We start from the raw sequence: 57671 nt of genomic DNA on the forward strand, positions 1-57671 counted from the left end.
AATATGATGACGCCATCCTGGCTGGCCTCCTTCCCAGCCAGCAGGTTGAATCAAAATTGTCGTGATTCGGGAATCCCTACGATTCAATCAAATGACAGAACGCTCTAGTTGGAGGAGGCGAATTCGAGCCTATGGCGGTCTGTTCGGCGGCCGAACTTTGAGCGGGTTGTTCTTTTGGTGACTTATGGGTCTCGTCTTCTGCCGTGAATGAGGAATTTGGGGGAGGATCAGCGGCGGTCGTTTGTGAAGCTAAAGCCAAGAATAGCGCGACAAGAATCCCCCGCATATAGTTCCCCCCATCGTGTGGTATACATTCAAGCTTGGAAAACCTGCAAAATACTATATTTAACCAAGAGAACCAAATGAAAGATGTAATGACTGCCAAGTTTTGCTTCATAGCAACCGCTCTAAATGAGGAATATCGGGGTGAGACGCTGCAGAAGTTTTTGCGATTTAGAGATGGCAGGTTGCTTTCCAATCCGTTCGGAAGAGGCATTACGCAGCTCTACTATTCCTTTAGCCCAGCGGCTGCAAAACTGCTCGTCAGCAATCCGGCCCTTAGACGCGGATCGAGATGGTTGTTCATTGGCGTCGGCAAATTTCTTTAGTGCTCACCTTACACCGGCCTGTAGACTCGTTCAGCCGTGTTCCAAAAGATGTCCGCCTCTGCCGCCGCGCCGTGCTTGGCCACTGCCTCACGGTGCGCCTTGATCAGCTCGGCATGGCTGGTCCAGAGTTTCTCGATCGGGAAGTTCGAGCCGAACATCAAATGGTCGCTGCCGAGGATGTCGATGGCGTTGTCGACGATGTAGGCGATCAGCGCCGGGTCGTTGCGGTGGACGAAGGTGCCGAGGCCGGAGAGCTTGGCATAGAGGTTGGGCGCTGCTGAAAGCGTGCGCAGACCGGCTTTCCAGGCCTCCGTGGTTTCCTCCGACATCTCGGTCAGCATGCCGGCATGGGTGAGGATGAATTTGGTCTCGGGGTTCTCGCCGACAAGCGTCAGCCCGTCCTTCATCTGTGCCGGGAAAAGCTGCAGGTCGAAGGAGAGGCCATAGTCCTTCAGCCGCGCCACATTGGCCCGGACCTTCGGGTCGATGACCTGATCGGGGGAGGCGGCGAAGCGGAAGGCCGGCGTTTCGTGCCAGTGCAATTGCATGCGCACGCCGCGCAGCAGCTTGTATTTTACTAGCCGGTCGATCTGATGGCGCACATCGTCGACCGTCATGTCGGCATAGCCAACGATGGCGTGCGGCCAGCCAGTTTCGTTAGCCGTCTTCTGCAGAAAGGCGACTTCGGTCTCGAAATCCTCCTTAGCCCAGTTGGTCTGGACGTAGACCGCCTTTTCGACGCCAGAGCCTTGCTGGTCAGCCAGAAACTCTTCGATCGGATAGTCGCGGCGGATCGGTTCGTACGGACCGAAGATGCGCGGCACGATCGGGCCGCGCAGCCAGGGCTGATCCTCTCGGCGCCAGATGTGGAAGTGTGCGTCTATCGCCTTTTGCATCATGAAACCCTTTTCCAGATTGCCGCGGCCGCCGGAGCGGGGCGGGCGAGCGACAGAATGAAATCGGTTAGGCCCGATATGGACGAGCCATCGATCAGATCGTCGAGCACCGGCAGGATGGCGCGAAGTGCTGCCGTGGCCGGCTGGAAGCGCGGATCGCCCGCCAGCGGCGTCGCCAGCGAGAGACGGAAGGCGCGGGCACTCAGCCGGCGCATCGCCATTTCCAGCTCGACATGGTCGCCGCGCTCCAGCGCGTCGGACAGGATGACGACCGCCGCCCCGCGTGCGAATGCGGAAAAGCGCGGCACCGACAGGAAGGCGAGCAGCGTCGGTCCCATGCGGGTGCCGCCGTCCCAGTCGTCGACCAGTGCTGCCACCCGGGCCAGCGCCTGGTCTCGGTCGCGAATGCGCAGCGCCGTGGTGATGCGGGTCAGCCGCGTGCCGAACGTGAAGATTTCAGCCCGGTCCGCGCCTTGCACCGCCGCATGCGCCAGTTTGAGATAGTCTGATGTGTGCAGCTTCATCGAGCCCGACACGTCGATCAGCAACAAAAGCTTGCGCGGCACGGTCTGCCTTCGGCGCAGCAGCGGCGACGGTATATCGCCGTCGGCGCTGACGATTTCGCGGAGCGAACGGCGCAGATCGAGCTTGCCGCGCGCGTGCGTGCGCACGGTGCGGAAGGAGCGGCGGGTGGGCAAGGCGGTAGCGAGTTTGCGGCGGAAAGCGGCAAGCCCGTCGCCGTCGCGCTGGAAGTCGCGAGCGCTCAACTGTTCGGCGCCGGACGACAGCTCGCCGCCTTCCTCCTGGCGCGCCACCTCGCTCTCTTCATCGCTGGTGCCGCCGTCATTCTTGATGCGGGTTTCCTCGTCGGCCTCGCCTTCGACCACGGCCACGGTGTTGCCGTAGAAATGGCTCTGGAAATGCGCCTCGAACTCGTCGCGGCGGTCGGGCGGCGGCGCCAGCGTGGCGAGGGCAGATTCGTGGATATCGGCCATCGAGCGGGGCCCGAGCAGTGTTACCGCCTGCATGAAGCCGGACACCTGCTCGGGCGCGACTAGAAAGCGATAGCGGCGCAGCAGCCGGCCAAAGCCGAGCAAGGGTGCCGCCGCGCGGGGCAGGGCCGCGGCGCTCACGCCAGCGCCTCCTCAACGATCCGGCCGAGCTCGGGCGCGATGTAGGACAGGTCTTCCTCGTCCTTGATCAGCACGCCGATGGCGCGGCGGAACGCTTCCGGCCAAGGGCTACCGCCCTTTTCGAGGATCGTCGCGGCGTTGGCCCATTCGACCGCTTCGGCAATGCCCGGTGGCTTCGCCAACGGGCGGGCGCGGATGTCGCGCACTGCAGAAGCCACGGCGCGTGCGGTTGCCTCGGCGACGTCGCCGGCGCGCAGCATGATGATGGCGGCCTCGCGCTCGGCGTTGGGATAGGTGATCCAGTGGTAGACGCAGCGCCGCCGCAGCGCTTCCGCCAGTTCGCGGGTGCGGTTCGAGGTCAGGATGACGATCGGCTGCGCCGTCGCGCGGATGGTGCCTCTCTCAGGAATGCTGATCTGGAAATCGGAAAGAAACTCCAGCAGCAGCGCTTCGAACTCATGATCGGAACGGTCGATCTCGTCGACCAGCAGCACGCGCTTTTCCGGGGCCTTCAGCACCTGCAGCAGCGGCCGCGCGATCAGGAAACGGTCGTCGTAGATGTCGACCTCATGCTCGCCGGCATGGCGGATGGCGAGCAGCTGGCGCTGGTAGTTCCATTCGTAGAGCGCGTGTGCTGCGTCGATTCCCTCGTAGCATTGCAACCGCACCAGATCGCGCCCAAGCACTTCGGCTATCGCCTTCGCGGCCTCCGTCTTGCCAACGCCCGGCGCGCCTTCGAGCAGCAGCGGCTTGCCCAGCCTTATCGCCAGGAAGATGGCTGTGGCCAGGCTCTCATCGGCCAGATACCGCGAGGCGGCGAGGCGCGACGCCACTGCCTCCGGCGAGATCGCGACAGTCTCGGCGCTTCTCTTGGGCATTTCCAGCACTCAGTTCGATGCTTGCGCCTTCAGCGCCCGCAGGATGCGTTCCGGCGTGATCGGCAGCGTGTCGATGCGTACACCGACCGCGTCGAACACGGCATTGGCGACCGCAGGGATTTGCGGGTTGGCGCACATTTCGCCCGGCCCCTTGGCGCCGTACGGGCCGTCGGCCGAGGGCCGTTCCAGCACGATAATCTCGGTTTGCGCGAGATCGCCAGGACCCGGCATCAGATACTGGTTGAAGTCGGTGCCGCCATGGTCGCGGTTGGGGTAGTAGGGTTCGGTCGTCTCGTAGAGCGCGTGGCTGATGCCCATCCACGAGCCGCCGACGAGCTGCTGTTCGACCATTTTCGGGTTCAGCGCGCGGCCGATCTCGAAGACGTTCTTGATCGTCAGCACGGTGACCTCGCCGGTTTCGTCGTCGACCTCGACCTCGGCCACAGTGCAGGCATGTGCGTAGCAGGTCGACGGCTTCATCGCGCCGGTTTCCTTCTCCGGATATGAGCGCGGGATCAAAAACATGCCGCGGCCGGAAATCGAGCGGCCGCGCTTGAAATGCGCCGACAGCGCGACATCGAAGATCGAGATTGATTTCTGCGGCGCGCCCTTGACCAGAATGTTGCCCTGGCCGTCGGTCTCGAGGTCCGACGCATTTACTTCCAGCTCCTCGGCCGCCACTTCCAACATCACCTGGCGGGCTTCCCTGGCCGCCTGGATGACGGCGTTGCCGGCGCGGTGGGTGCCGCGCGAGGCGAAGGTGCCCATGCAGTGCGGGCCGGTATCGGTGTCGGCGGTGTCGACGACGACGCGGTCGGTCGGCACGCCCATCGTCTCGGCGCAGATCTGCGCCATGATCTGCTTCATGCCCTGGCCGAGGTCGACGCTCGACAGCGTCACCATGAAATTGCCGGTCGGTGTCGAATGCACCAACGCCTGGGTCGGGTCGCCGCCGAGGTTCATGCCGGTCGGATAGTTGATTGCGGCGACGCCGCGTCCGCGCCTGATCGCCATCTCAAGCTCCCTTCGCGTAGGACGACATCGCCATGAACTTCTCCGCCACCGGCCAGTTGGCGGCGCGCGAGGCTTCCTGCATGCATTCGATCAGCGCAGCGCCCTCGGTCGGCTGGCGATGCGCCTTCATGTCGCCGTCGCGATAGGCGTTGATGAAGCGGAATTCGAGCGGGTCCATGCCGATCAGCCGGGCGAGCTTGTCCATCTGCACCTCCAGCGCGAAATCGCCGATGGTGACGCCGAAGCCGCGCATGGCGGAGGAGGGCGTGCGGTTGGTGTAGACACAGTAGGTGTCGATCCAGACGTTCGGGATCGTGTAGGGACCGGGATAGTGGCCGGCGCCCTTCTGCGCGCCATAGGGCGAATGGCGCGAATAGGCGCCGGCATCGGTGTACCCGGTGACTTTGCGGGCGACGATACGGCCGTCCTTCATGACGCCGTCCTTGATGACGACCTTTTCCGCGGCGCGCGGCGAGGAGATCTGCATCTCCTCCTCGCGACTGTAAATGAAGGAGACCGGACGCCCGGTCAGCTTGGCGCCGAGGATGGCAATCGGCTCGACGATGACGTCGACCTTGCCGCCAAAACCGCCGCCGACGGTGCCGCCCACGAAATGCAGCTTGTTGCCCGGCATCTGCAGGATGATCGAGGCGTTGTCGAGGGTGAAGAACATCGCCTGCGTGTTGGTGTAGCAGGTGAAGCGGTCATTGCCCTCCGGCGCAACGATACAGCCGGTCGTCTCGGTCGGTGCGTGTTCGATCGGCGAGGATTGGTAGGTCTGTTCGAGCACGTGATCGGCCCCGGCGAAGCCGGTCTCGACATCGCCGAAGCGCACCTTGCGGCATTCGCCGCTGTCATAGAGGTAATAGTTCCGGCCGTGATATTCGTTCACTATCGGCGCGCCGGGCTTCAGCGCTTCCTCCATGTCGAAGACAGCCGGCAGCACCTCATAATCGACCTTGACCTTGGCCGCCGCTTCCTGCGCGGCACGCTCGGTCTCGGCCAGCACCGCCACCACCGCCTCACCCTTCCAGCGCACCTTGCCGTCGGCCAGCACCGTTTCGTCCTCCGGCCCGATCTGGATCAGGATCAGGATGGTGTAGACATTGTGCGGTACGTCCTTGGCGGTCAGCAGCTTGACGACGCCCGGATGCTTCTCGGCCTCTGATATGTCGATGCTGCGGATGCGGGCGTGATGATGCGGGCTGCGCACCATCTTCAGGTGCAGCATGCCGGGAAAATTGCGGTCGGCGAAATAGGCGGTCTTGCCGGTGACATGACCGGGTGAATCGGAGCGCGGCCGCGGCTGGCCGATTTCGTGCAGGTCGTCCTTGCGCTGATCGGCGAAATAATTCTTGCGGAGTTCCATCTTTGCTCCCCTCAAGCCGCGTTCTGCGAATTGGACCGTGCGGCGGTCAGCACCGCCTGGATGATCGGCTCGTAGCCGGTGCAGCGGCAGATATTGCCCGACAGCGCCTCGACCACCTCGTCACGGCTGGGGTTCGGCGTGTGGTCGAGCAGCACCTTGGCGGCCATGATCATGCCCGGCGTGCAAAAGCCGCATTGGGTGGCGAAAGCGTGGAGGAAGGCGCGCTGTACCGGATGCAGCACACCGCCTTCCGAAAGCCCTGATGTCGTGGTGATGGCCGCGCCGTTGCAGGTCTCGGCCAGCGTCAGGCAGGAAAGCCGGAGCTCGCCATCGATGATGACCGAGCAGGCGCCGCATGTGCCTTGGTGGCAGCCGCCCTTTGGCGAGGTGTCGCCGACCTTGTCGCGCAGCGCATGAAGCAGCGTCGTGCCGCTGTCGATAAATTCGGCCTTTTCCGCGCCGTTGAGCATGAACTGAACCGGGACCTTTGTCATGTTTCCTCCTTGCGCGCCTGCTCGTGGGCAAGCGCGCTCCCCCTGGATATTTCAGCCGAGCAGCAGCCGGCCCAGATGGACCGGCAGGACTTCATTGCGATACCAGGCACTGGCGATCGGATCGGTGATGGGCGAGGTGCCGTCGCTCGCGACAGCCAGCGCCGGGGCGATGCCGTCGCTGGTGAGCTTCCTGCCGAGCAGCGCCTTCTCCGCCGCCGTCGCACGCATCGGACGGTCGGCCATGCAGCCAAGCGCGATCCGCGCTGAAGAAACGGTCCCGTCACGCTCCTGCTTCAGCACGATGGCGATGCTCAGCACCGAGACGCCCTTCGGCTTGACCCTCGACACTTTCAGGAAGCGAAAGCCGCCGTCCACTGGCAAGCTGAAGCCGACCGCGGTGACGATGGCGTGATTGCTTTCGCGTTTTGCCAGGAAGGTTTCGATCGGCAACTCGCCGCCATCGGTGCTGACAGTTGCATCCAGTGCCAGCAGCGCCACTGTGAAATCGCCATAGGGCGCCGGGGCGAAGAGATTGCCGCCGATGGTCGCCATGTTGCGGATCGCCGGGCCGCCGACGGCGCGCGCCGCGTGGGCAAGCGGCGCGAGGTCCGGATGGCGGGCGATCGCCGCCATGGTCACCGAAGCGCCGATGCGGACCTTGCCGCCGGAAACGGTGATCGCCGACAGCGCAGGGTCGGTCGACCTGACGAGGCTGGAGACCGAGACATCGCCTTCATTGGCGGCGCGCACGACCAGCGTGCCGCCTCCGAGATAGCGGGTGCCGGCGGCTTTCAGCGCCGCATTCGCGTCCTTGACCGTCGAGAAAGTCTGCAGGGCGAGCGCCATGGAAGGCTCCTTTTGCTCAACTTTGGCCGGCGAAATGACTTTTCAAAGCGTTGAAACCGCCCTGGAAGACGTTGCCGCCCATGCCTTCGGCCAATTTGTCGGCTTCCTCGGGAGCAGCGTCGAAGCTGGCGGTCCATTCGGCATAGGTGCGGTCGCCATCGGTCACCCTCCGCAATTTCAGCGTCGCCTTGTGATTGGTGAGCGGCTGCGGCGTCTCCAGGATGGAGTAGCTGACGAGGAAATTGTCGTCGGAGAAGTCAAGCAGCTTTTCGCGGATGCGGGCGCCGCTGGCGAGCTGAAAGTTGCGCACGCAGCCGATCATGCCGGCGTCCTTTCCTTCCTCGATATGGCTTTCGACCATTCGCGGATGCCAGCTCGGCAGACCGTTGAAGTCGCGTATGCGCGCCCAGACCTTTTCGACCGGCGCGTCGATGACGCTGGAGATGGTGACTTTCGCCATATGATCGTTCCCTTGCAAATATCTGTGTCGCGAGGGTAGGGCGGCGAGCCCGGCGGCGCTTATCAATGCGTCTTGAACGCCTATCAAATAGTCTGAAAAACGGGCAGTCTGAAAATGGTTCAGGAAATCGCCCGCGCCGCCTCGCGATAGAGTGTCGGCGGAACGCCGACATGGTCGCGGAAGAAGCGTGAGAAATTGCCCTGCGTGGTGAAGCCGAGATTGCAGGCGACCGAGATCAGCGGCTCCTGCGACCACTGCAACTGCCGCACTGCTTCCTCCATGCGCAACGTGTTCCAGTAGACGTTGGGCGTCAGATTGGTCTGTTCCTTGAACAGCGCGAAGAAATGCGGCCGCGACAGGCCGACGCTGCGCGCCACATCGTCGAAGCAGATGCGCTCGCAAACATTGGCCTTCATCAGCTGGATCGCCTTGCGAACACGGAAATCCTGCATGGTGTGGACGCGGGCGCGTGCCACTTGCGGCGCCGAGGCGTCGGCGGCGTCGAGCACGCTGTCGATGAAGCGCTCGATCTCGTAATTGGCGATGTCGTCGATGCTCTCATTGTCGCTGAGATGGTCGAGAAGGTTGGCTGCCGCCTTGTGCAGCCACGGCTCCAGCGTGATCGCCGGTGCTGAAAATAGCGGCGCGGACGACGGCAGGTCGCGACGCCGGCGCGCCCAGTCCGGATCGATGTAGAAGGCGAGGAACAGGCCGGGCTGACCGTCGCGGGACAAGGCGTGGCTGTGCGGCTGGAAGGAATTGATGCCGGCGGCGGTGCCGGGTCCAAGGCGCACCGTCTCGCGGCCGATGGTCATCTCGCCGGCCGTGCCTTCCAGCCAGATGATGATATGCGCCTCGACATGGGCATGGGTGACGAAGTCGCTGGCGACGTTCAGGACAGAAACATGTCCGAACCGGCCCCAGTAGAGCCTGATCGCTTCCGTCATGGGTATATCCTCCCGCAGGCGACTGGCCTCCCTTCGCCTGCAATGGGGATAGTGCGGCTCAGTCCGGGCCTGCGTCAAGGCACATGCGCACGCCTGGGGCCCGTCATGGGCCGTAGCGGCCGATTTTCAGACTGAGCGATAGCAAGGGAAACGAATAGCGCTCGTGACCAGCGGCCTATTCGTTGCGCCTGAAATTGCGGAGCCTGTCGAACAGAACGGCCAGCAGAATGGCGCTGCCGATGAACACGCCTTGCCAGAAGGCGTTGATGCCGAGCAGGCCGAGGCTGTTGCGGATCACTTCAATCAGCGCCGCGCCGACGACGGCGCCAAAGGCCGTGCCCATGCCGCCGGCCAGGTTGGCGCCACCGATGACGGTCGCGGCGATGACCTGAAGCTCCATGCCGTTGCCGAGGTTGGTGGTGACGGCGCCCAACCAGCCGGTCTGGATAATGCCGGCAATGCCCGCCGCCAGCGCCGAGATCATGTAGACCGCGACCTTGATCTGGCGCACCGGAACGCCGGTCAGCGTCGCCGCATGCTCGTTGCCGCCGATGGCGAAGATGTGCCGGCCGAATTTCGTCCAGCGCAGGACGAAGCCGGTGATCAGCGCCAGCACGATCGTGTAGAGCACCGGATTGGCGATGCCGAACACAAAGGCGCCGCCGCCCAGCGCCAGAAGCTTGTCGTGATCCGGCCCGAACTGGAAGACGACGGTGTTGTTGGAGGCGACCATGGCAAGGCTGCGCGCGATCGACAGCATGCCGAGCGTCACCACGAACGGCGGAAAACCGAGATAGGCGATCAAGATGCCGTTGAAGGCGCCGATGATCAGCGCTGTCGCGATCGCGGCGGCAATGCCGATCTCGATGCCGTAGCCGGCATGCATGGTCACCGCCAGCACCATCGAACACAGGCAAAGCACCGAACCGACCGAAAGGTCGATGCCGCCGGTGATGATGACGAAAGTCATGCCGAGCGCGACGATGGCGACGAAGGTGACGTTGCGGGTGATGTTGTAGAGGTTCTTCGTCGTGGCGAAGGAATCCGTGGCGACGGACAGGAACAGGCAGGCGAGGATGACCGCGATCACCACCCAGAAAGTCTGGCTGGCAAACACCCTGGTCAGCAAAGTGTGCTGTTTCTGCGCGATCGTCTGGTCAAGAGTTACTGCCATCGTCGACCTTTATCTGCTTGCGTGGTGAACCGCTGACATCAAACCTGTTCGATGGCGCCGGTGATAAGCCCTGTGACTTCCTCGGGCGAACTCGACGCGATCGTCTTGTCGGCAACCTTGCGGCCGCGCCGCATGACGATGACGCGGTCTGCAACGTCAAAGACATCAGGCATGCGGTGACTGATCAGCACGACCGCAATGCCCTGGTCGCGCAAATGACGGATCAGATTCAGCACCTCGGCGACCTGCCGGACCGAGATCGCCGCCGTCGGCTCGTCCATCAGCACGATCTTGGCTTGCGAAAGCATGGTGCGGGCAATCGCCACCGCTTGCCGCTGGCCACCCGACATCTGCTTGACCAAGTCGCGCGGGCGGGTTTCGGATTTCAGCACGGCAAAAATCTGGCCGGCGCGCTTGTACATGGCGGCGTAGTCGAGGATGCGAAACGGCCCGACGCCGCGGCGCAGCTCGCGGCCGAGATAGACATTGGCGGCGGCCGTCAGATTGTTGCACAGCGCCAGATCCTGATGGACGATCTCGATGCCGTGCTGGCGTGCCTCCACCGGCTTGTGCAGGATCAGCTCTTTGCCATCCATCTGCATCGTGCCGTGGCTCGGGCGGAAATTGCCGGCGATCATCTTGACCAGCGTCGACTTGCCGGCGCCGTTGTCGCCCATCAGGCCGACCACCTGTCCGGCCTCGATCGACAGCGAAACGTCGTTGACCGCCTGGATGGCGCCGAAATGTTTCGAGATGTTGGCGAGTTCGAGAACCGACACCAGACTGCTTCCTCCCCGTGCTCCGGCCTGCGGTTCTGCCGCGGCCCTCGCTCTTCCCAGCCCCTCCCGGGAACAGCGCTTTCGCCCATTTACGCACATGCCCCCTTGCCGTCAACAGCGGCTTCTTTCGAAAAATCCGTTTTGTAGGACAAATAGCAATTGACGTCGGTCGCAAGCCGATATTAGCTAGGCGTCGGAGGAGATTATGCCGATCTCCTGTCCCGGTGCGCTGGGCGGAATCGGCGGAGGTTTATCGGTTGAGGATCTGGCAGCGTCCATATCGCGCTGGTCTGCGATCGCATCTGGAAATACTTATCGGCCCGGCTTGGCGACACGAGCGCTCGCGAAACGAACCTCTGTCATCGCGCTTCCGGGCTGGTCTGTGTGGCGGGCACGCCGTGTCCGTCTGTTTCAAGGGAGGACTGAAATGAGGAAATCACTATTGCTCGCTGCCGTCGCCATGCTGGCGTTGGGCGCCGGGCCGGCTATGGCCAAGAAACAGCTCGTCATTGTGGTGAAGGGGCTCGACAATCCGTTCTTCGAGGCCATCAACCAGGGTTGCCAGAAATGGAACTCGGAAAACGCCAACTCGGAATATGAATGCTTCTACACCGGTCCGGCGTCGACCTCGGACGAGGCCGGCGAAGCCCAGATCGTTCAGGACATGCTGAGCAAGCCGGACACGGTGGCGATGGCCATTTCGCCGTCCAACGCGCCGCTGATCGCGCAGACGATCAAAAGCGCCAATCCGTCGATCCCGATCATGACCCTCGACGCCGACCTCAGCAAGGAAGATGCGGCGCTGCGCAAGACCTATCTTGGCACCGACAACTACCTGATGGGCTACAAGATCGGCGAGTATATCAAGAAGGCCAAGCCGGAGGGTGGCAAGATCTGCACCATCCAAGGCAATCCGGCGGCCGACAACATCCTGCGCCGCGCTCAGGGCATGCGCGACGCGCTTACAGGCCAGAAGGATCTGCCGGCGCTCGCCGGCGAGGGCGGCTGGACCGAGGTCGCCGGCTGCCCGGTGTTCACCAATGACGACGGCGCCAAGGGCGTGCAGGCGATGACCGATATCCTCGCCGCCAATCCCGATCTCGACGCTTTCGGAATCATGGGCGGCTGGCCGCTGTTCGGCGCGCCGCAGCCGTATCGCGACCTGTTCAAGCCGATGGCCGACAAGATCGCCAAGAACGAGTTCGTTATCGGCGCTGCCGATACGATCGGTGAGGAAGTGGCGATCGCCAAGGAGGGTCTGGTGACCGCGCTGGTCGGCCAGCGGCCGTTCGAGATGGGCTACAAGGCGCCCTCGGTGATGATCGACCTGATCGAAGGCAAGCCCGTCGCCGATCCGGTCTTCACCGGTCTCGACGAGTGCACCAAGGATACGGCCGACACCTGCATCCAGAAGTAGGTTCGCATTTTCGGGGCGTCCGCTCGCCGGGCGCCCCGTCACACCGGTTCACGAAAACCTGCGAGGTGAGATTGCTGGGGCGAACCGCTCCTGCTTTGCCGCGCCTTGAGTTCAGCCTGTGCCGGGGAACATGGATGTCGGACGCAAGATCGAAAAAGCGACTTACTACGGTCAAGGCAGGGGCCACGGTCAAGGCACGGGCCAAGGTCAAGGCACGGGCCAAGGTCAAGCCGCCGGTCGCCCGCCCGGCCGGCGCCCGCCGGACCGACGCGGCCCTGATCCCCGGATCGAGCGTGCATGCGTCGCTGGCCAACGAGATCGGCCTCAGGATCGTGCGCGGCGACTATCCGCCGGGAACCATCCTTCCCAACGAGGCCAAATGGTCCGAGACTTTCGACGTCAGCCGCTCGGCGGTGCGCGAAGCGATAAAAATGCTGATGGCCAAGAGCCTGCTGGCCTCACGCCCCAAGATCGGCAGCTGGGTCGAACCAAAAGAGCGCTGGAACCTGCTCGATCGCGACGTGCTTGCCTGGTATGCGACGGCGCCCGATCGCGAGATGTTCCTGCGCACCGTTCAGGAATTCCGCCACATCATCGAGCCGGAAGCCAGCGCCTTTGCCGCGATCCGGCGTAGCGACGAGCAGATGGCCGAGATCAGCCAGGCCTGTCGGGAAATGGGGGAGGCGGCGACGCTGCCCGAGCGCACCCGCGCCGATACGCGTTTCCATCTCGCCATCCTGCGAGCCTCGGGCAACGACCTCCTGGTTCCGCTCGGCGTGCTGATCGAATCCGCGCTCGACCATCTGTTCGTCTTCGTCACCCGCGAGACCAGCGATCAGCCTCGAGCGCAGGCGCTGCATGAGGCCATCGAGAGGAACATTCGGCTCCAGCGGCCGGCTGCCGCCCGTACCGCGGTGCACAGACTGCTCGCCAACACTGACGAGGTTATCGGGCGGTCGCGGCGGTGATTTCATGCATCAAGGCTGGCGCTGCCTGCCCCTGCCTTACGTTGGCGATTGGCGAAAGCCGAAGTGACATCCAATCTCCCCCCTTGCGGGGGAGATGTTGCTGGCACGGTTTTCCTCGGCCACGATCATCCGCACGATCTGGCGCGGCCTTGAGCACGGGGTTGTGCCTGATGGCGACGAGAGCGGCCATGAAGAGGGCGGCGCGTACGTGGCTCCTGCCACCGCCGATGAAGCTCGACGACGGCGACGATCTTCGGCTTGCCGGCCTTGACCAGGCGGTCGCGGAAGGACCAGCATGGCAAAACAGGCGCAAAAGAGCATCCAGCGGCTGCTCGTCGCGCTCAGGCGTGAATTGGCAAGCCTCGATGGCGACATTGACGATCATATCCGCAAGTCCCCAGTCTGGCGGGTCAACGAAAAGCTGCTTTCCTCCGTACCGGGCGTCGGTCCTGTCGTTGCCCGCAGCCTGATCGCCGAAATGCCGGAATTGGGCAGCCTCGACCGCCGCCAGATCGCCTCGCTCGCCGGCCTCGCACCATGGACGAAGGCAGTCCGGAAAATGGCGCGGCAAGAGTTCGCCACAATGCGCAAGCTTCTTACTATCCTCAATGCAATCGTCAGGGACCAAAAACCATGGCAAACAGCTTGACTTCCAAGACAGTCGCTCTGTCCTGCCGGACATCTCCCCCACTTGGGGAGAGATCGGCAGCTTCGCCGACAGCGCCTGCCGCTTATCGCCTCAGATCGTCTGTTTCTCCCCCTCCTTCGTCGGCGTCAGGTCGACGCCGTTGACCTTGCCGATATGCGTCGCCAGCATCGGCACATATTGATCGGCGGGCCCGGCGGCGAATGCGCCGGCGAAGGCGTTCTTGGTGGCATTGCCGAGCGGGTTGGCGATGCCGGCAGCACCCGCCATCGATTCGAGATAGGTGAGGTCCTTGAAGGCGTTGGCGATGGTGAATTTATGCGCATCGCGGTCGCCTTCCAGCGTCCAGCGCATGAAGGTCTGGTAGAAGCCGCAATCCATGCGGCCGTTGCGGATGACGCTGTCGAAGCGCGGCGGCGAGATGCCGACCTTCTGCGCCAGCGCCAGCGCCTCCGAATAGATCGCCGCGTAGCCCAGCGAGATGAAATTGTTGAGCAGCTTCATGCGGTGGCCGTCGCCGGTGTCGCCGATGTGGACGATGCGTCCGGCCCAGGTGTCGAGCACCGGCTTCAGCCGGGCAAAGACCGCGTCGGATGCGCCGACCATGGCGTCGAGCGTGCCTTCCCACGCCTCCTTCGGCGTGCGGCTAAGCGGGGCATCGACATAGTCGACGCCGAGCGCCTTGAGCTCGGCGCCAAGCGTTAACGTCGAGGTCGGATCCGAGGTCGAGCAATCGACAACCACCGAACCCTTCTTCAGGCCTTCCTTGAGGCCGCCGGGCCCGCGGATGATGGCTTCGACCTCGCGCGAGCCGGTGACGCAGATGAAGACGATATCAGATGCCAGTGCCACGTCGCGCGAGGTCGCGGCTTCCTCCGCACCCCGGCCGAGCAGGTCTTGCGCCGGAGCGCGGTTCTTGCGGCCAAGAAACGTCAGGGAATAGCCCCTGTCGACGATGTTCTTCGCGATCCCGTGTCCCATCAAGCCAAGCCCGATGAAGCCGATCTTTTCGCTCGCGGCGGTGGTGTTCATGGCGTGTAATCCTGTGTTGCGGTCTCGATGACGGCGCTGCACTTTGGCAGGCGAATTGTTGCAGCGGGTTTTCGCCGCAGGCGGTGGCAGGCGATTGCGGAGTTCGATATTGTCTGACAATACACATGAATCTTGGGGAATGTGGAGAGCAAAATGACGAAGCGGATCATGTTCACCGGCGGCAGCGGCAAGGCCGGGCGTCATGTCGTGCAGTATCTGGTCGAGCAGGGATGCCAGGTGCTCAACATCGACACCAAGCCGCTCGACAACCCCAAGGTGCGCACACTGATCACCGATATCACCGACAGCGGGCAGGTGTTCAATGCACTGTCGAGCTATATGGGCCTGCATGAATTCGACCCGTCGCTGCGCGCCCAGCCGGTCGATGCCGTGGTGCACTTCGCGGCCATCCCGCGCATCATGATCACGCCCGATAACGAGGTGTTCCGTATCAACGCGCTCGGCACCTACAATGTCATTGAGGCTGCGGTGAAGCTCGGCATCCGTAAGGTGGTGATCGCTTCCAGCGAGACGACCTATGGGCTGGTCTTCGCTAACGAGCCGCGCGACCCGACGCATTTCCCGCTCGACGAGGAGTACGATGTCGATCCGATGGACAGCTACGCGCTGTCCAAGATCGTCAACGAGAAGACGGCGCGCGCCTTCGCGCTGCGCAGCGGCACCGACATCTACGCTTTGCGCATCGGTAACGTCATCGAGCCGCATGAATATTCGCTGTTCCCGAAGTGGTTCGCCGATCCGGGTTTCCGAAAACGGATCGCCTGGAGCTATATCGATGCGCGCGACCTCGGCCAGATCACGCTGCGCGCCGTCGAGAAGGACGGGCTCGGCTATCAGGTGTTCAACGCCGCCAATGACGACACCTCGTCCGATCTGCCGACGGCCGAACTCTTGAGGCGGTTTTATCCCGACGTGCCGGTTAAGGTTGAGCTCGGCGAGTACGAGACGCTGCTTTCGAACCGCAAGGCGCGGGATGTGCTCGGGTTCCGTCCGGAACACAGCTGGCGGAAATACGTCAAGACGGCATGACGGGGTCGATGCACCCGGGCTGATCTGTGCACAGAAGCAGGCTTTGCAGCCCGAGGCTTTCCCGTGCTTGACAGCCTTCGGAATCCGGACTTTGTGAAGGCATGCGGGACGGGAAGCCGAATAAGGGAAAAACACCGGCCAAGGCGGCGTCCGCCGAGCGCCCGGCTGTCGTGCGCCGGGCCGATGCGGCGCGTATGCCTGGGTCGAGCGTGCATGCGTCGCTGGCCAACGAAATCGGTCTCAGGATCGTGCGCGGCGACTATCCGCCGGGAACTATCCTGCCCAACGAAGCCAAATGGTCGGAGACCTTCGACGTCAGCCGCTCGGCGGTACGCGAAGCGATCAAGATGCTGATGGCCAAGAGCCTGCTGGCCTCACGCCCCAAGATCGGCAGCTGGGTTGAGCCGAAGGAGCGCTGGAACCTGCTCGATCGCGACGTGCTGGCCTGGTACGCGACATCGCCCGACCGCGAGGTGTTCCTGAAGACCGTGCAGGAGTTCCGCCACATCATCGAGCCGGAAGCGACCGCCTTTGCCGCGATGCGCCGCACAGACGAGCAGATGGCCGAGATCAGCCAGGCCTGCCGGGAGATGGGCGAAGCGACGACGCTGCAGGAGCGCACACGTGCCGATACGCGTTTTCATCTGGCCATCCTGCGCGCCTCCGGCAACGACCTTCTGGTGCCGCTCGGCGTCTTGATCGAATCGGCGTTCGATCATCTGTTCGCCTATACGACGCGGGAAGTCGACGATTTGCAGCATGCGCAGAAGCTGCACGAAGCGATCGAAAAGAACATCCGCCTGCAGCGGCCGGATGCGGCACGCAACGCGGTGCGCAAGCTCCTGGCCAATACAGACAGCGTCATCAAGTCGAGGTAGGCCGATCTCTAATCCTCTCTCGGGCGCCCAAATGCTGCCCGCAGTTCGTCCTTGGCGTCCTCCAGCACTTTCTTCTGCTTGGCCGGCAGGTTCTTGCCGGCACGGTTGATGTAGAAATTCAGCATCGACATGGCGGACTGGAACGGCTCGGCCTTGCGCCGGTCGCTGTGCTCGGCCGATCGCTTCAGCGACGCCGCGATCTTCTTGGGATCGTGGGATTCGAATATACGCTCCTCGAGGTCCAGCGCATCGCTGTGCTCGGTCACCTCGGCCGACCATTTCCTTTTCGCGGTCATGACAAACTCCTTCCATTGGTGAGTTGATGGAAAACTCCGGGACGGCGGCCACTGTTCCACCGCAGCTTAATCCCTGGAGCCACGGATTTGCCTGTCGTGGCGCTGCACGGCGCGGCCGATGCACCGATAATGGTGTCGAACCGGTCGATTTGCAGAGCGGACAGGAAACGCCTTGACCACAACCGTCTCCAGCCAGGCAAGCAGCCGCGGCATCGACAGCGCCTATGCCTGGATGCGGCTCGGCATCTCGATGCTGCTGGCGACGATCGGCGGTGTCGGCATGTGGGCGGTGGTCGTGGTGCTGCCCGCCGTGCAGGCCGAATTCGGCGTCGATCGCGCCGCCGCTTCGACGCCCTATACCGCGACCATGATCGGCTTCGCCGTCGGCAATGTGCTGGTCGGCCGCGCCATCGACCGCATCGGCTACTGGATCCCGGCGCTCATTGCCTCGGTGACGCTCGGCGCCGGGTTCCTGCTGGCGTCGCTGACCACTTCGATCCTTCAGTTCACCCTTGTCCAGGGGCTTTTGATCGGCGTCGGCACGTCGGCTATTTTCGGGCCGCTGATCGCCGACATCTCGCACTGGTTCAACCGCCGCCGCGGCGTCGCGGTGACGGCTGCCGCCGCCGGCAGCTATATCGCCGGGGTGATCTGGCCGTTGGCGATGCCTTACGTCATGCAGAGCGAGGGCTGGCGCTTCACCTATGCCGCGATCGGCGTCGTCTGCCTCGCCACCATGCTGCCGCTGATCCTGCTGCTCAGGCGCGGTGCACCACATGCCGCCGCTCCCGGTTCACCCGGCAGCCGGCCGGTCCAGCCGATCTCGCTGTCACCGGCAGCGCTGCAGGTGCTGCTCGTCGTCGCCGGCCTTGGCTGCTGCGTGGCGATGTCGATGCCGCAAGTCCATATCGTCGCCTATTGCATGGATCTCGGCTACGGCGTGGCGCGAGGCGCCGACATGCTGTCGATCATGATGGCGGCGGGCGTCGTCAGCCGGCTGGCGTCCGGCTTCCTAGCCGATCGCATCGGCGGCGTGAAAACCCTGCTGATCGGCTCGGTGCTGCAAGCCCTGTCGCTGTTGTTTTACATCCCCTTCGACGGGCTCGCGTCGCTTTACGTCGTCTCGCTGGTCTTCGGCCTGTCGCAGGGCGGCATCGTGCCTTGCTATGCCATCATCGTGCGCGAATACATGCCCGCCAAAGAGGCCGGCCAACGCGTCGGCATCGTCATCATGGCAACGATCTTCGGCATGGCAATCGGCGGCTGGATGTCGGGCTGGATCTACGATCTGACCGGCTCCTACGCCGCAGCGTTCCTCAACGGCATCGCCTGGAACCTGCTGAACGTAGCAGCCATGGTGATGCTGCTGTGGAAGGCACGGCGCAGCGCCGCGGCGATTGCCTGAATCGGAGCACCTAGGCCCGTTCGTCGCTACCGATCAACTAAAGCGCCTGTCGACGGCATTATCACGGCACAAAAACCGCCTCAAGGACGGGTTACTGGCGCGAATCAGCACTATGAATAAATTCCTAACATAGCTGCCGTCACCTGTCAAGCCGAACTCACGCTGATCGCTAGTTCGATCCTGAGTTCCGAGAGTTCGGGCGTGTCTCAGTTTGAATCCGGCTCACGATCCCGAGCGGAAGTTCGGCGATCAAGCGCCGATAGTCCGCAATCGCCAGGTCCACGTTTCTGCTTGACCTACACATATCTCCATGGTTATTGATTAATCAATAGCCAGTGAGTTATCGATTGCGATGCCGCAGCCCCACGAAATCCTTTTCAGAACGCTTGCCGATCCGACGCGACGGGCCATCTTCGAGCGGCTGTGCCGCGACGGCGACCAGACGGTCGCGGCCCTGACGGCTCGGGCCGGGGTCTCGCAGCCGGCCGTGTCAAAGCATCTTGGGGTGCTGAAGCAGGCCGGGTTGGTGCGTGACCGCCACGAAGGCCGCAACACGTACTATAGCGCGGAGCTCGGCGCCTTGGCGCCGCTGACCGACTGGACAAACCAAATGACCGGGTTTTGGCAAAGCCGGTTCAATGACCTCGAAGATCTGCTCAAAAGGATGGACCAATGACCAATACTGCGACCGAAACGCGCTCCGTCGTTGTCGAACGGGAGGTCGCTTTTCCCCCGGAAAAGATCTGGCGCGCGCTCACCCAATCGCACCTGATCGAGGAGTGGCTGATGAAGAACGATTTCAAGCCAGACGAGGGTCACCGTTTCAATCTTAGCGCGGACTGGGGGGCGGTCGACTGCCAGGTCCAGGCAGTCGAGCCCTACAAGACGCTGTCCTATAGCTGGGACACCAAGGATCTCAGGAGTGTCGTCACATGGACGCTCACCCCGACGAGGACCGGGACCCATCTGCGCATGGAGCAGTTGGGCTTCCGGCCGGATCAGCAGCAGTACTACCAGGGGGCCCAATACGGGTGGCAGCGGTTCTTTGCGAACCTGGAGCAGGTTCTGGCGCGAATAGAATAGGCGTGCCGGCAACAAGACGTCTGTCAACGAAACGAGGTAGCAAAAAAGCCGCCAAGCGGGTCGTGCGGCTCGTCTTCAGAGGAGGTCCCAAATGAACTGGAACACGTGGATCCGGCAATTCCACCGCTGGCTGTCGATCATTTTTACAGCGGTCGTCGCCGCCATCTTCATCACCTTGGGCGTAGGTGTCGAGCCCGCCTACTGGGTATACCTCATGCCGCTGATCCCGCTCGGCTTGCTCATGCTCAGCGGTCTCTACTTGTTCGCGTTGCCCCATGCCATGAGGTGGCGCAGCGGACGACGCACGGCGTAGAAGCCTAGGCACGGTGGACCACAAGACGCCCGCTCACAGCCGAAATTCAAACTGTGGCGCTACCCGAGTTCGGGTAGCTGTCCTGGCCGGTTCGCTTGACAATGGGGTAAGGCTGCGCGACGCCAGACGGGTGCGGCAAGTCGGGTTGGCATGGCGACAGTGGCAAAGACGCTGAACAGCATTTCGCGGCCGCGCTTCGGCGAAGGCGCCGCGTTCGGGACAAGGCTATGACCAAACCGCGCTCGCGCCGCGGCGGCGGCCGTCCGACGATCGCCGATGTCGCGCGTAAGGCCGGCGTCGGCGCCATCACGGTTTCCCGCGCCTTGCGCGAGCCGGGGCGTGTTTCGGAGGATCTGCGCCGCCAGATCCAGGCGGCCGTCGATGAGCTCGGCTATCTGCCCGACCCGAATGCGCGAGCGTTGGCTTCGGCGCGCGCCGAGGTTTTTGGCGTGCTGGTGCCGTCGCTCACCAACAGCGTCTTTGCCGAAGTGCTGCGCGGCATCTATGACAGCCTGTCCGACAGTTCCTACCGCATCCAGCTCGGCAACACTCATTATTCCGGCCTCGAGGAGGAACGGCTGCTGCAGGTGTTCGGCCCGCAGCGCCCGGCGGCGCTGATCGTGGCGGGCATCGACCAGACGCCAATTTCGCGAAGACTGCTCGAAACGGCCGGCTGCCCGGTGGTGCAGGTCATGGAGACCGGGCCTGATCCGGTCGACATGATGGTCGGCTTCTCGCATTTCGACGGCGGCAAGGCGGCGACTGAGCACATGATCGAAACGGGCTATCGCCGCATCGGCTTCATAGGCGCGCGCATGGACCCGCGCTCGCAGCGTCGGCTGGCCGGCTATCGCGCGGCGATGGAGGCGGCCGGCCTGTTCGACGCGCGGCTGATCACCACCACGCCAGTGCCGTCCAGCGTGACGCTCGGGCGCGAATTGTTTCGTGACGCGCTGGCCAAGGTGCCGACGCTCGACGGGGTTTTCTGCAACAACGACGACATTGCGCTCGGCGTACTGTTCGAGTGCCATCGCGCCTCGATCGCCGTGCCGAAGACGATCGGCATCACAGGCTTCAACGACCTCGACATGATGGAAGTGGCTTTTCCATCCATCACCAGCATCCGGACGCCTCGCTACGAGATCGGCCGGCTGTCGGTCGCTATGGCGCTCGCGGCGATTGCAGGCAAGCGGCCGCAAGAGCCGGTCGTCGATCTCGGCTTCGAACTCAAGCGCCGCGAGAGCACAGCCCGCTGAGCTGCCTTGAGACGCACTGAAATGGCGCTTTACACAATGTCATGGTAGCGCTACCATCTATCTCTGGCAAAAACTCACGGCAAAGGAGCTAGTTTGTTTATTATATATAATCGACAGCTAACGGTTGTTTATTATGTATAATATGATAGTTTTTACTATGATTGCCGAGCGGCAAGGGAGGAGATCGGGTCGGCATTCGGCCACCTGGTAAAGCGCGACGGGCAAGGCGGGAGGTGCCGGGCCGGACGCGCGAGACGCGTAAGACAATCAAAAATTGCAACTGGGAGGAATATCGATGTTCAAGTCACTTGTTGGTGGCATCGTTGCCGCCACTGCATTCGTTATGCTGAACTCGTCGGCGCTCGCCGAAGCCGAAATCGTCAAAGGCCCGTCCGCCGAGCCGGACTGCTTCGCGCCGTGGGCGGCCGACACGCAGTTCTTCAAGTTCCCCAAAAAGGAAGGCCCGTACCGCGTCGCGCTCGCCAATGGCTACATCGCCAACACTTGGCGCATCCAGATGGTGCAGACGGCAAAGGCCTACGCGGCGCAGCCGGAGGTCGCGGCGAAACTGAAGGAATTCAAGGTCGTCTCGACCGGTGAAGACGTGCCGGCGCAGATTTCGGCGATCAACAACTTCATCGATTCCGGTTATGACGCGATCGTCGTCAACGCGCAGAATCCGACGGCTTTCGGGCCGGTCATCAAGCGCGCCAAGGAAGCCGGCGTCGTGCTGGTCGCTTTCGACAATATTCTCGACACCAAGGACGCCATCAACGTCAATGTCGACCAGAAAGGCCTTGGCGAGTTGTGGGCTAACTGGCTGGTCAAGCATATTCCCAATGGTGGCAAGATCCTCGAGGTGCGCGGCGTTGCCGGCACGTCGGTCGACACCGACCGCCACAATGGCATCCACGAGGTCTTCGATGCTTCCGGGAAGAAGTGGGAGGTCACCGAAGTCATCGGCAAATGGGACGATGGCGTGGCGCAAAAGGCTACGGCCGACGCGATCGCCACTAATGGTCCCTTCGACGGCGTCACCGGGCAGGGCGGCGACACCGGCATCGTCCAGGCGATGATCGACGCCAAGCATCCGTTCGTGCCGTTCGGCGGCGAAACGGAAAATGGCTTCCGCAAATTCTGCGCCAAGTTTGCCGCAGAAGGGCTGAAATGCTCGTCGGCCGGAACCGGTCCCGCCCAGGTGGCGGTCGCCATCAAGACGGCAATTGCCGCGCTCGAAGGCCAGGTCGTCCCTCAAGCGGTGAAGCTGCCGCTGGCAATCGTCGAGGATCCGAACTTCAAGGAAGGCGAGGACTATTTCCCCGACCAGTCCGACAATTTCTTCGTCGGCAACTCTTTCCCGACCTGCGGCATCAACTTCACCGCGCAGGAAATCATGGGCCAGAGCAAGGAAAACCAGTAGGCTGATTGCTCGGTGTCGCGGGGTTACCCGCGACGCCGGTCCCGAAGAACAAGCGCCTTGGGAGGGGCCGATGGACGGTGCGGTTCCGCTCTTCCGCATGGAGGGCATATCCAAGCGCTATGGCGGTGTGCGGGCGCTGGAAAAGGCCGAGCTTTCGGTTACACCAGGCAGCATTCACGCCATTCTCGGCGAAAACGGCGCCGGCAAATCGACGCTGATCAAGGTAATGGCCGGCGTTGTCGCGCCTGACGAAGGCCGCATGATGCTGGACGGAAGCGAAGTGACCTTCGCGTCGCCGGCCGCGGCCAACCAGGCCGGCATCGTCTGCATCTTCCAGGAACTGTCGCTCGTCCCCGAACTCAGCGTCGCCGACAACATCGTCATTTCCGATCCCCCCACGCGTTTCGGCATGATTGACCGCAAGGCGCAGCGCCGCATCGCGGAAGAAGCCCTTGCTCGCGCCGGCGCTGCCGACATCCACCCGCTGGCGCTGGTCAAGGATCTTCCGCTTTCAAGAAGGCAGATGGTCGAGATCGCCAAGGCGCTGGCACGCAAGCCGCGCATCCTGATCCTCGACGAGGCGACCTCGGCGCTGACCGCGGCCGACGTCGCCAAGATCTTCGGCGTCTTGAAGCGGCTGCGCTCGGAAGGGCTGGCGCTGCTCTACATCTCGCATCGGATGAACGAGATCGCCGAGCTTGCCGACCAGTGCACGGTGTTTCGCAACGGTCGCAATGTCGCCAGCTATGCTGCGGGCTCGAAGAGCGACAATGAGGTCGTCGAGCTGATGATCGGCCGCGAATACAGCCATATTTTCCCGCCGAAGCCGATGCGCGCCCCGGCCACCGCCGCGCCGGTGCTGGAGGCGCGAAAACTGTCCTGGACCGATCGGCTGGACAATATCTCGCTCACGGTCGGGGCAGGCGAAGTCGTCGGCCTCGGCGGTCTCGACGGCCAGGGCCAGCGCGAGTTGCTGCTCGCCTTTTTTGGTGTGCTGCGCGGCCTCAGCGGCCAGATATTGATCGATGGCAAGCCGGCGGTCATCGCCAGCCCGGCAAAGGCCCGCGGTGACCGGATCGGCATGGCGCTGATCCCGGAAGATCGCAAGACGGAAGGCCTGATGCTGCCGATGACGGTGCGCGAAAACCTCTCCTTCGCCGCGCTCGACCGGCTGTCCAGGGCCGGCATCATCGACCGTGCCGCCGAGCAGCGGCTGATCGACGACATGGTAGCTCTGCTGGCGATCAAGACGGCAGGCCTCGACATTCCGGTCGGCGCGCTGTCCGGCGGCAACCAGCAGAAGGTGGTGATCGCCAAATGGCTGATGCGGCAGCCGCGCATCATTCTGCTCAACGATCCGACGCGGGGTATCGATGTCGGCACCAAGCAGGAACTGTATCAGCTGATGCGCAAGCTCGCCGACCAAGGTGCGGCGATCCTGTTTTACTCCACCGACTATGACGAGCTGATCGGCTGCTGCGACCGGGTGCTGGTGCTCTATGACGGGGCGGTCAAGCGCGAGCTGGTCGGCGCCGAGATCACCGAGCGGGCGCTGATCGCCAGCGCGCTCAACATCCATGGCGAAGAGATGCCTGCCAGAGGCATGGCGAAGACGCCAGCCCGAGGCATGGCGAAGACGCCAGCCCGAGACATGGCGAAGACGCCAGCCCGAGGAGCCGACGCGTGAAAGATTGGCGCTACTGGCTTGCCGAACAACGCGGAACGCTGCTGGCGTTCGGCATCTTCATCGTGATGTTTACGATCTACACCTCGAACCATCCGGCGGGCTTTACCGCCAATGTCGTGCAGACGGCTTCGAACAAGGGCGTGCTGCTTGCCTTCGTCGCCATGGCGCAGACGCTGGTGGTGATCACCGCCGGCATCGACCTTTCCATCGGCATGATCTTCCTGCTGACCAACTGCCTGGCCTCATGGCTGGTCATCGGCACCGGCATCGAGACCGCGTTGGGCGTCGTCGCGGTGCTCGGCACCGGGCTGCTGTGTGGGGCGATCAACGGCGCCATCGTCATCTACGGACGGCTGCAGCCGATCGTCACCACCATCGCCACCGGCGCGGTTTATTTCGGCATCGCGCTGCTTTTGAGACCCTTCCCGGGCGGCTCGGTCAACGAGGATCTCGCCGACGCGATGACCGGGCGGCTGTTCGGCGTGGTGCCGGCGAGCCTGGTGGTGCTGCTGGCCGTCGTGCTCGTCGTCTGGGTGCCGTTCAGCCGGTCGGTGCTCGGCCGCGCGGCCTATGCGGCGGGATCGTCGGAGATGGCGGCCTATATGTCCGGTGTGCCGATCCGCCGCGGCAAATTCGCCGCCTATGCGCTGGCCGGCCTGCTGGCCGCGATCGGCGGGCTGTTCCTGACCTTCTTCACCTATACGGGCGAGGCCGCCTATGCCAGCGGCAATGCCTATACGCTGTTCTCGATCGCCGCCGTGGTGCTCGGCGGCGTCTCGCTGTTCGGCGGCAAGGGCAGCGCCATCGGCGCGATTTTCGGGGCGCTCGCCTTCCGCACCATCGGCGACCTGCTCTTCGTCTTCGATTTCGATCCGCTCTGGCAGCCGCTGTTCCAGGGCGTCATCCTGCTGATCGCCGTCAGCCTCGGCGCCTTTGCCCTGTTCAGGGTCCGCAACCGGCTGGAGTGGTTCCTGTGAGCGAAACGACGATAAGTGGCATTGCTGGCCGCATGCCGAAATTCATTCGCCGCGCCGATCCCGCGGTGCTGACCGCCTTTGCCTGCATCGTGCTGCTGCTGTTTGTCGGCAGCCTCTATTCGCGCAGCTTCCTGTCGCCGGAATATCTGCTGCAGCAGCTCAAGGTGGCCTCGTTTCTCGGCGTCATCGCCACCGGCATGATGCTGGTCATCCTGCTCGGCCAGATCGACCTGTCGGTGCCGTGGTCGGTGGCGGCGGGCGCGATGATGGCCTGTGCGGCGGCCGCCTACGGCCCGGTTGGCGTGGCGTTGGCGATCCCCTTCGGCATCTTCTGCGGTGTGCTGATCGGCGTCGTCAACGGCATCGGCGTAGCTTATCTGCGCATTCCCTCCATGATCATCACGCTCGCCACCAATGCCGTCGCGCAAGGGTTGATGGTGGTCTATACGGGCGGCTTCTCGCCGCAGGATTCGGCAACCCAGGCGATGCGCTATCTGGCGACCGGCTTTGCCATTCCGGGCGTGCCCAACGCGGTCGTCATCTGGGCGCTGATCGGTGCCGCGATGGTTTTCGTGCTGACCCGCACCGGCTTTGGCCGCACGGTCTACGGCATTGGCAACCGCGAGCGCGCCGCCTACCTCTCCGGCATCGATACGCGGCGCGTGGTGCTGATCGCCTTCGCCGTATCCGGCGGGCTCTCGGCCTTCGGCGGCGTGCTTCTGGCCGGCTATGCCTCCAAGGCGGCGCAGTCGATGGGCGACGCCTATCTCCTGCCGTCGATCGCAGCGGTCGTGCTCGGCGGCACCTCGATCCTCGGCGGCCGCGGCTCCTATCTCGGCACGGTCGCCGGCGTCATCCTGATCACGCTTTTGCAATCCATTCTTTCGGTCATGCAGATGCCGGAGGCGGGGCGGCAGATCATCTACGGCGTCGTTATCGTCGCCATGCTCCTGCTTTACGGCCGCGCGCCGGCCAGCCGCTGACCCGCATCGTGGACGAAAAGGCAGCACAAATGCAGAGGGGTTCGGTTCGGTCTGCACAGGCCGTCGTGGTGATGGGCGTCGCCGGTTGTGGCAAGTCGGCCGTCGGCGAAGTGCTGGCCGCAGCGTTGGGCGCCATCTTCGTCGAGGGCGACAGGCTGCATCCGCCGGAAAACGTCGCGCGAATGGCAAGAGGCGAGCCGCTGACCGATGCATTGCGCGAAGGCTGGCTCGACGCGATCGGCCGGCGCATTGCGGGATCGATTGGCAATGGGCAAGGCGTCGTCGCCGCCTGTTCGGCGCTGAAGCGCAGCTACCGCGAGCGTCTGCGCGGCTTTTGCCTGGACATCGTTTTCCTCTATCTGGAAATCGATCCCGCGACCGCAAAGCAGCGTGTCGGCTCCCGCCAGGGCCATTTCATGCCGGCAAGCCTGGTCGGCAGCCAGTTCGCCACGCTCGAAGCGCCGGCAGCCGACGAGAACGCATTGACGCTCGATGCGACGCGCCCGATCGCCGACATTGTCGGGGACGTCGTGAGCCTGTTAGAGGCGAATTCATGAGCGGGTGGCCGGCGCGGATCCTGCTTTAGGGCGCCTAATTGGGGTGTTTTGATAGTCAGGCGATGCCCCGGCCTGCAAATGGCGGCTTCCTGCGCCTCCGGTACGTATCCAAACGTTACGCTCCGTTCCGTTCTCGGAAATCACCACACCCTAGTCTAGATCTGCGACGTCAGTTCGGCTGGAAAATCGTCATTGTCGGCGTCGCGCATCGCGGCGAGGCTGCGATTGTCCAGCACCTCGGCGATCGCCTGGCGCACCTCCAGCATCATGTTCCGGACCTGGCATGTCGCTTCGTCGCAATCCTCGCAGCGCTGATATTGGGTGCGGCTGGCGCAAGGGATCGGCGCCAGCGGCCCGTCGAGGACACGCACGACATGGCCGATCTTGATCTCGGAGGCGGGACGGGCGAGGCGATAGCCGCCTTCCTTACCCTTGCGGCTCTGGACGAAGCCGGCATTGCGCAACTCTCCCAGAATGGCATCCAGGAATTTCTTCGGGATGTTGTTGGCAACCGCAATGTCGTTGACGAATGCGAGCTGGCCGACCGGCAAGCCGGACAGATGCACGAGGGCCTTGAGGCCGTATTTGCCTTTTTTAGTGAGCATGCCCGATTCAGTTCATGAAACCCCAACCGCCCGCATCTGGCGGTTGTTTGTGTACAAATCATGACGTTTTGGTCGCACGATGCAGTTTCGCGAAAACAAGCAGTCCGAGGGCACAGTAGGCGCAAACACGTTGATTCTTCGTGACGTTTTGGATGGTGCGCCCGGGATGCGCGAAACGAAGAAAGCCGGCAAAGCCGGCTTTCTTATCAAGTTCGAAGATTGCTTGTTTCAGCGGCTACCATAAGTCTGGTCGAGCAGGCCTCCCGCTGCAAAGTGCTCGGCCTGGACCTTGGCCCAGCCGCCGAAGACATCTTCCACCGTCAGCAGGCGGACCTCGGGAAATTCGGCCTTGTATTTGGCGGCGACCGCCGCGTCTCGAGCCCGCAGGCCATTACGGGCGGCGATGTCCTGGCCCTGCGGCGTGTAGAGGAAGTCGAGATAGGTCTTGGCGAGGTCACGCGTGCCATGCTCGTCGGCGACCGTGTCGACGATCGCCACCGGAAACTCCGCCAGCAGGCTGACCGAGGGCGTCACCTGCTCGAATTTGTCATCGCCATACTCCCTGCGGACGCCGCGCGTTTCCGACTCGAAGGTGATCAGCACGTCGCCGATCTCGCGCTGTACGAAGGTGGTGGTCGCGGCGCGCCCGCCGCTGTCGAAGATCGGCACGTTGTTGAACAGTTTGGTGACGAATTCCTTCACTTTGGCGTCGTCGCCCTTGAAGGCTTCCTTGGCGTAGGCGGTGGCCGCGAGATAGGTGTAGCGCGCATTGCCCGATGTTTTCGGGTTGGGGAAGATCACCTGGACGTCGTCGCGCACGAGGTCGTTCCAATCCTTGATGTTCTTCGGATTGCCGGCGCGCACCAAAAAGGACGGCAGCGAATAGAAAGGCGAGGCGTTGTCGGGGAAGTCCTTTTGCCAGTCGGCGGAGATAAGGCCCTTCGAGACCAGGAAGTCGATGTCGAGGACCTGGTTGAAGGTGACAACATCGGCGCCGAGGCCCTCGGCGATGGCACGCGCCTGCGCCGACGTCCCGGCATGCGACTGATCGATGGCCACGCCAGGTTGCTCGGCGATGAAGGCCTTGTTGACCTGCGCAAACAGCTCGCGGCCGACATCGTAGGACGCATTCAGCAGTCTGTCGGCCGACCAGGCTTGGGAGGATGCCAGGAACAGGCCGGCCACTATGGCGACGCCAAGCAAAAATCGCTTCATGAAAACAGGCTCCAATGCAATGCGCTTATTGCCCACCATAGCGGCAAGGCATGGTGGGCGACGAGACACGTAGGACGGCTTCGCCACGTTATCGCTAGAAAAATGTTCCCCTTACGGGCCGTCGTTAGGATTTTCTTTCAAGCAGGCTCTTTCGACACACCTGGGCAGCGGTGCTGATGTCGTCCGCATGCACGATGCTTCTCGGCCGGCCCAAGTGTTGCAGACGATGCGTTGGCAAGACGATTGCGTCATGGCGTAATCTGGCATATACAAATGGTATATACAAAGGAGCCGTCGCCATGCCCCAGCGCCGCCATTCAACAACGCCACCGAAAGAGGCGAAGCTGTTTCGCAACAATCGCAGCCAAGCGGTGCGCATTCCTGTCGAGTTCGAGCTCCCCGGCGAAAAGGTCTTGATCAGCCGTGAAGGCGACCGCTTGGTCATCGAGCCGGTCCGCAAACCTGGCCTCACGGCGCTGCTCGCGCAATGGGCGAAAGAGCCGCGGCTCGGTCCCGAGGAGGACTTCCCCGAGATCGACGATATGCCTGTCAAATCCGAGGATTTTTTTAAATGAGGTTCATGCTGGACACGAACATTATCAGCGACATGATCCGAAACCCGGCAGGCAGAGCCGTCAGCGCCATCCTGCGCGTGGGAGACGCCGCCGTGTGTACCAGCATCGTCGTCGCCTCGGAACTGCGATATGGCTGCGTCAGGAAAGGATCGGCCAAGTTGCTCAAGAAGGTCGAGGAATTGCTGGCTGAGATTCCTGTTTTGCCGCTCGATGTGCCGGTGGACGCCGAGTACGGCGCGATTCGCGCCGAGCTGGAAGGCATGGGCCAGACCATTGGCCAAAACGACCTTTTTATTGCTGCCCACGCTCACGCGCTGGGCGCCACCTTGGTGACGGCCAACACGCGAGAGTTCAACCGGATCAAAGGCCTGAAGGTCGAGAACTGGCTGGTGTAGGGCCGGATAGAGCAGCCGGAAAAAGCTTCCAGCGCCGCGGCCTGAACGCCACCCGGCTTTTCTGCGCCGCCGGATGGTCGACGGGCAGCTCGACCTCGACCCTCTGACGCTCGCCGCCAATTTCGAGCTCCACCCGTCTGGTGCCGGCGACGCGGCGGCTGGCGGCGACTGTGCCGGCGATGCAGCCATTGCATTCGTCCACCAGTTCGACATCGTGCGGGCGGAAGAACAGCGTCGCTTCGCCTTGCGGTGCATGCGGCGCGGACAGCCCGATCGGGCGGTCGGCGATCCAGACCTGGCCGTCCTCGACCTTGACGGGAAGCGCGCTCGATTCACCGATGAAGCCGTAGACAAAGGGCGAGTTCGGCGTGTCGTAGATTTCATCGGCGGTACCGACCTGCTCGATGCTGCCCTGGCTCATCACGACGACCCGGTCGGCAAGCTCGAGCGCTTCTTCCTGGTCATGGGTGACGAAGACCGTGGTGTGGCCGGTGGCGTCGTGGATATCGCGCAGCCAACGGCGCAGTTCGCGGCGGACCTGGGCATCGAGCGCGCCGAACGGCTCGTCGAGCAAAAGCACGGCCGGTTCGATCGCCATCGCGCGGGCAAGCGCCACACGCTGGCGCTGGCCGCCCGAAAGCTGCGCCGGATAGCGCTTTTCCAAGCCGGAAAGCTGGACGAGGTCGAGAAGCTCGGAGGCACGGCGGCGGATTTCCTGCGCCGACGGCCGTGACGGCCCGTGCCGAACTTTTAAGCCGAAGCCGATATTGTCGGCGACCGTCATATGGCGAAACAGCGCATAATGCTGGAAAACGAAGCCGACATTGCGCTCCTGGATCGACTTTTGCGACGCATCCTCCTCGCCGAAGAAGATCTTTCCTTTCGTCGGCCGCTCCAGCCCGGCTATCAGCCTGAGCAGCGTCGTCTTGCCGGAGCCGGAAGGCCCGAGCAGCGCGATCAGCTCGCCGGACTTGATGTCGAGCGAAACGTCGTGGAGGGCCGGAAACCGTTCAAACTCCTTGCGCACGTTGGCAACGCGAACTTCCATCCACCGTCCCTTTTTTGTCGATGCATGTCGTTGTCCCAAAACCGCTACACACTTTTGGGCGACATCAAATCTTTGTTTCATGCATGTCGCTATCCCAAAACCGCTGCGCACTTTTGGGCGACATCAAAATCTTTGTTTCATGCATGTCGTAATCCCAAAACCGCTATGGGCGACATGCATTCAGTGTCCGCGCGTCGCGGCGATCTCGGCGCCGTAGCGCATTTCGAGAAGTGTTTTCAAGACCAGCGTGACGAGCGCCAAGCCCGCAAGCAGCGAGGCGACGGCGAAGGCGGCTGCGGCATTGTACTCGTTATAGAGGATTTCGACATGCAGCGGCATGGTGTTGGTCAGCCCGCGTATGTGGCCCGACACGACGGAGACCGCGCCGAACTCGCCCATGGCGCGGGCATTGCACAACAAGACGCCGTAGAGCAGCCCCCATTTGACGTTGGGCAGCGTCACGTACCAGAACGCTTGCCAGCCATTGGCGCCGAGCGACAGTGCCGCCTCCTCGTCGCCATTGCCCTGTTCCTGCATCAAGGGGATCAATTCGCGGGCGACGAAGGGAAAGGTGACGAAGATGGTGGCGAGCACGATGCCCGGCACGGCAAACAGGATGGCGATGCCATGCGCCTTCAGCCAGGTGCCGAGCAGGCCTTGCGCGCCGAACAAAAGCACATAGACCAGGCCGGAAATGACCGGCGAGACCGAAAACGGCAGGTCGATGAGCGTGGTGAGGAAGGCCTTGCCCTTGAACTCGAACTTGGCGATGGCCCAAGCGGCGGAGATGCCGAAGACGACGTTGAGTGGCACCGAGATCGCCGCCACCAGCAGTGTCAGGTGGATCGCCGAGCGCGTGTCTGGGTTGGTCAGCGCCTCCGTGTAAGCGCTGAGACCTTTTGCGAAGGCTTCGTTGAAGACGACGATCAGCGGCAAGAGCAGGAAAATGCCGAGGAAGGCAAAGGTCACGATCATCAGCACGGCCTTCGCCGGGCGGCTTTCGGTCACTGCCGCCGACTGGCTCTCGTGGTGCGGTGCGTAGGATTTGATCTCCGGATCAGCCATAGCGCTTGCGGCTCCACGTCTGCACCAGATTGATGACCAGCAGCATCACGAACGACAAAGCGAGCATGATTGCCGCGATCGCGGTCGCCGCCGCATAATTGTATTCCTCCAGCCGGATGACGATCAGAAGCGGCGCGATCTCGGATTTGTAGGGCAGATTGCCGGCGATGAAGATGACGGAGCCGTACTCGCCGACACCGCGTGCGAAAGCCAGCGCGAAACCGGTGACAATGGCTGGCGCCAGGCCTGGGAGCAGAACCCGGGCGATGGTCTGTAAGCGGTTGGCGCCGAGCGTGGCGGCCACTTCCTCGACCTCCTTGTCGATCTCCTCCATGATCGGCTGGACGGTGCGCACGACGAAAGGCAGGCCGATGAAGATCAGCGCGATGACGATGCCGAGCGGCGTATAGGCAACCTTGATGCCGAGCGGTGCCAGCAGGCTACCGAGCCAGCCATTCGGCGCGTAGAGCGTGGTCAGCGCGATGCCGGCCACCGCCGTCGGCAGCGCGAAGGGCAGGTCGACCATGGCATCGACGATGCGGCGGCCAGGAAAGTTGTAGCGCACCAGCACCCAGGCGACGATCGTGCCGAAGACGACATTGACCATGGCGGCAATGAAGGCGGTGCCGAAGCTGATTTCAAGCGCGTTGATGGTGCGGCGGTCGGTGGCGATCGCCCAGAAATCGGCCCAGCCGAGCGCGGCCGATCGCCAGATCAGCCCCGACAGGGGAATAAGGATGATGAGCGTGAGGTAGGCAAGCGAGAAGCCGAGCGTCAATCCGAAACCCGGAATCACGCTCGGCTGTCTGAACCGCCACCCCGCCTTGGCGGGTGCTGTGGTCATGTCGTCCTGATCTAGAATCTAGCTTACTGGGTCTACTGGGCCGGCTTGTAGATCTGGTCGAATATACCACCGTCGCCGAAATGGTAAGGCTGTGCTTTCTTCCAACCGCCAAAAAGCGGATCGTCGATGGTGATCAGCTTGATCTCAGGCAGTTTGGCGAGGTCCTCCGCCGGGACCAAATCTGGCTTTGACGGGCGATAGTGGTTCTTGGCGATCAGCGTCTGACCTTCCTTGGAGTAGAGGTAGCTCAGATAGGCTTCGGCAACTTTTCGCGTGCCTTTGGCATCGACATTGGCGTCGACCACGGCGACCGGCGGCTCGGCCAGGATCGAGGTCGGCGGGTAAACGATATCGAAATTATCGGCACCGAATTCGTCGAGCGCCAGATAGGCCTCGTTTTCCCAGGCCAGCAGCACGTCGCCCAGGCCTTTTTGCGCGAAGGTCACGGTCGCACCGCGCGCACCGGTATCGAGCACCGGAACATGGGCGTAGAGATTGCCGACGAATTCCTTGATCTTGGCCTCGTCACCGCCATCCTTGGCGTTGGCATAGGCCCAGGCGGCGAGATAGTTCCAGCGTGCCCCGCCTGAGGTCTTGGGATTCGGCGTGATCACCTGGACGTCGTCCTTGACCAGATCGCCCCAGTCGTGGATGCCCTTCGGGTTGCCTTTGCGGACGAGGAAGATGATGGTCGAGGTGTAGGGCGCCGAGTTTTTCTCGAACTTGGTCCGCCAGTCGGGATTGATCTTCTTCGATTTCTCCACGATGGCGTTGATGTCGCCTTCGAGCGCCAGCGTCACCACGTCGGCGTCGAGGCCGTCGATCACAGCGCGGGCCTGCGCGCCCGACCCGCCATGCGACTGCTGGACGGTTACCGTTTCACCGGTCTCGGCCTTCCAGTGGGCGACAAAGGCCTCGTCGAATTGCTTGTACAGCTCACGCGTCGGATCATAGGACACGTTGAGGATGGTGGTATCGGCAAACGCGAAACCGAGTGTTCCGAATTGGACCGATGCAGCGACCAGGGCGCCGAGCAGTTTCCTGAAATGAGGATTGGTCATTTACGCCTCCGTTGAGATCACCTCAATCTACTGAATTGGTAGAAATTAGATGCACTCAATGTTGCTTTTTTTGTCCGTTCGAAGCAATTTTCCGCCGATCTTTGGGCTCCTGAAGAAATTCCTTCCTCTCGACGCCGGGGTGCCGAATCCGGGCTCGTGAAGCGATCTATCTGGAGAAAGGTCGCGCCTCGGCGATGGCTCGATGTGGTCTGGACTCGATTTGCTGCGCAGCGATCAGTGATTTAGTCGGCGGTGAGGGGAAAATCGAAGCGCTGCTTTGGAAACGGCTCGTTTTCCAGCGTGAAGTGCCACCATTCGCGGGCATAGTTCCTGAAGCCGCCGGCGCGCATGGCCTCGACAAGCCTCTTGCGGTTTGCGGTTGCTTCCCCGGCGAGCGGACGGTGCGCCGTTTCGCTCATCGGGTCGAAACAGTCGAAGCCGGTGCCGAAATCGAGCGTGTCGGCATCTGATACGCCGCAGGCCGGTTTCGGGGCGGTGTTGCGGTCGGCTCGCGCGATGGCGACATCGACGGTCGAGCCGCGCGAATGCGTCGACAGTTCGCCGATATAGCCCTTGGCGATGAGGTCCTTGCGCTTGACCGTCGGATACCATTGCGGGTCGGGTGGTCCGCCTTCCCTGGTCCATTCGCCCATGTCGGAGACGGCGCGCGCCGGGCGGTAGCAGTCGAACACGACCAGCGTCAGGCCCTCGGCGGCAATCACTTTCTGGACGCCGGAAAGCGCTTTCGCCGCTTGCCCGGTGAGGATACATACCGGCGCGTCGTAGCCGGCCGCCCTGCGGTGCAGGAAATTGTTAAAACCGGCGTAGCGGATGTCCTGCCGGATGGTGCGATCGATGTCGGCCAGCCGAACGAAGCCGGCCGGGAGGTCTGCGGCAGCAGCGGTGGCAATACCGGCCGCCGACTGCAATGCGCAAAATGCAATGCGCGCAATAGCTTGGCGCATTCTATTCAACGAACACTTTCACGCTGGCCGCGCGCCCGGCCGCATCGATCACGGTCAGGGTCGCATAGCCGGCGCCGTCGGGCTGCCAGGTCGCGGTGCGTCGCCGGTCGATGCCGACCAGCGGCTTGCCATTGGCCAGCCAGCGGAACGGCGCGCGGCCGCCCTGCAGCTTCAGCACTAGCGGCGAGGCCTCGGCGGCGGTGGTGCCGAGATCGACGCGGGCGCCGTCGGGCGGAAAGATGATCGTTGGCGCGGGCTCGGTCGGCGTTGTCTGGACCAGCCCGTCGGCGCCAGAACCGAAGCGCGCCAAAGTCACCGGCAGTTCGTCGCGCCTGGATTTGACGACGCCGGCTGGCTGGCTTGGCAGCGGCATGGCAGCCAGGCCGGAGCGGACAAAGCCCTCGAACAGGATCGGTGCGGCCGAGACATAGCCGGACAGGCCGGGCACTGCGCCGGCGTCGGGGCGGCCGACCCAGACGCCCAGCACGTAGCGCCCGTCGAAGCCGACCGACCAGGCGTCGCGGTAGCCGTAGGAGGTGCCGGTCTTGTAGGCGATGCCGCGCTTGGCGGCGCCCTCGGGCGGCTTGACGCCCGACAATATGTCGGTGATCTGCCAGTTCGCCTGATCGTCGAGGATGGTAGCGGTGGAGCGTTTGGCATTTGCCGGCTCGGTGCCGTCATGCAGCGTGTGTGCCTTGCCGCCATTGGCGAGCCCGGCATAGAGCTGGACGAGGTCGCGCAGCGTCACGCCGACGCCACCGAGGCCGATGGCGAGACCCGGCGCCTTGTTGACCGGCAGGATCGGCGCGACGCCGGCCTGCCGGAAGCGCGCGAGCAGCCGCGCCGGCCCGACCGCGTCGAGCACACTGATCGCCGGCACGTTGAGCGACAGTTGCAGCGCTTGCCGGATGCTGACGTCGCCCTGGTAGCCCATGTCGAAATTCTTCGGGCGGTAGCCGGAAAAGTCCGTCGGCCTGTCGTCGATCAGCGTTTCCTGCGCCACCAGTCCCTGTTCGAAGGCGAGCCCGTAGATGAACGGCTTCAGCGTCGAACCGGGCGAGCGGACGATCCTGGTCATGTCGATCCAGCCGGAGCGGCTGGCGTCGAAATAATTGGCGGAGCCGACTTCGCCGAGGATGTCACCGGTGCGGGCGTCGGCCAGCATCATGGCGACGGACAGGCGGGGGCCGAGCCTGGTTGCGGCATCCCCGGCCACCTGTTCCAGCCCTTCCTGGACGCTCTTGCGGATCGTCAGTCGCAGCGGCTTGCCAGGGACGGCCCTGGGCAGCACTGCATAAGTGGCGTGGGCGGCCAGCGCCGGCAGCGTGCGACGGATAGCAGGAACGTCGTCGAGCGCTGCACGTGCGGCCTCGCGCTCGCCGAGCAAGCCTGATGAGACCATGCGCGTCAGCACGCGGTCGCGGGCGGCGTGGGCGATTGAAAGGTTGCGGTCGGGCCGGCGCTTTTCCGGCAATTGCGGCAGGGCGACGAGCAGGGCCGCCTCCGAGACCGTCAGCCGCTTCGGCTCCTTGCCGAAATAGGCCAGCGAGGCGGCGCGCACGCCTTCGAGATTGCCGCCATAGGGAGCCAGCGTCAAATAGCGTTCGAGGATCTCGCGCTTGGTGAGCCGCCGCTCGATCTGTAGGGCGCGCAGCAGCTGCTTGATCTTGGAGCCGAGGCTGCGGCTGTCGCGCGGTTCGGTCAGCCGAGCGAGCTGCATCGACAGTGTCGAGCCGCCGGAGACGATACGGCCATTGGTCGCGAACTGGCCGGCGGCGCGAGCCAGCGCCAGCACGTCGACGCCGTCATGGTTCCAGAAACGCTTGTCCTCGTAAGTGACCAGCATGTCGACAAACTGTCTGTCGACCTGGTCAAGGCGGGTGGCGAGCCGCCAATAGCCGTCCGGCGTGGCGAAGGCCCGCAACAGCTGGCCGTCGCGGTCCTGCACTTCGGTCGATACCGTTAGCGCGACCGGCAGCGGCGGCGGAAAGGCGCGGTCGAGCTGCCAAAGGGCGGCGATAGTTATTGCCGCTAGGCCGGCCAAGGAGATGCTTGCGATGGCGGTACGGTGAAGGACTTTTCTCGAGAGCATGGCGCTGCCCCTCATCCGCCTGCCGGCACCTTCTCCCCGTATAGTGACGGGGAGAAGGAGGCTGTCGCGACCCCTGGCGCTTTTTCTGCGACGTTCGAGGTTGGCGAAAACTTCGCCGCGAGCCTCTTTCTCCCCGTCTCTATACGGGGAGAAATGCCCGGCAGGGCAATGAGGGGCATCGCCATCGCCATGACCATGATCGTCACCATCTTTGCCTTACGGCGCCTTGACCTCCATCATCCCGGTCGCGGTGCGGGCTGAATATTGCGGCCGGTACATGTCCTCGACCGTTGCCGCCGGATGGGCATAGGTGCCCGGCGTCACCGCGCGCACGACATAGGCGAGCGTGATGTTGCGGTCGCCGTCGCCATCGTTCGGATTGAAGGCCGCGACGAAACGGTCGTCGCGGAATTCGAGATGGGCGGCGTCGGTCTGGGCCAGCCAGGAGAAGTTCGACAACTGGGCGCTGGAAACCAGGCCCGGATTGTCGATCTCGAAGCCGGCCGGCAGCAGATCGGTGACCACCAGCCGCGACGGCCATCTGTTTTGCTCATAGATATTGAGCACGACAACATAGCGTTCGTTCTGGGTTGCCTCCGTGACATTGGCTTCGGTGCCGTCGAGCTTGTAGTAGGTGCGGCCGATGGTGAAGCCGTTGCCGCTGGCCGGCAGCGGCTGGATCGGCGAGGCCACCGTGGTGACGACCGCCTGCAGCGGGTTGCTGCCGGTGTTGGCGACGGTCAGCGGGCTGTTGGCAATGTCGCTGCCGGCGATCTGGTCCGAATAGGCGCCGGCATGCGGCGCGCCGTTTATGGTCAGCGCGATCGCATCATTGCCGGCCTTCAGTGCGCGGGCCGCCAGCAGCATCCAGGACTCGTCCTGCGTGCTGGTCCATCTGACGGCGGCGCGTTCCTGCGTCACCCGCTTGATCAGCGCCGGCACGATCGTCGGCACCGGCTTCGATTCGGCGGCAAGCGCCAGCATCGCCGCGCCGTCACGCAGCGGCGAGCCATAATCGGACCTATAGTAGTCGTATGCCGAGCTTGAATTGGCCAGTTGCAGGGCGGCCTGGAAGGTGGCTTCCGAGCGCTGCGTGTCGCCATAGAGCGCCAGGCCCGCCGCCAATTGGGCGACAGCCATCGGGCTGGTAAAGGCTTCGATCTGCGTGTCGGCATAGTAGCGCAGATCGCCGATCGAGGCCTTCTTGTTGCGGGCCAGCACATAGAGCGCATAGGCGATCTCGCTGCCGCGATCCTTGACATCCTGGTCGTAGCCGATCGCGTTTTGCAGATTGCTCAGCGCCTGGTTCATCGCCTGGGTCGGCACGTCGTATTTCTGCTCGCGCGCCCGGGTCAGGAAGTCGGTGACATAGGCGTCGAGCCACAGGTCGCCGGAGCCCGGGCCCCACAGGCCGAAGCTGCCGGCCGAGGCCTGATAGCTCAGCACCTTGTAGATGGCGTCCTGGATGCGGCCGTGCAGGTCGGCGTCGCTGGCCATGCCGACGCCCGACGCCATATCGTTGACATAGAGAAGCGGCATGGCGCGGCTGGTGGTCTGCTCGGCGCAACCATAGGGGTAGCGGTCGAGCGTCATCAGGAGCGACGGCACGTCGAAGGCCGCCGCCTGCGAAACGCCGACGCTGACCGAAGCGCCGTCGAGCAGGCTTGCCGCCAGGAGCTCCTTGTCGACGCGCAGCGACCCGCCATTGCCCTTGAGGTCGACCACCATGCGGGTGGTCACCGGCAATTGCGCCGGCCGCACCGGAACATAGAGCGTCTGCTCGACAGCGGTGCCGTCGGCATGGGCGAGATTGATGGTGATCGAGGCGTCACCCGGCGTCCCAGCGATCAGCGGCACGGTCAGCGTCTGCCGCTTGCCCTTGGCGAGCGTCAGCTTTTCGGGCACGGCGGCACTGCCGGTCGAAAGATTGCCGGTCGTGTTTATCGACAGTGCATAATCGCCCTCCGGACCGTCGGCGTCGGTGACATCGAGCCGCATGACGGCCGAATCATCGGGCGCCAGGAAGCGCGGCAAGCCGGCGGTGATCACCACCGGATCGCGCACGATCACGTCGGACTGGGCATGGCCGACCCCGTCCTCGGTCCAGGCGACGGCCATGACGCGCACGGTGCCGTTGAACTGCGGGATGTCGAAGTCGATCCGCGCCTTCCCGTCGGCATCGAGCTGGACCGGACCGGAGAAGAAGGCGACCAGCTTTTCGGTCGGCGGGCTGCCTTGCGATTGTATGTTGGCGCCGTCGCCGCCGCTGCGCAGCTTGCCTGATGTGCCCAGCGAGCCGTCGATCAGCCGGCCGTAGAGGTCGCGTACTTCTAGGCCGAGCATGCGCTGGCCGAAGAACCAGGTCTCCGGATCCGGCACCTTGTAATTGGTGAGGTTGAGGATGCCGACATCGACGGCCGCGACCATGACATAGGCGTTGGCGCCCGGCTGCACGCCGGCCACCGAGACCGGGATCGACAGCTGCTGGCGCGGCATGGTCTTGTCCGGCGGCGTCAAGGTGACGGCGAGCTTCTTGGAGCCCGGATCGACCTTCAGCCATCTGACGCCGATGGCGCGCGCCGGCATGCGCGTTTCCTGCGCATCGCCCGGCCTGAACAGCGTTGCCGTGACATAAGCGCCGGCGCCCCAGTCGTCGCCGACCGGGATGTCGATGGTGCTGCCGCCGGCCGGCACGCTGGCGGTGACGGTTTTCAAGAGCTTGTCGGCGCCGATGGTGACGAGCAGCTCGCCGGCAAAATGCGGCGACACTTTGAGCTTGGCCACTTCGCCCGCGGCGTAGTTGTCCTTGTCGAGGGCGATCTCCAGGCCATCAGGCGTCTCTGTTGTGGTGGAACTGACATACCAGCCGGCATCGAATTCGTAGCTGGTCGCCGGGCCTTCCGGATCCGATGTCTCGATCTCGAGCCGATAGCGGCCCCAGTCGACTGGCAGCGACACGGTGGCTTCGCCGTTAGCGGTCAAGTCGACCTGGCCGTTGGCCACCGACTTGGTGAAGGTGACCGGCTCATAGTTCCAGGAATTGCTGGAGCGGTACCATTGGTAATTGCGTTCAACCTTGACCAGCGACCATTGCGCGCCCTGCAGCGCCTCGCGCTTGCCGTCGGGATCGACGGCGATCAGGCTGAACTTCGCCGTGCCGCCTTGCGGCACCTCGTCGCCGTCAAAATCGGGGCGGATGCCGATCATGTGGCCCTGCGGCCGGATGCCGATGCTGAGCGAGCGCTCGACGGCACGGCCGCCGGTCTCGCGCATCCTGACCGTAACCTTGGCATCGACCAGCTTAGTGGTCGAGGGCAACTGGTCGACCGAAACCGGGAAGGTCGCCTTGCCGTCCTCGCCGATCACCGGCAGATCGATGAATGGCGTGACTGACGGTTCCGCCGACTGCTCGTCGGCGAGGCCGAAAGAATAGCCCTTGAAGCGGTCCCAGTCGCGGGTGGTCGACAGCGTCAGCTCCCCTTCGAGCGCCAGCCCGGCGGCCGGCGCGCCATAAAGGAAGCGGCCGTCGACGGTGACGTTGGCAGTTTCGCCCTGCGCGATCTCCTGCTTGTCTGAGGACAGGTCGAACTCGATGCGATCCGGCACGAAATCCTCGACCAGGAACATCTGGCTAGCGACCGCCGCCTGCTTGGGGTCGGTGTGGATCGCTACCGTCCAGGTGCCCCGCATGGCGTTGGGTTCGAGCGGCAGGTCGACGGCATGGCCGCCGGCCGATGCGCCGTCGCTGACGATGCGGCGGTTCTCGACGCCGTCGGGGCGCGTGAAGATGAAGGTCAGCGGCAGGTTCTCGACCGCCTTGGCGGCGCCGTCGCGGGCAAGGGCCGCGACATGGACGTCCTCGCCGGCGCGGTAGATGCCGCGTTCGGTCCAGGCATAGACGTCGAGCGCGCCCGGCGCCGGACGCCCGGTGACGCCACGATCGGACAGGTCAAAGCCGGCACGGCCCATGTCAAGGAAGACGAAGTCGCTGTCACCCTGCCTGGCCGTCAGCACGGCCGGGACCATGCCGCCGTCGCCGCGCGTCAGTCCGGGGTTGAAGACGGCGCGGCCTTCCGCGTCCGTGGTTGCGGTGCCGAGGATTTCATTGTTCCTGGCGAGCAGCGTCAGTTCAGCACCTGATATCGGCCTGGCGGTTCCGAGCGAACGGGCAAAGACGTTCAGCCCATCCTGCCCGGTATAGGTCGACAGGCCGATATCGGAGACGACGAACCATTGCGTGGCGCGCGAATCATAGTCGTTGTCATTCTCGTCGACTGGTTGCGCGGTCAGCACATAGACGCCGGGCTTGCGCTGCGGCAGCGCTTCGTCGACCGGGAAGGACGTTGTTACTTCCTTGTTCAGGTCGTTGGCGATGTCGAGCTGGCCCTGCCAGACCGGCTCGCCCATCTGATCGGAAATGTTGGAGATGTCGTAGCCGTCAAGCTGGCGCAGGAACTGATAGCCGGACAGAAGCTGGGTCAGCGAGCGATCGCCGATGCGGTAGAGCTTCATTTCGGCGACGTTCATGTTGACGGTGACGACCGGGATGCCGCGGCGCGCGCCGGCAGGCAGCACGAAGCTGTCGCCGGTGAAACGGGCGGATGGGGCGCGGTCCTGCACATAGATCGACAGCACCACCGGCGCGGTGATCACCTCGCCAATGGCGGCCGGCAGGCCGGGGCGGAAGGTCACGTCGTAATGCTGGCCGTGCTCGAGCCCCTCGACGCAGATCTGCTTGTCCTTGGCCTCGACGCCCTTGGGGGCGGCGTTGTCGACGGTGACGAATTGCGAGTAGTCGACACCGGTCTTGACCAGATCCTCGGAAAATTGCGCGCATATACGCGGCGCGCTGGTGTCGGCGTCGACCGTGTGATCGACGACGCGGAAGCCCTTGCGGGCCTTGAGATCCTGATAGGCGGCCGAGACCCAAGGCGAACTGACCAGCGCGAGGCTCGCTTCGTAGGCCTGCAGGGCCGGCCGAGAGAGATCGCGGCGGTCGAGCCCGTCGCCAAGCAGTGCCAGCGCTTCAGCGCGCGTTTTTGTGGTGCGCAGCAATTTGTAGGCGTTGAAGCCGGCGGAGGTGGCGTCCGCCGGCAGGGTGGACGCCTCCGCGCTGTTGGCGGTCGGCTGCACGGCAAGCGTTTCCCGCGCCAGTTCGAGCCAAAGCTGGCCATCGTCGGGCAATACCGAAATCAAAGCCTCGTATTTTTGGATGGCCACGCGGTGGTCGCCGGTCTGCGACGCTTGCTTTGCCGCCTCCCTTAGCGCCGTCAGCCCTTCGGTGGGCTTGGTGTAGGCCGGACCCGTCAGTCTGTTGCGGTATTGCTGCGCCTGGTCGGCCATCCAGGCAGGGAAGAAGGCGAGGTCCGGTGGCGCGCCGATATCGGGGTCGCCTTCGACGTTGATGACCTTGCCGGCGACGGCGCCCTTGAACGATTTCAGCGTGTTATAGTCGGATTTGAGAAAACACCATTTGGCCTTGGGGTTATAGGTGAAGGCGCGGCAGGCGGGATCGCCGAGACAAGTCGTCTTGCACTGATCGAGGCTGACATTCTGGTCGGATCTGAGATCGAAACCGAAATAATCGGAATTGTCCGATGTCACCACCCGGCGCGCTTCGGCCGCTTGCGCGACACTGCTCCAGGTGAAAAAGAGAAGGAAAAAGATCGACAGACCACGAGCCGCGCGCATTGCCATAAACCCCTCCAGACACTGCTTTACGTTACGTCCGGACATGTTCAAGCTTCGGTCAGGCTTGTCAACACGAGGACGCGGCAGGTTCCGCCTGCCAACGGTTTCCTTTTCGGCCGATGACCGGTAGTACCTCGATAGGACAGGGATCACGCATTCTTGCGGCGACGCAGAAGGTGTGAATTCCAAGCCCTGTCCATTTCAGACAATTGGATTGTGGCTCCTTTACGAGCAATTCAGAAGTTCATTCCAATTTTAGCTTTGGCAGCTAGTGTAGAGTTGTAATGTCGGCGTATGAAAGGCAGATGTCGGGAGGAACCGCGCCACGGCGCGTGCTTTCGCACGCCCTGCTTTTCGCCTTGCTGTGCTCGACTGCATTGGTTGCCGCGAGCGGAAATACGGCCGCTTTCGAGATCTTCGGCATCAAGCTCTGGGGGTCGTCAGAGGATGAAGACGCCGATATTGTCGATCCGCTGCGCTATGCGGTGACCATCGAGGCGCCCGACGCCGACGAGGACCTCGCCGAGAAGCTCGAAAACGCCTCGGCGCTGAAGGACGACGAAGAACGTCCGGTCTCCGGTTCGCTCGGCCTGCTGGCCAAGGCGCGTGGCGACCGCGATCAGCTTGTCGCCGCACTTTATGCGGACGCCCGCTACGAAGGCGTAGTCACCATCACCATCGAAGGCAAGCCGCTCGACGATTTGCCGCCCGACGCCGAATTTTCGGGTCCGCAGCCGATCCCTGTGGTGATCAACATTGCGGCTGGGCCGAAATTCACGCTTGGCGACATCAGGCTGGAGGGCGATGCGGCGGGGCTGGCGGGCGCCGATTTCGGCCTGATCGCCGGCGGCGACGCGGGTTCGGGTGCCGTGCTCAAGGCCGAGGCGTCGATCGTGCGGGCGCTCAAGGAGGAAGGCAGGCCGTTGGCCAAGGTGACGAACCGCGAGATCGTTGCCGACCACGCCACCTCGACGCTCGACGTGACGCTTACCGTGGCGGCCGGGCCGGTTGCCGGCTACGGCGACACCACGGTCGAAGGCACCGAAAAGGTCGACCGCGATTTCACCGAATACATGACCGGCCTCAAGCGCGGCCGCCAATATTCGCCGGAAGAGGTCGACCAGGCGCGCGACCGGCTGCTCGGGCTCGAAGTCTTCAACAGCGTGACGCTGAAGGAGGCCGACGGTCTCGACGCCGACGGCAACATCCCGATCGGCGTCGAAGTGAGCGAGCGCAAGCCGCGCTACTTTGGCCTTGGCGGCACCTTCTCCAACACCGAGGGGCTCGGCCTCGAAGGCTATTGGGGCCACCGCAATCTGTTCGGCCGTGCCGAAAAGCTGCGCATCGAGGGCGAAATCAGCGGCATCGGCAGCAATGAGCTGACTGAGCTCAACTACAATGCCGGCATCATGTTCGAAAAGCCGGGCGTGGTCGGGCCGGCGTCGAAATTCTTCGCCGGCGTCAACACGGTATTGGAGCATCCCGACGCCTACGACCGTTTCTCGGTCAAGGGCAGCACCGGCCTGTCTTATGAACTCGACAGGCAGCAGACGGTTTCGGCGGAAGTCGCGCTCGACTATTCGAAGATCACCGATTCCTTCGGCAAGCACACCTATCTGATCGCCAGCGTTCCGCTGCGATATGTCTTCGACAACCGCGACAACCGGCTGAACCCGACGACGGGATTCAGGGCGCTGGCCTATGCCGAGCCGAGCTACGACATTTTGAATGGTGCGGCCTTCGTCAAGCTGAGGGGCGAAGGATCTGCCTATCAGGCGCTCGACGCGGCCTCGAAGTTCGTCTTGGCCGAACGTGTCGCCATCGGCTCGATCATCGGTGCCGGCCTTCAGGATGTTCCGGCCGACCGCCGCTTCTATTCCGGCGGCGGCGGCTCGGTGCGCGGTTATGCCTATCAGGGCATCGGTCCGAAGGACGCCGCCGGAGAGCCGATCGGCGGGTTATCCTTCTTCGAGACCTCGGTCGAGATGCGCATCGCGATCACCGACACGATCGGCGTCGTGCCGTTCGTCGACGCCGGCACCGTCTCGACCAATCAATTCCCGGATTTTTCTGGCATGAAGGTCGGCGCCGGCGTCGGCTTGCGCTATATTACGCCGTTCGGACCGCTGCGCATCGATGCGGCGGTGCCACTCAACCGGGATCCCGATGACCCGCATTTCGGCATCTATGCCGGCATCGGCCAGGCGTTTTGATGACAATGTTCAAGCGCGTCCTTCGCATTCTTCTTTACACGCTGCTCATCCTAGTGGCGGCGGTGGTCGGTGCGCTTGTCGTGCTGACCAAGACCGAGCGCGGCCGCGACAATCTCGCCGGCATCATCTCGACCATGGCGTCGACCGATGACCGGAAGATCACGGTCAGCGGCATCGACGGCATCTGGTCCGGCGCGCTGACTGTCGACCACGTCGTGCTGGAGGATCGCCAGGGCCCCTGGCTGGTGGCGCGCAAGGTGGCCGTCGACTGGTCGCCGCTGGAGCTTCTTTCGAAAAACTTCAGCGCCGGCCGCATCGCCGCCGGTCGCATCGAGCTGGCACGGCTGCCGGTGGCAAGCACGCAGCCGAGCCAAGGTGGTGCCACCACGCTGCCGGTGTCGCTCGACATCAAGCAGATCGACCTGCCAGAAATCGCGCTCGGCCAGGCGCTGGCCGGCAGCGGTATCGCCGAACTCGCGGCCAAGGGTTCGTTCAAGGCCGACGCGGCGCCATTGGCGCTCGAAACCAGCCTCAACATCACCCGCCACGACGGCAAGCAAGGCAAGGTCGACGCCAATATCCATTTCGCGCCCGCCGACAACAAGCTCGATCTCGATCTGAAGGCATCGGAGCCGGCCGGCGGCATTATCGCCAATCTGCTCAAACTGCCGGATGCGCCGCCGGTCAACATTGTCATCACCGGCACGGGGCCGGTCGCCAACTGGAGCGGCATCGGTACCTTCGTCGTCGACGGCCAGATCGTCACCCAGCTCACCGGTCGCCACCAGCTCACCGACAAGGGCAACTATGTCGAGGCCAAGGGCGACGGTGACTTCCAGCGCTTCTTGCCCGACAATCTGAAGTCCTTGTTGGCCGGCAAGACCAGCTTCGACCTTGCCGGAACCGCGATCGTGACAGGCGGCGTCGAAGTCGAGCGCGCCAGCATCGACAGCGATGCCGTGCATGGCACCGCCGCGGGCATCATCGACCCCAATGGCGCCAGCGACCTTTCGGTGGAACTCGCTGCCAAGGGTCCACCGATCGTACTCAGCCTCGGCACTGCGGCGCAGCCGGTGACCGTCGCGATCACCGGCGCCACGTTCCGCGCGTTCGGCGGCGGCAAGGCGCCGATAGTCGACATCGGCGCGTCCCTGGTTTCGGTGGTGGCGGGCGGCACGCGGGTGGACGATCTGGCGGCTGCAATCCATTCCGACGGCTTCGACATCCAGGACCGCAGCGGACCGGTCAGCATCAAGCTTACAGCCGGCGGCCTGAATACCGACGTGGCGACGCTGGCGCCTCTGGTGACCGGCAGAGTGACAGCGGAGCTCGCCGGGTCCATCAGCAAGAACGAGATTGCCGTCGACCAGGGCACGCTGCGCAGCGCCGCGCTCAATGCCTCAGTGACGGCCAAGGTGACGCTGGCTGATCTGGCGATGACGCTCAAGATGAATGCCGATGCCGTCTCGACAGCGCTGCCGCCGCAGATCCGCTCGGTTCTCGGTGAGCGCGTGAAATTCTCGGCGACTGCGACCCGCGATCCGCAAGGTTCCTTTGCTGCTAATACGCTGCAACTCACTTCAGGCTCGCTCAGCGCCAGCGGCACCGCCAGCGCGACGGGCACAGACATCCAGGCCGACATCAAGGGCACGCTCGGCGATGTTTCGGTGCTGTCGCCGATGGTGGGCGTACCGGTCGGCGGGGCCGTCGATTTCGCGCTGACGGCGAGCGGCGCGCGCACGGCGCCGGATTTCTCGGTCTCGGCCGACAGCGACAGCCTGACGGCGTCCGGTCATACGGTCAAGACGATCAAGCTGGCGGCGACGGGGAAGGCCGACATCGCCAACCCCGCCGCCGATGTCTCACTGACCGGGTCCGTCGACGACCAGCCGCTCGATCTCAGGGCATCGTTGGTCACGCGTGACGGAAAGCGTTCCCTCAACGGGCTTAGCCTGTCGCTGGCCGACAACAAGGTTTCGGGCGATCTCGCTCTCGACGACAGATTGCTGCCGCTCGGCACGCTGACACTCGAAGCGCCCGATATCGGCCCGCTGGCCGCACTTGCCGGGCAGACGGCGGCGGGCGACGTGCAGGGCAGCATCCGCCTCTCGAATGATGGTGGCGCGCCGATGGTCGCCATCGATATGACGAGCGGGTCTATTTCGCGCGGCGATCTGGCGGCGAAAACCATCGCCGTCAACGCGCTGGTCGCCAACTATCTCAAGGCACCGGCGATCTCCGGCACGATCAAGGCCGATACGGTCACATCAGGCGCCACCGTGATCAGCGGCATCGGTGTCGATTTGAAGCGCGACGGCGACTGGACCGGGTTTTCCGGCGGCGCCACCGTCGCCGGCATTCCGGCGACGGCCGAAGGCAGGGTGAAGATCGCGGACGGCATGACAAGCGTCGAAATCGCTTCGGGCGAAGCGACCATTCGCGGCATCAAGGCAGCGATCGCGCAGCCGTCGAGCCTGAGCATTGCCAACGGCACGGCCAGTATCGAAAAGCTGATGCTCGATGTCGGCGGCGGATCGGTGACCGTGTCCGGCACCGCAGGCCAGACGCTCGACCTCGCGGCAGAGTTTTCCGCGTTGCCGGCTGCTCTTGCCAATGATTTTTCACCCGGCCTCGACGCCGCGGGCACGCTCAGTGGAACGGCGCAAGTGACGGGACCGTCGGCAGCCCCTGACATTCGTTTCGATGCGCAGCTCAGCGGCGCCGAGACCAGCCAGACCCGCCAGGCCGGGCTCGGTCTGCTCAATGTCGATGCGGCAGGCAGCTTCTCGTCCGCCGGCGGCATTGCCATCGACCACGCGACGCTTGCCGGCGACAAAATTTCCGGCAAGGCCGCCGGTACCATCAATCCGAACGGCGCCAGCGATTTTGCACTCGACCTCGTCTCGACCGGCCCGAGCCTGCCGCTGGCGCTTGGCAGCACCGAGAGCCCGATCAAGCTCGAGCTGCAGGCGCTTTCGGTAAAGGCTGCGGGGCAGGGCACGCAGCCGAAGCTCGATATCTCCGCTGTCCTGCCTTCGGTCGCGACGAATTTTACCAAGGTCGAGGGGCTCACCCTGGCATTGCATTCGGACGCCTTCGATGTGAAGGGCCGAATAGGGCCGATCTCCGGCACGGTGACGGCAAACAAGATCGGCTTGGACAATCCGACCATCGCGCCGCTGTTCGCCGGCAAGATCACCGCTAAAGTTGCCGGCAGCCTCGCCACTGACACCATCGTCATCGACAGCGGGTCGGTGACGGGCGACGCGCTGAACACCGGCTTCAACGGGAGGGTCTCGCTGGCCGACGGCGCCATCGATCTCAATCTTAAGGCGGATGCGGCTTCCGCAGCACTGCCGACCGCAGCGCGCGGTGTGCTCGCGGAGCGGACGGAACTCAGTGCCGCGCTGAAGCGCGATGCCAATGGTAATGTCACCGCCAACGCGATCAGGCTGGTGTCCGGCGCGCTGACCGCCGACGGGCAGGCCAGCCTTTCCGACAGCAAACTCACTGCCGACATCAAAGGCGCGCTGGCCGACATCTCGCTTCTGTCGAAGGATGCCAAGGGCGCCATCGCCTTCGCGCTGAATGCGCAAGGCTCAAGCACCGCGCCCGATCTGTCGCTGACGGTCAACAGCGACCGGCTCTCGGTGGCCGAACGCGAGATCACCGGGCTGAGGCTCACGGCTACCGGCAAGGCCGATGCCGCCAACCCGGCGGCCAATGTCCAACTGACCGGAAATGTCGCGGGCCAGCCCCTGCAAGGCAGTGCTGTGCTGGCGACGTCAGATGGCAAACGCGCCATCGACGGGCTTTTGCTGTCGCTCGGCAAGAACCGGGTATCAGGCGACCTGGTGCTTGATGAGGCGTTCGTGCCTGATGGCACTGTGGCGCTAGACCTGCCTGATATCGGACCGCTCGCAGCCCTTGCGCTGGAAAAGGCCGAAGGCGACGTGCGCGGCACGGTCGTCTTCTCGAAGACCGGCAGTGTGCCTGAGGTCACCATCAAGGCTTCGACGGCTTCGATTTCACGCGGCGATATCTCGGCAAAGACGGTCACCATCGATGCATCGATCGCCAACTATCTCGCGGCACCGGTGATCTCCGGAAAGATCCGCGCCGACAGCGTCACCTCCGGCGGCACCGTCATTCGCGACATCGACGTCGATCTCACCCGCGACGGCGACTGGACCGGCTTTTCCGGTGGCGCCACCGTCAAGGACATTCCGGCCAGGGCCGCCGGCCGCGTCAGGGTCGCCAACGGCACGACGGCGGTCGAGCTCACCTCCGGCCAGGCGACCGTGCGCGGCATCAAGGCGGCGATCGCGCAGGCCTCGACCATCACCATCGCCAATGGCACCACCAGCCTGGATCGGCTCGCGCTCAACCTCGGCGGCGGCACGGCGACGGTTTCGGGCAAGGTCGGAGAGGCGCTCAACCTCAACGCGACGCTGGCGCGGGTGCCGATGTCGCTCGCCAACAGTTTTTCGCCGGGCCTCGATGCCGCCGGCTCGATCTCGGGCACGGTGAAGGTGACGGGCGCGCCGGCCAATCCGGCCGTCGCCTTCAAGATCGACGCCGCAGGCGTCCAGACGTCGCAAACCCGCGGTGCCGGTTTCGGCGGCATGGGAATTTCGTCCTCCGGCACGTATTCAGGCAACAGACTGACCTTCGACGCCGACATGAGCGACGGCGCCGGTCTCGGCCTCAAGGGCGGCGGCACGATGACGACATCAGGCACGCCCACCCTTGATCTCGACTTTTCCGGCAAGGTGCCGTTTGCCTTCCTCACCCGGACGCTGGCCGCGCAAGGCCTGTCGTTGAACGGCACGGCCGACGTCAATTTGAAGGTGCGCGGCCCGGCGACGTCGCCGGTGATCACAGGCACGGTCCGCACCTCAGGTGCCCGCCTGATCGATGCACGCTCGGGACTTGCGATCAACGATATCACCGCCGATGTGGTGATCGGCGGTGGCGTCGCCAGGATCAACCGCCTGACCGGCACGTTGTCGACGCGCGGCAGCCTGTCGGCCAGCGGCACGGTCGGCATCAATCCGGGGCAAGGTTTTCCGGCCGACTTGTCGGTCAAGCTCGTCGACGGCCGCTACACCGACGGCAGGGTGGTCACCGCCAATCTCAGCGGCGACCTGACCATCAAGGGGCCGCTCGCGTCGGCGCCAGTGATCTCGGGTACGATCAACCTGGCCAAGACCGTCATCACCGTTCCCGAAAAGCTGCCGGGCTCGCTTGCGGCGCTCAACGTCAAGCACAAGAACGCACCGGCCGCCGTGCGCGCGCAGGACAAGGCGTTGCGCCCGGCGACGGCGAGCGGCGGCAGCGGTGGCGGCCTCAACCTCGATGTCACGGTCAACGCGCCGAGCCGGATTTTCATCCAGGGCAGGGGTGTCGATGCCGAGCTTGGCGGTTCGCTGCGGCTGACCGGCCCGGCATCGTCGCCGCAAGCGGTCGGCACCTTTGACTTGCAGCGTGGGCGGCTGACGATCCTCGCCAAGCGGCTGACCTTCACCGAAGGCACAGTCGGCTTTTCAGGCTCGCTGGTGCCTTATCTCAACCTCACGGCGACGTCGACGACGAGCAGCGCAACCGTCACCATCGTGGTATCGGGCGAGGCGACCAATCCGAAGTTCAACTTCTCGTCGGTGCCGGCGCTGCCGGAAGACGAGGTTCTGGCGCAACTGATTTTCGGCCGCTCGATGTCGAACCTGTCGCCGCTGCAGATCGCCCAGCTTGCCGAAGCCGCCGCTCAGCTGGCCGGTATCAGCGGCTCGACCTCGCTGCTCCAGAACCTGCGCAGCGCGATCGGCGTCGACGATCTCGACGTCATCACCGACGAGGAGGGCGGCACCGCGGTCTCGGCCGGCAAATATCTCAACGACCGCACCTATGTGACGATCCAGAAGGGCGACAAGCCGGGTTCGGGCAAGGCGGCGATCGATCTCGACGTCGGGCGCGGCGTCAAATTGCGCGGTGAGGCCACCGATGCCGGCGAAGCCAAGGGCGGCGTTTTCTACGAACGCGAATACTGAAGCCGGCCACGCGAAAGGATCTGGCAATCCGACAGTCGTCGCCGTTTTGGCATCCTGTCCGCGCTGGCGCTGTGCAAAGCTTCGCGCATGACGCCGAAAATCAGGATCAATTTTCGGTTGGGGATTATGCGCAAAATCAAAGTGCTACAGCCTCCTTTGCGCGCCCAACGGCACGCGCCGCGCTGTCGTGAATGTCTCAGTTTGATCGATGCCGGAGATTCGAACGGAATCTGCCGGGCAATAGCAATTTTGCGCCAACACTGTCGTTATCACGCGAACTGCTTCCCTTCCAAAGTTGCACATTCCTTGGCATGTTCCCAATCCGTGCCCTTTTTGACATCATGGCCCGGATGCGGAATGGTAAAAGGCAGAAAGCCAACAATGGGAGTTCATGATGACAATCTACAAGAGTAATGGCGATCGCGTTCCGGATCACATCCATGCAATGGCCGAAGAAGCCAAGGCCGGACGTGTCGATCGCCGCGAGTTTCTGGCTCTGGCCAGCGTCTTCGGCGCGTCCACGGCGATGGCCTATGGTATGCTCGGCCTCGCCGACCCGACGCCGGCGAGAGCGCAGGACGTACAGGGCAAGAAGGGCGGCATATTGAAGGTCGCCATGTGGATCAAGGATCCGAAGGATCCGCGCAAGGCCGACTGGTCGGAAATCGCCAATGCCGAGCGCCAGGCACTCGAGCCGTTGGTCAAGTACACAAACGAATTCACGTTCCGCCCCTACCTGCTCGAGAGTTGGGACGTCAACGACGACGCCACCGAATACACGCTGCATGTGCGCAAGGGCGTCACCTGGAACAACGGCGATCCGTTCACTGCGGATGACGTCATCTTCAACTTCAAGCGTTGGGCCGACAAGAAAGCCGAAGGTAATTCCATGCCCGGTCGTCTCGGCTCGCTGGTCAAGGACGACAAGCTGGATGAGAGCGCAGTCACCAAGGTCGACGAACACACGGTCAAGCTAAAGCTCAGCACGCCTGATATCGCGCTCATTCCCAACGTGTGCGACTATCCCGGCCTCATCGTCCACAAGACCTTCGACGAAAAGGGCGGCGATTTCAAAGCCTGCCCGATCGGCACCGGCCCGTTCGAGCTCGTCTCCTACGATGTCGGCCAGAAAGTCGTCTACAAGCGCCGCGAAGACAACAAGTGGTGGGACGGCGAGGTCTTCCTCGACGGCATCGAGTTCATCGACTACGGCACCGATCCCGCGGCTACGGTCAGCGCCTTCGAGTCGGGAGAGGTCCATACCAATTTCGAGACGTCGGCCGACTATGTGTCGATCCTCGACGGTGTCGACCTGGTCAAGTACGAGGTGGTCACCGCAGCGACCATCGTCTGCCGCACCAATGTGGCCAACAAGCCTTATGACGATCAGAAGGTCCGCAACGCGCTGCAGCTCGCAGTCGACAACGCCGTCGTGCTGCAGCTTGGCATGGCCAATGCCGGTACTGTCGCCGAAAACCACCATGTCAGCCCGATCCATCCGGAATATTACGAACTGCCGAAGATTGCCCGCGATCCGGCCAAGGCGAAGGCGCTGATGGAGGAAGCCGGTCAGGCCGATTTCGAGCACGAGCTGATCACGGTCGACGAAGACTGGCACAAGAATACCGGCGATGCGATCGCCGCGCAGATGCGCGACGCCGGCATCAAGGTGAAGCGCACGGTGCTGCCGGGTTCGACGTTCTGGAACGACTGGACGAAGTATCCGCTGTCGATGACCAACTGGAACATGCGGCCGCTCGGCGTCCAGGTTCTTGCGATCGGCTACCGCACCGGCGAAGCCTGGAACGAAACCGCCTGGTCGAATCCCGAATGGGATGCCAAGCTCAACGCCGCGCTTGCGGTCGCCGACGCCGCCAAGCGCAAGGAGATGATGAAGGACATCGAGCAGATCCTGCAGGATTCAGGCATCATCATCCAGCCCTACTGGCGCAAGCTCTACAGTCACTCGGTGGCTGCCGTTAAGAACTACGCCATGCACCCGACCTTCGAGCGCGATTACGGCAAGGTCTGGCTCGACGAGGCCTGATCGGATCGATCGTGGAAGGGGCCGTTCGCCCCTTCCACCCGCGCCATGCATGATCCCGCAACCGAAAGTCGGCGCAGCAAGAAAGGCGCGGACTTTTTGGATGGGAGCGTGCAATAAGACAGGGTTGATCGCATTCTGAGGGTCCGTTTGACAGCCAGCTCTGCCGATAGCGGCTAAGCTGGCTCCAAGCCGGCCTCAACCCCAACCAGACTGGCAGGGGGACCGCCATGCTTTCTTTCATCCTTCGACGCCTCGGCACCATGGCATTGACGATGCTGTGCCTGACGATGGTTGTGTTCTTCCTGATCAATCTCGACCCCAATCTGAAAAAACTGGCGATCAGCCAGACCGAAATGCACACCTCGGCCGAGCAGCTCGAAAGCTGGCTGGTCAACCATGGCTATCGCCAGAATTTCTTCTCCCGGTATGGCCAATGGTTGGGTATCGTGCCCAAACAGCCGGTCACAGACCCGGCAACGGGCAACCCCGCGCGACGTTTTTCCTTCTGCAACGATCCTGTCGAGCCGACGTTCTCCGGCGTCCTGCAAGGTGATTTCGGCTGCTCGACCAAGTTCAAGACGACGGTAGCGTCGAAGCTTTTCCCGGCGCTCGGCGCCACCGGCATCCTGATGTTCTGGGTGCTTGTGGTGATGGTGCCGATCTCGCTTCTGATCGGCATCCTCGCCGGCATGCGCGAGGGCTCGCGAACCGATCGGACATTGTCCGTCGCCTCGATCGCCTCGACGGCGACGCCCGAATATGTGTCGGGCGTCATTTTTACCGTCATCTTTGCCTCATGGCTCGGCCTGCTAAACGGTTCGGCGGCTTCGGCCAGCCGGGGCATCACCTTCTACAACTTCACGCTGCCAGTCATGACGCTGGCGATTTACGGCATCGGCTACATCGCCCGCATGACCCGCGCCTCGATGGTCGAGGTGATGACGCAGCAATATATCCGCACCGCCCGGCTGAAGGGCCTTTCCTTCGGCAGCGTCGTGGTCAAGCACGCGCTGCGCAACGCGCTGATCGCGCCGTTCACTGTCATTATGCTGCAATTTCCCTGGCTGCTCACCGGCGTCGTCATCGTCGAGGTGATGTTCCGCTACCAGGGCTTTGGCTACACGCTGGTCGAGGCGGCCGGCAACAACGACATCGATCTTTTGCTCGGCTGCTCCCTGGTCTCGGTGTTCATCGTCCTGATCACGCAGCTCATTTCCGATGTCGGCTACGCGTTTCTCAATCCGCGTATCAGAGTTCAATAGAGGATCGGGCGGATGCAGCTTGAATATATCGGCGCCTTCAATGTGGTGCTTGGCGTGCTTGCTCGTTTCTGGCCGGTCTGGATCGCTCTCGTCCTGGTGATGGGGGCGAGCTTTGCCTACAAGAAGAGGCTTGGCCTCTACGGTCAGCTCTTCGACAGCAGCGTCGGCATCGTCGGCGTCGGCATCTGCCTGTTCTGGCTGTTCACGGCGATCTTCGCGTCGACCATCTCGCCCTTCAATCCGCTTGTCCAGATCCCGATCATGAAGGATGCACTCCCGGGCGCGGTCGAGCCGCAATCGGGACTTGTCTACCTGTTCGGCGGCGACAAGCTTGCCCGCGACGTGTTCAGCCGCATGGTCTATGGCAGCCAGATCGTGCTGATCATCGCGCCGGCGGCGACCGGTTTCGCGCTGATGGTCGGCATCACGCTTGGCCTGCCGGCCGGCTACTACGGCGGCAGGATCGATACGGTGCTGTCCTTCCTCGCCAATCTGGTGCTCGCCTTCCCGGTGATCCTGCTGTTCTACCTCCTGGTGACGCCGGGCATCATGGAGACACCTATCCCCTATGCGATGGCCGGCCTGTTCTTCCTTTTTCCGATCATCTTCTTCAGCGTGCTGTTCTGGACGCGCTATAAGAAGCGGCCCGACCGCCTTTACATCCTCCTAGGACTGACGCTGATCATTGGCGGCTGGGTCTATGCCGGGCTGGTCTTCGATGCCGACCCGTTCAGGATCATCCATATCGATCCCAACCAGCTCAACATCTTCGTCGCGGTGGTGTTCGCCTCCAGCCCCGGCGTGTTCCGCATCGTGCGCGGCCTGGTCATGGACATCAAAACGCGCGACTATGTGGCGGCGGCGCAGACGCGCGGTGAATCGCCCTGGTACATCATGCTGTGGGAGATACTTCCCAATGCGCGCGGGCCGCTGATCGTCGATGCCTGCCTGCGTATCGGCTACACCACGATCCTGCTCGGCACGCTCGGCTATTTCGGCCTGGGGCTGGCGCCCGAGAGCCCGGACTGGGGCACCGCGATCAAGGATGCCAGCCGGCTGCTGCGCTCCTTCATCCATCCGGCGCTGCCGCCGACGATCGCGCTGATGTCGTTCGTGCTGGGCCTTAATCTGCTGGCCGACTCGCTGCGTGAACAATCGATGAAAGATTGATGGACGGGTTCTCGACCCGATATGCTGAAAGAACCAGGATTGGAGCGACCCATGAATGAGGCAGTTCGAAATCCCGCCAAGCCGACCACTGGGCCGATCATCGAGATCGAGAACCTGTCGATCTCCTTCTTCACCCGCAAGGGCGAGATACCGGCCGTTATGGACTTCTCCTGCACGGTCATGCCTGGCGAAGCGATGGGCATCGTCGGCGAATCCGGCTGCGGCAAGTCGACCGTGTCGCTCGGCATCATGCGCGACCTCTCCAACATCGGAAAGATCGTCGGCGGCCGGATAAAGTTCCAGGGCAAGGACATGGGCGAGCTGTCCGACGAGGAACTGCGCGCAATCCGTGGCAACAAGATCGCGATGATCTACCAGGAGCCGATGGCCAGCCTGAACCCGGCGATGAAGGTCGGCCAGCAACTGATGGAAGTGCCGCTGATCCACGACAAGGTGTCGAAGGAAGAGGCTTATAGGCGCGCGCTGGAAATGGTGCGCTCGGTCAGGCTGCCCGATCCCGAGCGCATGATGCGCTCCTTTCCGCACCAGCTTTCCGGTGGCCAGCAACAGCGTATCGTGATCGCCATGGCGCTGCTGTCGAAGCCGGCGCTGCTCCTGCTCGATGAGCCGACGACGGCGCTCGACGTGACGGTGGAAGCCGGCATCGTCGACCTGGTCAAGGGGCTCGGCGAGAAGTTCGGCACCTCGATGATCTTCGTGTCGCACAATCTCGGCCTGATCCTGGAAACCTGCGACCGCATCACGGTGATGTATTCGGGTGAAGCGGTGGAGACCGGCAAGATCAAGGACGTCTTCGACCGGATGCGCCATCCCTACACGCAAGGCTTGTTCCGCTCGATCCCGCTGCCCGGCGCCGACAAGAATTCGCGGCCTCTGATCTCAATCCCGGGGCAATTGCCGCTGCCGCACGAGCGGCCGAAGGGCTGCAATTTCGGCCCCCGCTGCCACCATTTCGTCGAGGGCGTCTGCAACGCCGCCGAAATCCCGATGATCGCGGTCGACGGCCATGAGGGCCATTTTTCGCGCTGCGTGCGCTTCAACGAGATCGACTGGGAAGCGCTGCCGCCCGGCGCCAAGAAGGTCAACGAGCGCGTCGAGCCCGGAGCGCCGGTGCTCAAGATCGAGGATCTCAAGAAGTACTACAAGGTCGGCGGCAGCGAAGTGTTCGGCTCGAGCGAAGGCCGCGTCGTCAAGGCCAACGAGACGATCTCCTTCATGGCACGCGAATCCGAGACCGTCGCCATCGTCGGCGAGTCCGGTTGCGGAAAGTCGACGCTGGCCAAGGTGCTGCTCGGACTGGAGACAGCAAGCTCGGGCACCGTGACACTCGGCAACCAGCGGATCGAGTCGACCGGCGTCGAGAAGCGCAGCGTCGAGACGGTGTCGTCGATCCAGATGGTGTTCCAGAATCCGTTCGACACGCTCAATCCCAGCCACTCGGTTGGCTCGCAGATCATCCGCACGCTGGAAAAGTTCAACGTCGGCAATACCGTCGCCGACCGCCGCCAGCGCATGCTGGAGCTTCTCGACTTGGTGAAGCTGCCGCGGGCGTTCGAGACCCGCAAGCCGCGCCAGCTTTCCGGCGGCCAGAAGCAGCGCATCGGCGTGGCGCGGGCCTTTGCCGGCGACGCCAAGGTGGTGGTGGCCGACGAGCCGGTCTCGGCACTCGATGTGTCGGTGCAGGCTGCGGTGACTGAGCTCCTGATGGACATCCAGCGCAAGAACAAGACGACGATGCTGTTCATCAGCCACGACCTGTCGGTGGTGCGCTACATAGCCGACCGCGTCGTCGTCATGTATCTCGGCTATATCGTCGAGCAGGGCACGACCGACCAGATCTTTTCGCCGCCCTATCACCCCTACACCGAGGCGCTGCTGTCGGCGATCCCGATCGCTGACACCAGCGTAATCAAGAAGCACATCGTGCTGGAAGGCGACATTCCGTCGGCGATGAACCCGCCGACCGGCTGTCCGTTCCAGACCCGCTGCGGCTACAAGAAGCTGGTGCCGGACAATCTTTGCGAGACGCAGGTGCCGCCGGTCAAGCATCTCGGCGACGGCCATATGAGCCTGTGCTGGCTTGCCGACGATGTGCTGGCGAAAATGGAGCCGGTGATCAAGTTCGACAAGGAGCATGCCGCCCATGAGGGAGTGCCGGACGACGCACCGCAAGGCATCGGTCCGGGCTTTGCCGGCGCTCCGCCCAAGCGTCCACGCGGCAAAAGGCCGAAGCTGACGGATGGCTAGTTCCGCGGCGCCGTCAAGGCGCGCATTGGCGTAGCTGCGCGGCGTAATCCCGAGCCATCTGCTCGGTGGCCCGCGCATAGCGCTGCACGCCGGCATCGCCGCGGTTCCCGCGGCCATAGGCTGTCCAGCCGAGATAATAGGCCAGATAGAGATTGTAGGTGTCGTTGCGGGCGACGCCGAGCGTGGCTGATGTCTTGGAATGATACCAGCCGACGAAATCGACGGCATCGGCAAACCTGGTGCGGCGCGCCGTCCAGCTGCCGGTCTCGTTCTGGTACTGCGCCCAGGTGCCGTCGAGCGCCTGCGAGAAGCCGGTGGCGCTGGAGACGCGTTTCCAGGGAATGAAGCCGAGAAGCTTGGTGCGCGGCGGCCTGGCATTGCTCTTGAAGCCGGATTCCTTTCGCACCGTCGCCATCAGCACGGGAACCGGCACGCCGTGCTTCCGTTCGGCGCGTTCGGCGGCCGCCTGCCAGTTATCGAACCAACCGTCATTCTGGTCGAACACGGCGCAGACATTGTTGATATGGCGTGGCGGCGTCGAG

The 57671-nt window shown here is 63.5% G+C and carries 46 protein-coding genes and 1 pseudogene (1 of these 47 running past the window's edge); 24 read left to right on the forward strand and 23 right to left on the reverse strand.

The features are described 5' to 3' along the window. Positions 1-374 precede the first annotated feature (374 nt). Positions 375-608, forward strand: a complete 234-nt coding sequence (locus AC0L25_RS06965) for a CFI-box-CTERM domain-containing protein (RefSeq protein ID WP_473594922.1) — start codon at positions 375-377, stop codon at positions 606-608. An 8-nt stretch (positions 609-616) separates the two neighbouring features. Here the strand turns inward: AC0L25_RS06965 and AC0L25_RS06970 are convergent, their stop codons facing one another. The 11 genes from AC0L25_RS06970 to AC0L25_RS07020 form a co-directional block, all read right to left on the reverse strand. Then, entirely contained in the window at positions 617-1504 is an 888-nt protein-coding gene (locus AC0L25_RS06970) for an amidohydrolase family protein (protein ID WP_473594923.1), read from the reverse strand. Beyond that, positions 1504-2580: a vWA domain-containing protein gene (locus AC0L25_RS06975; RefSeq protein ID WP_473594924.1), complete on the reverse strand. Its 1077-nt coding sequence runs from the start codon at positions 2578-2580 to the stop codon at positions 1504-1506. The genes AC0L25_RS06970 and AC0L25_RS06975 overlap by 1 nt, the downstream gene beginning before the upstream one ends. Before the next feature lie 53 nt (positions 2581-2633). Next, positions 2634-3515 (reverse strand): AAA family ATPase, encoded by an 882-nt coding sequence (locus AC0L25_RS06980; RefSeq protein WP_473594809.1) that lies wholly within the window; start codon positions 3513-3515, stop codon positions 2634-2636. 9 nt (positions 3516-3524) lie between these two features. Then, on the reverse strand, positions 3525-4529 hold the full coding sequence (locus AC0L25_RS06985) for a xanthine dehydrogenase family protein molybdopterin-binding subunit (protein WP_473594810.1): 1005 nt from the start codon (positions 4527-4529) through the stop codon (positions 3525-3527). 1 nt (position 4530) lies between these two features. After that, positions 4531-5898, reverse strand: coding sequence for a xanthine dehydrogenase family protein molybdopterin-binding subunit (locus AC0L25_RS06990; protein ID WP_473594811.1), 1368 nt, complete (start codon positions 5896-5898; stop codon positions 4531-4533). An 11-nt stretch (positions 5899-5909) separates the two neighbouring features. After that, on the reverse strand, positions 5910-6392 hold the full coding sequence (locus AC0L25_RS06995; RefSeq protein ID WP_473594812.1) for a (2Fe-2S)-binding protein: 483 nt from the start codon (positions 6390-6392) through the stop codon (positions 5910-5912). A gap of 51 nt (positions 6393-6443) precedes the next feature. Further along, positions 6444-7238, reverse strand: coding sequence for an FAD binding domain-containing protein (locus tag AC0L25_RS07000; RefSeq protein ID WP_473594813.1), 795 nt, complete (start codon positions 7236-7238; stop codon positions 6444-6446). Positions 7239-7254: 16 nt separating this feature from the next. Beyond that, a complete protein-coding gene (locus AC0L25_RS07005; RefSeq protein WP_473594814.1) occupies positions 7255-7698 on the reverse strand; it encodes an SRPBCC family protein in 444 nt (147 codons plus the stop codon). Between the two features lie 119 nt (positions 7699-7817). Continuing rightward, positions 7818-8645 (reverse strand): AraC family transcriptional regulator, encoded by an 828-nt coding sequence (locus AC0L25_RS07010; protein WP_473594815.1) that lies wholly within the window; start codon positions 8643-8645, stop codon positions 7818-7820. 175 nt (positions 8646-8820) lie between these two features. Then, complete coding sequence (locus AC0L25_RS07015; protein ID WP_473594816.1) at positions 8821-9819, reverse strand: ABC transporter permease; 999 nt, start codon at positions 9817-9819, stop codon at positions 8821-8823. A 38-nt stretch (positions 9820-9857) separates the two neighbouring features. After that, entirely contained in the window at positions 9858-10598 is a 741-nt protein-coding gene (locus AC0L25_RS07020) for an ATP-binding cassette domain-containing protein (protein ID WP_029351636.1), read from the reverse strand. Positions 10599-11025: 427 nt separating this feature from the next. Between AC0L25_RS07020 and AC0L25_RS07025 the strand changes: the two genes are divergently transcribed. The 3 genes and pseudogenes from AC0L25_RS07025 to AC0L25_RS07035 form a co-directional block, all read left to right on the forward strand. Beyond that, positions 11026-12015 carry a sugar-binding protein gene (locus AC0L25_RS07025; protein WP_254021669.1) on the forward strand — a complete coding sequence of 330 codons (990 nt, stop codon included), beginning with the start codon at positions 11026-11028 and terminating at the stop codon, positions 12013-12015. A gap of 134 nt (positions 12016-12149) precedes the next feature. Next, positions 12150-12983, forward strand: coding sequence for a FadR/GntR family transcriptional regulator (locus tag AC0L25_RS07030; protein WP_473594817.1), 834 nt, complete (start codon positions 12150-12152; stop codon positions 12981-12983). Positions 12984-13263: 280 nt separating this feature from the next. Then, positions 13264-13632 (forward strand): annotated as a pseudogene (locus tag AC0L25_RS07035) (transposase); the annotation flags it as partial. Positions 13633-13722: 90 nt separating this feature from the next. On the opposite strand, the gene AC0L25_RS07040 reads toward AC0L25_RS07035, so the two are convergent. Continuing rightward, entirely contained in the window at positions 13723-14661 is a 939-nt protein-coding gene (locus AC0L25_RS07040; RefSeq protein ID WP_473594818.1) for an NAD(P)-dependent oxidoreductase, read from the reverse strand. 153 nt (positions 14662-14814) lie between these two features. On the opposite strand from AC0L25_RS07040, the gene AC0L25_RS07045 reads away from it, so the two are divergent. After that, positions 14815-15711 carry an NAD-dependent epimerase/dehydratase family protein gene (locus AC0L25_RS07045; RefSeq protein WP_473594819.1) on the forward strand — a complete coding sequence of 299 codons (897 nt, stop codon included), beginning with the start codon at positions 14815-14817 and terminating at the stop codon, positions 15709-15711. A 101-nt stretch (positions 15712-15812) separates the two neighbouring features. Further along, on the forward strand, positions 15813-16589 hold the full coding sequence (locus tag AC0L25_RS07050) for a FadR/GntR family transcriptional regulator (RefSeq protein ID WP_473594820.1): 777 nt from the start codon (positions 15813-15815) through the stop codon (positions 16587-16589). Between the two features lie 8 nt (positions 16590-16597). On the opposite strand, the gene AC0L25_RS07055 is transcribed toward AC0L25_RS07050, so the two are convergent. After that, complete coding sequence (locus AC0L25_RS07055) at positions 16598-16885, reverse strand: DUF3175 domain-containing protein (RefSeq protein ID WP_473594821.1); 288 nt, start codon at positions 16883-16885, stop codon at positions 16598-16600. 232 nt (positions 16886-17117) lie between these two features. Between AC0L25_RS07055 and AC0L25_RS07060 the strand changes: the two genes are divergently transcribed. From AC0L25_RS07060 to AC0L25_RS07105, 10 genes are all read left to right on the forward strand, one after another. Then, positions 17118-18290 carry an MFS transporter gene (locus AC0L25_RS07060; RefSeq protein WP_473594925.1) on the forward strand — a complete coding sequence of 391 codons (1173 nt, stop codon included), beginning with the start codon at positions 17118-17120 and terminating at the stop codon, positions 18288-18290. A gap of 352 nt (positions 18291-18642) precedes the next feature. Then, a complete protein-coding gene (locus AC0L25_RS07065; protein WP_473594822.1) occupies positions 18643-18966 on the forward strand; it encodes an ArsR/SmtB family transcription factor in 324 nt (107 codons plus the stop codon). Beyond that, positions 18963-19373, forward strand: a complete 411-nt coding sequence (locus AC0L25_RS07070) for an SRPBCC family protein (RefSeq protein ID WP_473594823.1) — start codon at positions 18963-18965, stop codon at positions 19371-19373. The genes AC0L25_RS07065 and AC0L25_RS07070 overlap by 4 nt, the downstream gene beginning before the upstream one ends. 91 nt (positions 19374-19464) lie before the next feature. Further along, positions 19465-19686: a hypothetical protein gene (locus tag AC0L25_RS07075; RefSeq protein WP_473594824.1), complete on the forward strand. Its 222-nt coding sequence runs from the start codon at positions 19465-19467 to the stop codon at positions 19684-19686. Positions 19687-19913: 227 nt separating this feature from the next. Continuing rightward, positions 19914-20942: an HTH-type transcriptional regulator GntR gene (gene gntR, locus AC0L25_RS07080; protein ID WP_473594825.1), complete on the forward strand. Its 1029-nt coding sequence runs from the start codon at positions 19914-19916 to the stop codon at positions 20940-20942. 295 nt (positions 20943-21237) lie between these two features. After that, positions 21238-22362, forward strand: a complete 1125-nt coding sequence (locus AC0L25_RS07085) for a sugar ABC transporter substrate-binding protein (protein ID WP_473594826.1) — start codon at positions 21238-21240, stop codon at positions 22360-22362. A 70-nt stretch (positions 22363-22432) separates the two neighbouring features. After that, the gene (locus AC0L25_RS07090; protein ID WP_473594827.1) at positions 22433-24049 is read left to right on the forward strand and encodes a sugar ABC transporter ATP-binding protein; all 1617 of its coding nucleotides are present in this window, start codon (positions 22433-22435) and stop codon (positions 24047-24049) included. Continuing rightward, the gene (locus AC0L25_RS07095; RefSeq protein WP_473594828.1) at positions 24046-25026 is read left to right on the forward strand and encodes an ABC transporter permease; all 981 of its coding nucleotides are present in this window, start codon (positions 24046-24048) and stop codon (positions 25024-25026) included. The genes AC0L25_RS07090 and AC0L25_RS07095 overlap by 4 nt, the downstream gene beginning before the upstream one ends. Continuing rightward, entirely contained in the window at positions 25023-26009 is a 987-nt protein-coding gene (locus AC0L25_RS07100; protein ID WP_473594829.1) for an ABC transporter permease, read from the forward strand. The genes AC0L25_RS07095 and AC0L25_RS07100 overlap by 4 nt, the downstream gene beginning before the upstream one ends. Positions 26010-26038: 29 nt before the next feature. Then, on the forward strand, positions 26039-26566 hold the full coding sequence (locus AC0L25_RS07105) for a gluconokinase (protein ID WP_473594830.1): 528 nt from the start codon (positions 26039-26041) through the stop codon (positions 26564-26566). Positions 26567-26721: 155 nt separating this feature from the next. Here AC0L25_RS07105 and AC0L25_RS07110 read toward each other — a convergent pair whose 3' ends face one another. Both AC0L25_RS07110 and AC0L25_RS07115 read right to left on the reverse strand, forming a co-directional pair. Beyond that, a complete protein-coding gene (locus tag AC0L25_RS07110) occupies positions 26722-27171 on the reverse strand; it encodes an RrF2 family transcriptional regulator (protein WP_473594831.1) in 450 nt (149 codons plus the stop codon). A 228-nt stretch (positions 27172-27399) separates the two neighbouring features. Further along, positions 27400-28386: a sulfate ABC transporter substrate-binding protein gene (locus AC0L25_RS07115; protein ID WP_473594832.1), complete on the reverse strand. Its 987-nt coding sequence runs from the start codon at positions 28384-28386 to the stop codon at positions 27400-27402. 299 nt (positions 28387-28685) lie between these two features. On the opposite strand from AC0L25_RS07115, the gene AC0L25_RS07120 reads away from it, so the two are divergent. Then, a complete protein-coding gene (locus AC0L25_RS07120) occupies positions 28686-28961 on the forward strand; it encodes an antitoxin (RefSeq protein ID WP_473594833.1) in 276 nt (91 codons plus the stop codon). Continuing rightward, on the forward strand, positions 28958-29356 hold the full coding sequence (locus AC0L25_RS07125) for a PIN domain-containing protein (protein ID WP_473594834.1): 399 nt from the start codon (positions 28958-28960) through the stop codon (positions 29354-29356). The genes AC0L25_RS07120 and AC0L25_RS07125 overlap by 4 nt, the downstream gene beginning before the upstream one ends. Here AC0L25_RS07125 and AC0L25_RS07130 read toward each other — a convergent pair. The 7 genes from AC0L25_RS07130 to AC0L25_RS07160 form a co-directional block, all read right to left on the reverse strand. Continuing rightward, the gene (locus AC0L25_RS07130) at positions 29322-30404 is read right to left on the reverse strand and encodes a sulfate/molybdate ABC transporter ATP-binding protein (RefSeq protein ID WP_473594835.1); all 1083 of its coding nucleotides are present in this window, start codon (positions 30402-30404) and stop codon (positions 29322-29324) included. The two genes, AC0L25_RS07125 and AC0L25_RS07130, sit on opposite strands and share 35 nt — an antisense overlap. A 180-nt stretch (positions 30405-30584) precedes the next feature. After that, positions 30585-31469, reverse strand: a complete 885-nt coding sequence (cysW, locus tag AC0L25_RS07135; protein WP_473594836.1) for a sulfate ABC transporter permease subunit CysW — start codon at positions 31467-31469, stop codon at positions 30585-30587. After that, a complete protein-coding gene (gene cysT / locus AC0L25_RS07140; protein WP_473594837.1) occupies positions 31462-32313 on the reverse strand; it encodes a sulfate ABC transporter permease subunit CysT in 852 nt (283 codons plus the stop codon). The genes cysW and cysT overlap by 8 nt, the downstream gene beginning before the upstream one ends. 32 nt (positions 32314-32345) lie before the next feature. Then, entirely contained in the window at positions 32346-33374 is a 1029-nt protein-coding gene (locus AC0L25_RS07145; RefSeq protein ID WP_473594838.1) for a sulfate ABC transporter substrate-binding protein, read from the reverse strand. 242 nt (positions 33375-33616) lie between these two features. Further along, a complete protein-coding gene (locus AC0L25_RS07150; RefSeq protein ID WP_473594839.1) occupies positions 33617-34339 on the reverse strand; it encodes a M15 family metallopeptidase in 723 nt (240 codons plus the stop codon). A 1-nt stretch (position 34340) separates the two neighbouring features. Beyond that, positions 34341-36431 (reverse strand): penicillin-binding protein 1C, encoded by a 2091-nt coding sequence (gene pbpC, locus AC0L25_RS07155; RefSeq protein WP_473594840.1) that lies wholly within the window; start codon positions 36429-36431, stop codon positions 34341-34343. Between the two features lie 216 nt (positions 36432-36647). Continuing rightward, complete coding sequence (locus AC0L25_RS07160; protein ID WP_473594841.1) at positions 36648-42128, reverse strand: alpha-2-macroglobulin family protein; 5481 nt, start codon at positions 42126-42128, stop codon at positions 36648-36650. Between the two features lie 278 nt (positions 42129-42406). Between AC0L25_RS07160 and AC0L25_RS07165 the strand changes: the two genes are divergently transcribed. The 6 genes from AC0L25_RS07165 to AC0L25_RS07190 all read left to right on the forward strand — a co-directional run bounded on the left by AC0L25_RS07165 (position 42407) and on the right by AC0L25_RS07190 (position 57129). After that, entirely contained in the window at positions 42407-44335 is a 1929-nt protein-coding gene (locus AC0L25_RS07165; protein WP_473594842.1) for an autotransporter assembly complex protein TamA, read from the forward strand. Further along, positions 44335-50382 (forward strand): translocation/assembly module TamB domain-containing protein, encoded by a 6048-nt coding sequence (locus AC0L25_RS07170; protein WP_473594843.1) that lies wholly within the window; start codon positions 44335-44337, stop codon positions 50380-50382. Before AC0L25_RS07165 ends, AC0L25_RS07170 begins: the two co-directional genes overlap by 1 nt. Positions 50383-50776: 394 nt before the next feature. Further along, a complete protein-coding gene (locus tag AC0L25_RS07175) occupies positions 50777-52429 on the forward strand; it encodes an ABC transporter substrate-binding protein (RefSeq protein ID WP_029351582.1) in 1653 nt (550 codons plus the stop codon). A 227-nt stretch (positions 52430-52656) separates the two neighbouring features. Beyond that, positions 52657-53691, forward strand: coding sequence for an ABC transporter permease (locus AC0L25_RS07180; protein ID WP_352960464.1), 1035 nt, complete (start codon positions 52657-52659; stop codon positions 53689-53691). 12 nt (positions 53692-53703) lie between these two features. Then, positions 53704-54861, forward strand: a complete 1158-nt coding sequence (locus AC0L25_RS07185; protein WP_352955132.1) for an ABC transporter permease — start codon at positions 53704-53706, stop codon at positions 54859-54861. Positions 54862-54912: 51 nt separating this feature from the next. Beyond that, positions 54913-57129, forward strand: coding sequence for a dipeptide ABC transporter ATP-binding protein (locus tag AC0L25_RS07190; RefSeq protein ID WP_473594844.1), 2217 nt, complete (start codon positions 54913-54915; stop codon positions 57127-57129). Positions 57130-57142: 13 nt separating this feature from the next. On the opposite strand, the gene AC0L25_RS07195 is transcribed toward AC0L25_RS07190, so the two are convergent. After that, positions 57143-57671: the 3' portion of a transglycosylase SLT domain-containing protein gene (locus tag AC0L25_RS07195; protein ID WP_473594845.1), read on the reverse strand. 62 nt of this gene lie beyond the right edge of the window; 529 of the gene's 591 nt are visible here — the last part of the coding sequence; its start codon lies beyond the right edge, outside the window; the stop codon is at positions 57143-57145.

Source organism: Mesorhizobium sp. WSM4813 (assembly GCF_055811555.1).

Bases quoted from the DNA above. Each gene is read 5' to 3' on its own strand.
- AC0L25_RS06965 (WP_473594922.1), top strand. From the start codon at position 375: ATGACTGCCAAGTTTTGCTTCATAGCAACCGCTCTAAATGAGGAATAT.
- AC0L25_RS06970 (WP_473594923.1), bottom strand. From the start codon at position 1,504: ATGCAAAAGGCGATAGACGCACACTTCCACATCTGGCGCCGAGAGGAT.
- AC0L25_RS06980 (WP_473594809.1), bottom strand. From the start codon at position 3,515: ATGCCCAAGAGAAGCGCCGAGACTGTCGCGATCTCGCCGGAGGCAGTG.
- AC0L25_RS06985 (WP_473594810.1), bottom strand. From the start codon at position 4,529: ATGGCGATCAGGCGCGGACGCGGCGTCGCCGCAATCAACTATCCGACC.
- AC0L25_RS06990 (WP_473594811.1), bottom strand. From the start codon at position 5,898: ATGGAACTCCGCAAGAATTATTTCGCCGATCAGCGCAAGGACGACCTG.
- AC0L25_RS06995 (WP_473594812.1), bottom strand. From the start codon at position 6,392: ATGACAAAGGTCCCGGTTCAGTTCATGCTCAACGGCGCGGAAAAGGCC.
- AC0L25_RS07000 (WP_473594813.1), bottom strand. From the start codon at position 7,238: ATGGCGCTCGCCCTGCAGACTTTCTCGACGGTCAAGGACGCGAATGCG.
- AC0L25_RS07005 (WP_473594814.1), bottom strand. From the start codon at position 7,698: ATGGCGAAAGTCACCATCTCCAGCGTCATCGACGCGCCGGTCGAAAAG.
- AC0L25_RS07010 (WP_473594815.1), bottom strand. From the start codon at position 8,645: ATGACGGAAGCGATCAGGCTCTACTGGGGCCGGTTCGGACATGTTTCT.
- AC0L25_RS07015 (WP_473594816.1), bottom strand. From the start codon at position 9,819: ATGGCAGTAACTCTTGACCAGACGATCGCGCAGAAACAGCACACTTTG.
- AC0L25_RS07025 (WP_254021669.1), top strand. From the start codon at position 11,026: ATGAGGAAATCACTATTGCTCGCTGCCGTCGCCATGCTGGCGTTGGGC.
- AC0L25_RS07030 (WP_473594817.1), top strand. From the start codon at position 12,150: ATGTCGGACGCAAGATCGAAAAAGCGACTTACTACGGTCAAGGCAGGG.
- AC0L25_RS07040 (WP_473594818.1), bottom strand. From the start codon at position 14,661: ATGAACACCACCGCCGCGAGCGAAAAGATCGGCTTCATCGGGCTTGGC.
- AC0L25_RS07045 (WP_473594819.1), top strand. From the start codon at position 14,815: ATGACGAAGCGGATCATGTTCACCGGCGGCAGCGGCAAGGCCGGGCGT.
- AC0L25_RS07050 (WP_473594820.1), top strand. From the start codon at position 15,813: ATGCGGGACGGGAAGCCGAATAAGGGAAAAACACCGGCCAAGGCGGCG.
- AC0L25_RS07055 (WP_473594821.1), bottom strand. From the start codon at position 16,885: ATGACCGCGAAAAGGAAATGGTCGGCCGAGGTGACCGAGCACAGCGAT.
- AC0L25_RS07060 (WP_473594925.1), top strand. From the start codon at position 17,118: ATGCGGCTCGGCATCTCGATGCTGCTGGCGACGATCGGCGGTGTCGGC.
- AC0L25_RS07065 (WP_473594822.1), top strand. From the start codon at position 18,643: ATGCCGCAGCCCCACGAAATCCTTTTCAGAACGCTTGCCGATCCGACG.
- AC0L25_RS07070 (WP_473594823.1), top strand. From the start codon at position 18,963: ATGACCAATACTGCGACCGAAACGCGCTCCGTCGTTGTCGAACGGGAG.
- AC0L25_RS07075 (WP_473594824.1), top strand. From the start codon at position 19,465: ATGAACTGGAACACGTGGATCCGGCAATTCCACCGCTGGCTGTCGATC.
- gntR (WP_473594825.1), top strand. From the start codon at position 19,914: ATGACCAAACCGCGCTCGCGCCGCGGCGGCGGCCGTCCGACGATCGCC.
- AC0L25_RS07085 (WP_473594826.1), top strand. From the start codon at position 21,238: ATGTTCAAGTCACTTGTTGGTGGCATCGTTGCCGCCACTGCATTCGTT.
- AC0L25_RS07090 (WP_473594827.1), top strand. From the start codon at position 22,433: ATGGACGGTGCGGTTCCGCTCTTCCGCATGGAGGGCATATCCAAGCGC.
- AC0L25_RS07105 (WP_473594830.1), top strand. From the start codon at position 26,039: ATGCAGAGGGGTTCGGTTCGGTCTGCACAGGCCGTCGTGGTGATGGGC.
- AC0L25_RS07110 (WP_473594831.1), bottom strand. From the start codon at position 27,171: ATGCTCACTAAAAAAGGCAAATACGGCCTCAAGGCCCTCGTGCATCTG.
- AC0L25_RS07115 (WP_473594832.1), bottom strand. From the start codon at position 28,386: ATGAAGCGATTTTTGCTTGGCGTCGCCATAGTGGCCGGCCTGTTCCTG.
- AC0L25_RS07120 (WP_473594833.1), top strand. From the start codon at position 28,686: ATGCCCCAGCGCCGCCATTCAACAACGCCACCGAAAGAGGCGAAGCTG.
- AC0L25_RS07125 (WP_473594834.1), top strand. From the start codon at position 28,958: ATGAGGTTCATGCTGGACACGAACATTATCAGCGACATGATCCGAAAC.
- AC0L25_RS07130 (WP_473594835.1), bottom strand. From the start codon at position 30,404: ATGGAAGTTCGCGTTGCCAACGTGCGCAAGGAGTTTGAACGGTTTCCG.
- cysW (WP_473594836.1), bottom strand. From the start codon at position 31,469: ATGGCTGATCCGGAGATCAAATCCTACGCACCGCACCACGAGAGCCAG.
- cysT (WP_473594837.1), bottom strand. From the start codon at position 32,313: ATGACCACAGCACCCGCCAAGGCGGGGTGGCGGTTCAGACAGCCGAGC.
- AC0L25_RS07145 (WP_473594838.1), bottom strand. From the start codon at position 33,374: ATGACCAATCCTCATTTCAGGAAACTGCTCGGCGCCCTGGTCGCTGCA.
- AC0L25_RS07150 (WP_473594839.1), bottom strand. From the start codon at position 34,339: ATGCGCCAAGCTATTGCGCGCATTGCATTTTGCGCATTGCAGTCGGCG.
- pbpC (WP_473594840.1), bottom strand. From the start codon at position 36,431: ATGCTCTCGAGAAAAGTCCTTCACCGTACCGCCATCGCAAGCATCTCC.
- AC0L25_RS07160 (WP_473594841.1), bottom strand. From the start codon at position 42,128: ATGGCAATGCGCGCGGCTCGTGGTCTGTCGATCTTTTTCCTTCTCTTT.
- AC0L25_RS07165 (WP_473594842.1), top strand. From the start codon at position 42,407: ATGTCGGCGTATGAAAGGCAGATGTCGGGAGGAACCGCGCCACGGCGC.
- AC0L25_RS07170 (WP_473594843.1), top strand. From the start codon at position 44,335: ATGACAATGTTCAAGCGCGTCCTTCGCATTCTTCTTTACACGCTGCTC.
- AC0L25_RS07175 (WP_029351582.1), top strand. From the start codon at position 50,777: ATGACAATCTACAAGAGTAATGGCGATCGCGTTCCGGATCACATCCAT.
- AC0L25_RS07180 (WP_352960464.1), top strand. From the start codon at position 52,657: ATGCTTTCTTTCATCCTTCGACGCCTCGGCACCATGGCATTGACGATG.
- AC0L25_RS07185 (WP_352955132.1), top strand. From the start codon at position 53,704: ATGCAGCTTGAATATATCGGCGCCTTCAATGTGGTGCTTGGCGTGCTT.
- AC0L25_RS07190 (WP_473594844.1), top strand. From the start codon at position 54,913: ATGAATGAGGCAGTTCGAAATCCCGCCAAGCCGACCACTGGGCCGATC.